This is a genomic window from Sporolactobacillus sp. BBK16-2, assembly GCF_059878335.1.
The window spans coordinates 632066-689736 of the sequence record NZ_CM187611.1 but is presented as its reverse complement, the minus strand read 5'-3'; the positions used below and the strand labels follow the sequence as shown (position 1 = coordinate 689736).

The following is a 57671-nucleotide window of genomic DNA, read 5'->3' as shown; positions in this document are numbered from 1 at the left end:
AAAAGAAAGCAAAAGTCATAGTCAGATTTCATGACATTTGCTCGTTATTTTGTTAATTTATTTGACACTAAAATTTATTTCGTTAAATTAATTGTCTAGGATTTTTTTTAATCAAGGAGTTCACGCGCAAGTATAGCAATCTCGTTCCTTTTCAACTATTTTTAACGTGCAGGATGACATGAATTGGAGGAATGAGTTCGTGAGAAACGAAAAAGATTCGCTCGGTACGAAGCAGGTCCCTGAATTCGCATATTATGGTATTCACTCACTGCGGGCAAGGGAAAATTTTGATGTAACATCAGAAAAACTTGATGTCGAACTAATCAATGGACTGGCACAAATCAAAAAGGCGGCTGCACTCGTTAATTATGAAGATGGGAAGCTAACCAAGGAAAAGAAAGATGCGATCGCGCGTGCTTGCGATGAAATTTTGGATCGGCAATTTGACGCTCATTTTATTGTCCCGCCGATTCAAGGAAGTGCGGGAACGTCCATTAATATGAATGCAAATGAAGTCATCGCTAATCGGGCGATTGAATGGTTGGGCGGACGTAAGGGAGATTACTGCCTCGTCCATCCGAACGATGACGTGAATAAATCCCAGTCGACAAATGATGTGTTCCCATCCGCAAGCAAGTTGGCACTTCTACAACTGACCCGTTTGCTTTCTTTGGAAATTGAGGATCTGCTGAGCAGCTTGCTCCGCAAAGCGGATGCTTTAGAACATGTTATAAAACTTGGGCGCACACAATTGCAAGATGCACTGCCGACAACGGTTGGCAGCACATTTAAGGCGTTTGCCGCAGCTATTGGACGCCATTTATCGGAATTCACTCGCAGCCGAGAAGCTTTAAAGACATTGAATCTCGGGGGCACAGCAATCGGCACTTCCGTCAACGCCACCGCTTATTATGTCGAACACATTGTTCCTAAACTTAGCCTGATTTTAGATGAAGACTTGCGTCAAGCAGATAATCTGATCGATGCGACTCAAAATGTCGACGCATTCGTCCAGCTCTCTCATAGCTACAAACTGCTCTCCATAACCCTGTCAAAAATGGCGAATGACCTGCGTCTGCTTTCGAGCGGTCCCCAGTTCGGATTCAATGAACTGAGTCTGCCGAAAAAACAAGCCGGTTCATCCATCATGCCTGGCAAAGTGAATCCGGTTATTCCTGAACTCGTCAATCAAGTGGCATTCCAAGTCATCGGTTACGACACAACCATTACCATGGCATCCGAATCCGGTCAGCTGGAGCTCAATGCATTTGAACCGATTATCGTTCGCAATCTGATTGTTTCAACACATCTGCTGCAAAAAACGCTGCACACATTTCGAGTCAACTGCATCGACGGCATCCAAGCGAATGAAGCAAAATGCCTGAGTCAAGCGGAAAACTGCTCCGTTTTAGCAACTGCGCTCGTCCCTTTTATTGGATACACGAAAACATGTGAGTTGGTTAACCAATCGATCCAAACAGGAATACCTATTAAACATATTGTCCGCGAAATGCCGCTTGCTCCTGCAACCGCAGCGAAATTGCTCAACCCTAAAAATCTTGTTCATTTATACGATCAACAGGTGATGGTTGATTAATTGTTTATCTTGTACCTGCGATTACTCCTGTCTTGAATTTAAGGACAGTGGTTTTTGCTGTGGACCATTGTGATTTCATCTAAAATTATGAAACATGTGCGAAATTGATTGGATTTACAACTCTTTTTTACACTGTAAAAAAGACCTTGGACAGTATGATTTTCTAACTGATCACACTGTCCAAGGTCCTCTTTTGATTCGAAAACTTAAGACTCAGCCATGCGTACCGCGCAGAAGCTCGGTTTCATCCCAAAGAATTTCATGACCTTCAATAACCACTCCGAACTCGGCTTTCGCGCGTTCCAATGAGATATAATCATCAAGCACATCGGCAAGAACTTTCTTTGGATCCCGTTCGAACGGATCACCGTATCCGGTACCGCTTGGCCGAGCGCATGCATAATCGTATCGGCAAGTGCGTTGCCCGGACAGTATCGTTCGAATCGTCAAGTACACCACCATGTCTTCTGAATTGATATAATGATATACCTACCAATATTGAATACAATGAACATTCAGCCAAAAAATAATGTGCATTCGCACAAAGCAAATGCACATTACTTAATCATGTCTTCAATCATAAATGCCAGTTGCAAATTGGTCTTCACAAAGGGATGACAGAGATCTGTACCGAGAATCGATTCAATCTTTTTTACCTTATAGAGGACTGTATTGCGATGAATAAATTCCTTACGTGCAATGAGTGACGTTCGCCCGTCTTCCTCAAGAAAGACTCGTAAAAAGTGAACGAGATCTGTTTCATGCAGATGATCATACCGGTATAGGACACCTAAATAGCTCTGATAAAAATTTTCAATCACGCGAGGCTTTTGTACGCCCATAATAATACGATACGCGCCTAAATCTTTGTATTCATAGATTTGCAGATGCGAATGACGCTTCGTAATTCGGAGCACCATTAACGCTTCGTGATAACTCTTCACGACCTCTGTTAATGGATATTCATTTCCCATGCCAAGATACATCTGATGCATACCTATTTGGGAATCATATCCATTTTTTATGGTTTGCATAAGAGAAGCAAGCGTCAGGTCTGATCCACGCATTTGAACAGCAAGAAAAATCAGCTGATTGTCATGACGTATAGACAGCAGCAGCCGATATTTTCGAGAAAGCGTTACTTCAACGATATAGCTAAGCGAGGAGGTAGGTGCCTTTTTAGAATCAAAAGAACAAACAATAATCGAAAATAGTTGATCGGTTTTAATGCCCAGCTGATCAAGTTCTTTATACACATAGGCATAATCGGGAGCGTCATGAAACAAAAGTTCGTTCAGCGTGTGCTTTGAACGGACTTGATTCTGCTCCGCCGAAGCAAGAAATTGAACTGTGATTTTCACAAAATCTGCGACCCGGTATGCCCACGGCATGTCAAAGACCGGAAATTGATGTGCATCTGCAAATTCCAGCACTTGATCCGGAATATGTGGAATGTAAGGACCAACGTTAAGAATCACACCGGATGCCTTATGCTCGTAGACATTTACAATCATCGACATAAGTCTCTGCTCATCTTTTTCCATATTAATGCCTGTCGTCACGAGCAGCTCACCTTCTTTAAAAAAATCGAAAAGGCTGTCGCTCTCCATCACGTTCACACCGGAAATCAAACGATTCATCCCCTCTTTACCGGCGACAACACAAATCGGTTCAAGTTCAGGCAACGCAAATAAATGGTTAAGTGTAATCATCACATAACCTCCTTTGAATCCGAAACAATTAAGAAGATATTCTAATTAAAAAGCAAAGCACCAGATCACATGATTACTCAAAGATTATTGGAAATAAGAAGGGGAAAATGTTCTCAGAGTTATTGAAAAATTTACACATATCAATAGTATCACTATATAACCAACCCATGACTCTGTCCAATATGAAGTAAAGAATACGCCTGCTTTCAAAAGCGATTCTATTGAGAAAAAACATATGAATCATTCATTTTCGCCAAGGTGTAAAAAAGCCCTTCCGGCAATGCATCTGCCAAAAAGGCCCTTGTGAATGAACATTAATGCTTCTTACATCTGATTAATACTTTGGTAACTCAAAACGCAGCGTGTAGCCGGAAAGTTTTCCATAATAATAATTCATGATACGTGCCTGTTTGACGGCCCAACCAATATCAGTCGCATACTGATGCGATGCCGTCTGAGTATTCGCCGGATTCCAGCGCATTTTATAAAGCGTGTCCTGGTGATAGGCCGCACTATTAATATAACTTTGTGCGATAAATTGGGCGCCGCCGAGGATTGCTGCTTCCGGGGTAAACCAGCCTTGTCTTGCCGCAAAATCCGCACCTGCTTGATTTGGATTATCGTCGGTCGCACCAATCCCGAACATGTTATAGACCGTATGCAGCTGACCGTCCGTTCCCGTACCCTGCAGTTGACCAATGGCTAGTTGAGATGTGCCATTTCCCGTTTCAAGCAACGCATGCGCGATCAGATAAATTTCATTGATATGTTGATCACTTGCTGCTTGAATGAACGTCGCTGCTTTCCCTGCAAGAATACCTTTTCCATTTAAAATATTGTTATTAATTTCATCAGCATTTACACTGGTTGTCGTTGAGAGATTCAGAAATTGATAGAATTCCGGCGACGTATTCGAAAAACTATTTGGATCGAGCATCGAACGCAAATCGTTCGGTGATGCATTGACCCATCCCATACTTGTACCAATCTGAAACCAAGAATCATTTCCATCTACCGGTTTCACCAAATCATTTGACAGCTGTGCTCCTTGCTTGACTTGCTTGACGATCCACGCGCTCCCATCAGCACCGCCTCGCACATCTGTATTCCCATTTACGGTCCACTGAATACCGTCGAAAGTAAGACTGTCCTTCGGCACATACATCGTATAATGATTATCCGTCTGTGCTGATGCATTGAGTTGGCGGTTTACCGCAACATCAAGTGGATATGGATACTGTGTCGTAAAATAACTGATCTCCGCCGAACGTGTGTTGCTTAAATAAGCCGCCTGAACATATCCGGTCGCATTATCAAATTGAACTTGAGCATATTTTTTGCCCATTCCAGTGATCTGGACTTGATCTCTGAACCGAGCCGTACGCAGTACCGTGTACTTTGTGCTTGCGTGATCGCGAACTTTCAATGTCGGAGAAGTCACAAACGCAGTACGTGCCGCAAACGGAGTCGTCGTCAGGCATTGATTCCGTACATAGCCTGTTACCCCGTTTGCGCTGATCAGTGCGTATTTGTTTCCCTTTCCTATAACAGACACCTGATTGCTCATGCTGAGCACTTGCTTCACTGAATAATGAATACTCGCTTTACTGCGCACTTTCAATGTGTACGCTGTCACATAAGCAGGGTACGCGCCGAACTTGGTTCTACTTATATGTTTTGACTGCACATAACCGGTCGTTCCCTTATAAGAGATGCGAGAATATGAACCATGAATACTCGTCACTTTTACCTTATTTCCCATGTTCAGTGTGCGCAGCACTTTAAATTTTTTACTCGCTTTATTTCGTACCTTCAGTGTATAGGTTTTGACGTAAGCACTGTATGAACTGCTCGCATGAGCTTGTCCGCCTAACGGAATGCCAAAGGACGCAAGCAGCAGCACCACAACCAGTGCACCTGTTACTATTTTTTTCATATGTATTTTCGACTCCCCCCAAATAAACTTTCAATCTTCTGCAGCTCAAACTCTATTTCATCAGGTCCAAAGAACCAAAAATATATAGTTTTAATTTTCTCATAGTAAAGTCCTAGCGTCTATGTATGATTGACAAAAATCAGGAATAAAATGTAAAGTTTCCCTTATTGAAAATAATGCAAGGAGTATACAGTAAAGATGGACTGCGCAGCAAAGGGAGATTCGGTTCAACTTTTCGAGCTTTCGGTCTAACCTTCCATGGATTCGGTCTAACTTCTCGAGTGTTCGGTCTAACCTTCACTAGATTCGGTCTAACTTCTCGAGTGTTCGGCCTAACTTTCCATGGATTCGGCCTAACCTCCACTTTTCGGTCTAACTGTTCGAGCATTCGATCTAGCTTTCCATGGATTCGGCCTAACTTTTCAAACGTTCGGTCTAACTCCTTCACTTCGGCTCAACTTTCCTCATATTATAAATGTTTTTTCCATTGATACGATGTGGTGCATTTTCCGTCTACTGTCAGATAGGCGGTTAACGCTGTTTTCACCTTCCCTCCGCAAAAAAAGCAGGCCACAATCGGCCCGCTTCCAAGAATCCTATTTCTTAAAATCCTCCAATAACCACTGTATCCAGCGACTTCAGAATTTCTACGGTCAAATTCACGGCGGAGACAAAATCTTCATACGCAACGAAGCAATACGGAGTATGTGCATAGCGCACCGGTACACTAATCACAACGGTCGGCGCACCTTGATACAAATTAATCACAGCGCCGTCATTGCCGCCGCCTGTTCGCACGGAACGCTGCACCTTGATCTCGTTTTTCTTCGCAATGTCCAGGCAAAACTTTTGAAAGCGCGGATTGACAATGATTGATTTATCAAAGTCACGCAGCATTGGACCTCGCTTTAATCCCGTCTGAATCATGTAATCCGGCATGACGGTATCATCCGCCGGTGCACCCTCGAAGACAACGGAAACATCAGGACTAACTTTCTTCACGGCAACCTGGGCGCCGCGCTCCCCGACTTCCTCTTGAGCAGACAATGAAGCCACGACATCCACATTTAAAGAGGTGCCGTCCAACTCGCGAAGTACCTCAGCCATAACCGCCGTCCCAATACGATTATCGAATGCCTTCCCGAGCATCACATCCTTTTCCCTGAGAAACTCAAAGGTAACGTCAGGCACGACGGGTGCACCAATATCAATTTTAAAATCATGCGCCGCCTCCTCGGCGGAAGTTGCACCAACATCGATCACCATATCAGCGACCTGCGGCAGACGATTGCGCTCTTCCGGCGTCATAAAATGAGGCGGTGTGCTGGCAATAATCGCCGGGATATATACACCTTCCCGATTGCGCACACGCACCTTATGAGCAGGAATGTTTGCCCGGACCCAGCCGCCTACTGTCACAAACCGTAGCATTCCGTTCGGCTTGATCGCCTGAACCATAAAACCAACCTCGTCGCTGTGCGCGTCCAATTGAACAACCAATCCGTTTCCCGAATTTTCATTTCGCTTCACATACACATTGCGCATATGGTCTTCCACAACTTTGCCAAATGGGCGTACAGCATCAGAAAAAATGCCGGCCACCTCATCCTCAAAGCCTGAAACACCATTCGCATTTGATAATTTCTCAATCAACCTCAATGACTGCTCTTTGTCCATAATTAAGCTCCTTGAATAAAATTCAAAACTAATATTAATTATAATCCTTCATAAAAATAAAAGGACGCTATTGGTCATTTGGCGTCTCAAGTGAACACAACATCTTCAGTTGTTTTTTGGGGATTATTAAATAGAGGATGTGGAAAAAGGGAATGAAATTCTGTTACAATTCCGCTAAAGCGGGTGCATTTTACGTTCAAAAACAACAGGTTCATTCAGCAAGACAAATCTGTTCCATTGAAAACAGCAGCTTCCTGAAACTGTTTTATTGAATCAATAATTTCTCCGTAGCTTTCCCTCTTTCCAAAAAGAGCAGAAGTACCGAGTACAAAACCCGTGACGCCAAACAAACTCAATTCTTGAATCTTTTTTAAAGATATTGCCCCATCAACAACAATTTCAAAGTGACAGGACTGGCGAAGTTTATTCAATCGTTTAATTTTTTCAGTGACAAATTCAAGATACTCCTGACCAGCAAAGCCCGGATTAACAGTCATGACCAACACTTGATCAACAAGCGGTAAAAGTTCACTGACAAAATCAACGGACGTCCCAGGATTAATTGCAATGCCGACTTCTGCACCGAGCCGCTTAATTTGGCTAATAATTCGGGATGCGTGCGGCGTTGCTTCGGGATGAAAGTAAACGCGTCTTGCTCCTAATTCAATAAACTTTTCCACATAATTTTCCGGATGATAAATCATCAGATGGACATCAAGCAATTTGTTTGTGTGATCTGAAATTGTTTTAAAGTCTTCCGGACTCATCCCAAAATTCGGGACAAAAGCCCCATCCATAATATCCATGTGGAACCCGTCAATTGCCGATTGCGACAGCAGTCGTGTTTCTTCCGACAGATGATTAAAATTAGCACACATCATTGAAGGATAAAGTTTTCTTTGCATTGTTCATTCTCCTTTCAAAGAGCTTCTATGGCGGAGTTGTGTGGTTGTTTTCTCATTGAACCTACTCAAAGAGTAGCATAAAAAAGCCCTCACAGTAAAGCGCTTTCATATTTTCTTCACTTATTTATTTGCAGAGGCGTTCAGAACTGGATGTGGTAAATTAATTGCCACTGGCCAGTCCACTATGTTTCTCTCTCTGAACATTAAATGAAGCATCCATTCGACTGCGGATAACAAATAAAAGGAAGAGACTTATCGCAAATTACATTAAATCAAAAGCTCACTATAATAAAGCTTATGAAAAGATTCAAGATATAGATCCTGTTCATTGCCGCCTTCCAAACGAATTCGATGCAGAAGTTGTTCTTTAAAGGAGCCGCCGCCAAACTGACTGACATGCTGCTCCGCCGATTGAACTTTCAAATGGAATGTCTCACGAATATTTACCGAATAATTAGGGTCATCGGTGTTGAAAAGATAAGTTTCCTGCGGCTTTGAAGGTTCAATGCCTTCTTCCAGATGTTCGGGGTAATAGCAGAAGCCGTCCGCCAAATAACCCGCCTCTGAAGCAACACACCCAATTGTAATATGATCGAAATGAACATCATATTTTTTAAAGGGATCAAAAGTAATCAAAATATCCGGTCGCTCCAATCTGATTTTCCGAAACACCTTCTCTTTGAGTTGTGCTTCTCTAGCAAACAGAGTTCCGTCAGAAAAATTAAGCCAGTTCACCGTAATCCCGAGTACATGGGCAGCAAGTGCCATTTCAGTCCGTCGAATAGTTGTCACTTGTTCAGGTGTCTGCGCCCGATCATGTGTCCCCTTATCACCATTTGTCGCGATCACAACAAGAACCCTATTTTTTTGTCGTACCAACCTGGCTAACGTGCCACCGATAAATGTTTCATCATCCGGATGCGCAATGAAAACAATCACTTTTTTCTCTTCGACTCCCATCTCTCTTCCTCCTTGCTGGCGTAATTCTGCGCCTATCCTTCCAAATAGGATTTCACCAAGGCAACAAACAGAGGTATGGAAGTCTCAAATGCTTTAGGATCTGCCTTGAATTTACTGCTATGAACCGGATATGCTGACCCAACACCTACATTGAAAAAAGTACCCGGTATGATCTGTTGATAGCAAGAAAAATCTTCTCCACCCATACTTGCTTCTAGATGCACAACATCAAAATGTTTTTTTAAGGCAACCGTTTCAACGAATTTTGTTAATTGTTGATCATTGACCACGGCCGGAGCACCGTCCACCCATTGGAATTCACTCGTGACCTCGTTAGTGGCGGCAATGCCGCTTGCTACTTTCTGCAAACGCATTTTTATTTTTTCTCTCGCCTTTTTATCAAAGGATCGAACGGTTCCTTCAAGCAGCGACGTGTTTGGCAGCACATTCCAAGTCTTTCCGGATTCAAGATGTGTGATTGAAACCACGCTTGGGTCAAACGGATTGACATTTCGACTGACAATGGTCTGAGCGGCAACAATAAATTCACCTGTTGCCACAATCACATCATCCCCGCTTTCAGGATGAGCGGCATGCGTACCCTTCCCATGAAACGTAACAAAAAAGCGATCCACTGCGGCATTAAAATTCCCCGTTTTGACCCCAACAACACCTGTTGGCAGTTCTGGATTAACATGCAGTCCGAAAATCGCCTCGACACCATTTAATATCCCTGTATTTACAACTCGGTCCGCCCCATGATCCACCTCTTCAGCCGGCTGAAAAATAAGTAAGATGCTTCCGTTTAACTGATCTTCAATTTTCTTTAATTCAATCGCTGTCGTCAGTAAATTGGTTAGGTGAAAATCATGACCGCATGCATGCATCCGATTTGAATGTTCCGATGAATAGGCCAAACCACTCTCCTCATTAATCGGCAGTGCATCAATGTCCGCTCGCAGCGCGATCAAACTGCCTGGTTTTTTTCCGCCAATCTTCGCAAAGACCCCTGTATCCATTGGATTGGATAAAATGTCAATGTTGTGCTCTTGAAGCACTGCTTTAATCTTCTTTGTCGTCTCAAATTCACCAAGGGCAAGTTCGGGATGTCGATGAAACCACTGAAATAAAGCTAAGGTTGACTTTTCTATCCCACTTTCTAATTCATATTGAGTCATCTTATTACCCCTCATAACTGATTTTTTGAAGAAACCTTAAGTTCTTATATTGCTGCTTTTTGTAAAAGCAGCACACCTAGAAAAATAAAAGCGACTGCTTTTCTTAGAGCACAAGAAAAGTAGTCGCCATTGCCGTCCGATTGTACTTTTCTTATCTCTCAGATCAAATCTGCCGGAATTAACACCATACACAGTTTTCTATGCTGGTTGTCGGGGTTCATTGGGCCGGTCCCTCCCCCACTCTAGATAAGAATTATTTAGTTGATGTTTAAAGCTTACGAGAGTTCCATTGAAGAGTCAATACTAATTCATACTATTTTTATGCGATTTGTTTTTTTGAATTAAAGTTCACCCATTTTTTTAAATCAATCGATGCCGGTGGTTCGACAATCACTCAGTTTCTACATCATCTCCGAAGATTCCTTTCAAGTGGTCTTCGAAATGTTCGTGGATGGTCTTGAATTTCTCGTCAAATTCTTCCTGTGTGATGATCCCTTTCTCCATAAGTAGGTAAAAAAGTGCCGTGTTTCGTTCATAATTCAACACTGCCTCTGATCCGAGTTCGGTCAATAGTTCCTCATCGGTCACAAAATCATCTCCCTGTTATTAAAATGTCAGCAGTAATAATAGGATAAACGAAATTGCTTGTCTGCATACGTGAAGTAATTTACTGACCAAAACAATTAAACATTGGACTGGAGGCTCAGCTCATTCACCGCTGTTCCTGCCCACTATGTTCCTCTCTCTGAACAAATCGATAGAACATGTAACCCAAAACAGCTCCCGTTGTGTTGAGAATCACATCATCGATATCGGTCATACGGTTAGGCAGGAAAAGCTGGATCCATTCAATAGTCGCTGAAAACAGAGCACTCATAAACAAGGCATGTGCCCAATGGAACTGCGGATACCTCATTGCCAGAAAAAAGCCAAAGGGTAAAAACAGCATAATATTCCCAAGATCATCAACGATAAAATAAAATAGAGAGGCTGATTGAAAATTTTTAAAGATCACAAGCGGATTCAAATTAATAGTAAAATGCTGAACAGGTGTCCCGGCAACGTTCCCGGTATGAATAATCCCATGTGGAATTAAGGTCAGATACAACACGAACAAAATGGAGAAAGTTAGAAGTATGTTAGCGAGAGCAATTTTTAATTGTTTCATTAAATCTCTCCTATATATTACTCAGAAAATCACAACCTGCTTGTCTGTATTGTTAGTCATTCCAAGACGATTTGTCAAACTTATAGACTGAATCGTTTTTAATTAATCAGGTAGAAGATAAGAGAATCCAGGTGTAAAAACTAGATTATTTTAAAAAAATGCGTGCAAAGTAAAGACGACTGCGAAGCAAAAGGAGATTCGGTTCAACTTTTCGAGCGTTCGGTCTAATTTTTCACAGATTCGGGCTAACTTCTCAAGTGTTCGGTCTAACTTTCTATCGGTTCGGCCTAACCTCTACTTTTCGGTCTAACTCTCACTAGATTAGGCCTATTTTTTCATGGATTCGGCCTAACTTTTCAAACGTTCGGTCTAACCCTTTCACTTCGGTTCAACTTTTCTCATAATATAAGTGTTTTTTCCATTGATACGATGCTGCGCATCTTCCGATGGTGTAAAAAAACACCGGAGCATTTTTACCGCTCCGGTGTTTTTGTTTCTTATTTATTTCCGCACTCAGCGCTTCTTCAGCGGCTTTGTGCCTAGATTGACCCGATATACATAACCCGTTTTGCCTTTATAAGTGACCTTGTACATTTTTGCTGACAGGGGACTTTTGGTCTTGAGCTTTGTATTTTTCGGGATCTTGATTCCTTTTCGTTTCTTACCCGTATTGGTGCTGTATAAATACGATGGCTTGTGAACGTAACGCGTCACGGACTGTGCTTTAGTTCCGAGATTCACTTTATAGACGTAGCCTGTTTTTCCCTTGTACGTCACTTTGTACATTTTTGATGAGAGCGTACTGATTGTCTGCAGTTTCACATTTGTTGCGATCTTAATTCCCTTGCGCTTTTTACTCGTATTGGTGCTGTACAAATACGATGATTTATGGACATAGCGTGTGACGGACAGGGGCTTTTCCCCAAGGTTAACTCTGTAAATGTAGCCTGTTTTTCCTTTATAAGTGATCTTGTACATCTTGGCTGATGGGTCGGTCTTGGTCTTGACCTTTGTATTAACAGCGATAAAATCAATTCTGGTCTTGCTGCCGCTTGACGTACTGTAAAGATAGGAGCCCTTTTTCACATAGTAAGTACGTTCTTTCGCATTCTCCGTATCACTCGTCTTTTGAAGCGCATCAAGACGTTTTTCCAAGGCAGATTTTGCATCGCTGTCCGCCAAAGCATTGACCTTGACTCGAGCAGCATCCACGTCTGCTTGCGATTTGGTTTGTTCCGCCTGCTCTACTGCTTTTGTTGCCGCTTCTACTGCCTTTGCCGTCTCCTCTTCCGCAGCCGCACCATCTATCTTCTCTTGTACAACTTTCAACCGAGCATTCAGCGAATCCTTCGTCGTTCCTTCCGCCAAAGCATTGACTTTAACTTTTGCTGCATCCACATCTGCCTGCGATTTGGTTTGTTCCGCCTGCTCTACTGCTTTTGTTGCCGCTTCTACTGCCTTTGCCGCCTCCTCTGCTGCAGCCGCACCATCTATCTTCTCTTGTACGACTTTCAACCGAGCATTCAGCGAATCCTTGGTCGTTCCTTCCGGCAGCTGAGCAACAAACAGCTTTGCTGCATCTGCATCCTTCTGCAGCTGACTCTGTTCCGCCGTTTCAACCAATTGGACAGCGTCATCGGCAGCAGCTTGTCCATCCATCACAATGTTGACTTTTATTGTTTTTGTTGCTGTTACTCCGGCCTGATTCGCTACTGAATAGGTTATTTGATAGGTGCCAGGCGTTTTCGTTTTCACTGTATCTCCGGACACCTTGATATCAGAAGTCAGATCGCCATCCTTCAAATCATTGGCCGACACGCCATTCAGTGCATCAAAACTGTCACCATAATTCAATGTCGTCTCATTCGGTGCTTTAATACTTGGATTATTTCCCCAGATGCTTTTAAGATGTTCACCCTCAGCCTGACTGATCGATACCGTACCATTATTAACGAAATAAGCTAGGTTGCGTGAATCAGACGGCTGATCCGGATTCGGGTAAACAAGCTGTGTGATTACTTTTTCTCCATCATTGACAAAGACTTCAATAGAAGAGGTATCCACGTATACGGTTAGCTTAATGCTGCTTGCCTTTTTGTCCAGCTTTACTTTTGTTTCCTGGCGATTAATCGATTCGCCGTCCTTGGTACGGTCAAGATAAACGATCTGCTTTTGCGGATCATAGCCGACCTTTACATATTTTGAACCGTCATCGGACTGTCGGAGCAAATAGCCGAGATCATTCGGCTCCGAAGCATTTGTCCAAGTAAAATCTGCACTGATTTTATATTGTGTTCCTGAAAAGTCCTTAATCTGCGACGTTTCGGTATCCCCGTAGCTGTCCTTGATCTTCTCATCTCCAAGGTTTATAGCACCTTGTCCAATTTGATCATCAATCTCTGAAACAGGCTCTTGCCGAATCGTATAACCGCTGTCCGATTTCTCTAAGTTCAGCTCGCGCGGCAAGGTCATCTCGCCCTTCCAAGGTGACGTGTTCTGCTCCCCGTTGTACGTCCAGTTGGACATCCATCCAAGCATAATCGTGCGATCCGGTACATTGGCAAACGTAATACCCGCGTAAAAATCTTCGCCATAGTCGAACCATTGCGGATTCTTCATGGTGTCATCTGTATCCGGAGTGAATGCAATCTTATCCGCATCATTTTTGCCGAGCGTTCCTACAAAATACTGCATACCCGACCCGCCGGCAGGAGCGCCATTTTGCACACTCAGTGACAGCACCCACTTCTTTTCGTTGGTTCCCTTAACTGTCATTGGAATCAGTTCCGGGCACTCCCAAACACCGTTTCCCACATCATTTTCACGCTTGATGCTTGTTTGATAATCCCAATCCTTTAAATTCTTCGATGCAAAAATTTCAACTTCCTGCCCGGATACAACAGGCATGATCCACTCCTGATTCGCCTCGTCATACACAACGTTCGGATCACGGAAATTGCCCGCATCCTTTGTCCGCACCTCAGTAACCGGAATAATCGGCTTTTGATTATTATATTTTTTAAACGTCTTTCCGCCATCCGTACTGTAGGCCATATTCTGTTCCTGCACTTCACGGATGCCGATGATATTTCCGAGCGAATCCTTGCTGTAATCATCATCCCGCACGCACACCTGATACGTACTCGTGTAGAAGGCGATCAGCGTATTCTGACCAAAGCCGCTCACATTATTTTTATCAAGCACAACGGAACCGCTGAAGATATACCGCTTGCCATTCGGATTGTTGAGATCCCAGTTTGTGGTTGGGCGCCCCAAATAATGGACAGGCTTAGCATCATCCTTCGTTTGCATCCAAAAGTCTACCCACGCATCGTTATCATCTTCCGGAATGGCTACCTTCTGTTCCTTCCAGTGAACGAGGTCTTTACTGATGGCATGTCCCCAGGACATATTGCCCCATTCATTGCCTTCCGGATTATACTGATAAAACATATGATAGACACCATTGTATTTAATCAATCCATTCGGATCGTTCAACCAATTCTGTTGAGCTGAGTAATGATACTGATTACGATATGGCTCTTGATAGTAATGACTGCTCGAATCCTCCGCCTTGACTTGCACCGGCAGTGACGGCACCATTAATCCTATACCTATAAGTAACTCGACAGTCAAAAGTTCTAAGCTGCTAAGAAATTCGTAATTCGTCCTGTACTTCAGGTGTTTCCTGCTTTTCTCGAATTATTTGCGTTATGGTTAAACGTGGGTTTCGGGCAAACAGGCAAAAAATCGAACGGCGCAAATAGACCATAACGGTCGCTTCAGAGACAATACCTTTCGATGGCGTGCGCAAATAACGAAAAAACAGTTGTGGCACTCTCTTTGAGTAGCGTAAGGCCACCATCTGAAGAAGTCCCAGCGCGATACAACTGCACATCATGTATCCTTCCATGGCGTTCACCGCTTGTAGGATTTGTTTCCGGGCGTTCCGGTCGACCACCTGATCCACCGGCTGAGATTCATCCTTTTTAAGGTAACGTTTCAGTTTCGGCATGGATCGACTCCAAAAATGATACGTGAAGGCTCCCAACGACTGTTTCATTGTCCGAAAGGTGGTTTCGATGGTAAAACGCCGAGCATAGAGACGTATGATCGCTTCGGGAGACAAGGTCAGATCCGTGCTTACCAGAATGTCCTGCCGCCCGCACATCTTAACCAGTACAAAGCGCAGTTCGTGATACATCCCCGTACCCCAAAGCAGATCCCGACAGAGATACGACACGGGTTCTTCTTTACCATACAACGGAAGTGTGACCGCCTGAAACGCGTCGCTTCGGGAAGCAAACAGGGTGTTCAGCTTGACCTTCGCCCCTTTCTTTCTTGGCCGCCCCCTTCGCCCCGTTTGAACGGGATACTCATAGGCCGCTGCGGAAGCTTTGGCTCGGGTTACCAGATCCAGTTTCACCGTCCCTTCCTGATTCCGCAGATCGAGTCGTTGAAGCGCCGGCACCGATAAAAAATAACGATCAAGGAGAAACAGCGCATGCCCCAGAACTTTAGCTGCGGCATAGCCTTGATCGATCATCTGAACCACATGCGAATCGTCACACGCTTTGTGACCGTCCTCCCAGCTAAAGATGCTTTTGACCCCGTCTTGAAGGTTAAGGAATAGAGGTAGGCAAAGGACTTTGCCTGTGGTTCCCATCAGGACGCCGACGGCGCCCCAGAGATGACCAAAGATGAAAGCAGATTTGGACACATCCTCGGACTCTTGATAAAGCTTCTTTACGCCCGGCATGTGTCGCGCTTCTTTCGCCTGTTTGACCCCATCGCCAACGAGAATCACGGCTTCTCCTTCACGCTTAAGTGGCGCAAACTGGAGCACAATGTGCAGCCATTTCTGACGTAAATCATCCAGTGACCAAGCAGAGGAGCGAAAAAAATGAATCATCGATTCATAACCTCTAGGATTGAGGGTCAAGTCACGAATCACGGAAGTGACCCCAAGAGAATCGGAGCGAATCATCAAACCGGTAATGATCACAACAAACCATTTGAATGCGGCGAATCTATGGAAACAAGAACGGAATAACAGAAGTATAGAATCGATAAATTTTAACATGGCACTAGTCAATCGCGAAGGAACAGGATAAACTAGAAGAACGATAACCCTTGGCGATTTTTCCTCTCTATTTGTGGTGAATTAGAGGATACCATAAAATCCCATTTAAGGGTTATCCTTTTGTTTTATTTACACAGAACTTTTCACTCTCCAGTAAGTAACGCAATACTGAATTTGAGTAGTCGATTCAACTTTTTAACCTCCTCTATTTTATTAAGCGCTTTCATTAACACATTTTGTTATGCAAGTTTCATTCCAATTAGTGTGTTATTTTTAATTGCTGATAAAGTTTGTGAAAAAGCTTGCTAATAGTGGAAAAAATTTGATGATCATTTTTTTACATTTTATGTAAGCAACTCACTAATTCTAAAAATGAAACAGATTGAACAAAAAAAAGATTCACTAGAGTTAATTAAAGTAGATTTCTAAAACACTAGAAAATAGATTACTAGATTAGAGCTGACCTCTTAAAAGATGCACGCAAAAAACGACCCGAACCCACTTACACCATGGATTCAGATCGTTTCGCTTTTTAGTAAAAAAATTGTAGTGTCATCGAACAGCTCAAAATGCTATTGGACTACTCAGGTTGGTTCAAACGATTAGTTAAATTGATTCCTTAACCACTTTGCGTTCAAATGGATCTGAGCTGATACCTTCTTCAACAATCTTCTTTGACCATTCCTTGGCTGAGAAGAGTGAGTGATCACGATAATTGCCGCAGCTTTCAATCGTCGTTCCCTGAACGTCGTCCCAAGTGGCTTCGTTTGCGATAAATTCAAGCGAACCCTTCAGCGCTTTGGCAACGTCAATTGGTTCATGTTCGCCCCAAAGAATCAAGTGAAAACCGGTGCGGCAGCCAAATGGCGAGCAGTCAATCACGCCTTCCAGTCGATCACGCAGCAGACTGGCCAGCATGTGTTCAATCGTATGCAGCCCTGCTGTCGGAATCGCATTTTCATTCGGCTGTACAAAACGCAAATCATAATTTTGAATCACATCGCCCTTAGGACCTTTTTGTGTCGCAATTAATCGGACATATGGAGCCTTGACTTTCGTATGATCAAGAGTAAAACTTTCAACCTTTGCCATGACTACAATCGCCTCGCCTTTTTGTATTTTCGTAATGACCTATTACTATTTTATCAGCATCGCACTATTTATTGCATGATTAAGTGATTGGTTAATGAGCTATCTGTCTAAATCCAAAATACAAAAGAATCGACTTCGGTGCGAATATTGTATGCAAAGCACAGACTGTTCCGCTATTCATGTTTCATGATGAATCAGAGCTGATCCCCTCTCTAATGGATTAACGTTATTTTATACACATAATTCATATGTGTCAACTGTGATTTAGGCAGTCTTGGTTTCTTGATTTCTATTTTTCTTCTAACCTTAGAATTTTTTGTTGGTTCTTTTACCGTCGATTTTTATGCACTGATTTAAAGAAAACCGCTGTTCGCAAGCTGCAGCGGACGGCGGTTTTGTTAGATTATGGTAAGTACGTTTTTTATTTATACAAGTCAGGATACATTTCTTTTGCGAGTGTATCCAGACCATCAAGCGTGTTGTAGCTGTAACTGAACAGATAATTGTAATCCATGCTAGTCGAGTAGGACAGCGATTCACATCTTCTGTCCCCTCACGGAACCGTGCGTGCGCTATTTACGCACACGGCTCTTCTTGTTCATGGTTCACAGAATGTAGCTCAGCTCCGACCGAAGTTGATAAATATTGACCTTGATTCGCGGTTGCGGCAGAGGGAAGCGTTTGAGAAATTGATTAAATTTTTCCCATGTGAACGATCGTTTCTGGCTCCTTCTGTTTAACCATTTATACAACAACCGAATCACCTGCAATCGAAAAGCGCTCACGCTTAGACTGTTATCGGTGATACAATAGTAGTTGTAATAGCCGGTCAATGACCTCTTGAGCCGATCCATGATGAAGTCAATCTCTTGGGTCCGATGGCCTTTCAGCCACTGCGAATAGGCTTTGAGTTTGGCACCCACTTTCTTTCGGCTGCTTTTCCTCTTGACTCGAAAATGTCCGCTTTTACTTTGCCCACAATAGTGGGTGAATCCCAGGAAGTCAAAAGTCTTTGGCTTCCTGTTTCCATTTCTCTTGGCATTTTCCTGAGCGAATCGTCCGAAAGGGATGATCCTCGCTTTCTCCTCCGCAAGCGCCAAGTTAAATTTTTCTAGGCGCCGCTTCAGATCGCAATAGAATCGTTGGGCTTCCTGTTTATACTGAAAACAACAGACAAAGTCATCGGCATAGCGCACCAGATAAGCCTGTCCCTGGCACTGTTTCTTCACCGCTTTCGTAAACCATAGGTCAATCACATAGTGCAGATAGACGTTAGCTAGGATCGGCGAGATCAGTCCGCCTTGCGGCGTCCCTTGTTCGCTTGCGTGCCAAGTTTCCTTCTCCATGTAACCCGCTTTTAGAAAACGGGCAATGAGCCTCAGAAAGCTTGGATCCTTGATCCGTAGCTTGAGAAAACGCATCATCCATTGATGGTCGACATGATCGAAAAAGCCCCTGATGTCCACATCAACAATGTAGTTCGTGTACTTCTTTTCAATGAAGACATTCAGGACTTTAAGTGCATCATGGCAGTTCCTATTTGGGCGGAAACCGAAGGAACAGTTAAGAAAGTCTTGCTCATAGATGGCATTAAGGATCTTCGCCAGACCCCGCTGAACAATTTTATCCTCATAGGCAGGGATGCCCAGTGGGCGTTTCTTCTTTGTTCCCGGTTTATCAATATATGTCCGCCGGACAGGGAGCGGCCGATAGCTTTTCTGCTTCAGGCGCTTATCCAGATCGGCAAGGTGTTCATCAAGATGTTCTTGATAGCTTGCCTTCGTCATCTGATCGATGCCCGCTGCTTTGTTTCCCTGCAGTTCCCGGTGACAGACCCTCAATTCCTCTACGCTCAATAAATGAGCCAGAGAGGTGAAGGCCATCTTCGGATTTTCCTTCGCTAGCTCTGCTATTCTTACCTGTTTTGTAGTCATCTCTACTGTCACCTCTGTGTGTGCCGATGTGTCCCAGATAAGATTCATAAACAAGGGAAAACACCTTCCCTCAACCGGCATTACCCGATATCATGGGTACTATGTGCTTCCTCCGACTTCCCAGCAGACATTTAACGTCCTTACATTTGATTGCTTGGTTCGCTATACTTTCTTTCGAAAGACCCGCTGGGATCTCCCGAGTTGCCGTACCTTATTGATGCTCAGCGTGCCATGGTCTCTGACCCCGGGGAACCCCCAGACCTCTTGCCTTAACGATGTCTGGCGTGTTGCCTTCTGGAAGTATAACGCCATCGGCATTCCCATTTCATAAGTTTTCGAGGCTCAATCCCTTCAACCACTTGGCTTACGGCCCACTGGCTCGCTGTCTACGCTTAAAAACCAAAGTTGCCTTTCGTTCTCCAAGACTCGCTACGGATGAGTGGCTAGCTCTTTTTCCGACGGGCTTCCCACCCGCTATAAGGCACGACCTTGCTCGGTCGCTCTATACTTTTTTATTTTTGATCGCTTTCATACTGGACAGCTTCGGATTTGAGTAAAGGGCCTTTTTCATTTTACTTCCGTCCGCTCCCCAATCCAGAACAATCAGCACGTCAGGGTTCGTTTTCACCAAGGTTTCAACGCTGACATTGCCATTCACATTTTGGAAGACATTATTGAGCTTGACCATCTTAAATGCATTATTGAAGAACGTTTCATTATAAGCAGAATAGACGTAAACTTCTTTTGGATCCGACATATGCAGATAAGCGAAGGTCTGCGTCTTTTTAATTTTCGATAACTGCGACGTAATTTTTTTCTGATGAGCCTTCAGTTTGTCGGAAAACGCTTTGGCTTTATCCTGAACATTGAAGATTTTCCCCAAATTGTCAATATCTTTGTAGATGTCATCATAGGTACCGCCGCGAATCGAGGACTTCAATGCATAGGTATTGACGCCCATCGAGTTCAGCGAATCAACCGTTCCGACACCCCAGTCCGCATTGTCAAACAAATCGCCACGGCTGACAATGATATCGGGATTCGTACCGATCGCTGCTTCTTTGCCAACATAGGAGCTGCCAAGCTTCTTCAATGAGTTGTACTGTTTTTCAACCGATGTGTCCGCAGCTCCGAAGTTCCCGCCAACACCGACGATCTTGTCTTTCAATCCGAGATGGAGGAGCAGTTCGGCTACCGTTCGGGTCGTTGCCATCACTCGCTTCGGTTCCTTCTTAATGATCTGATCTTTCTTCTTCCATTCGGTACCACCTTCTGCTTTCGTATAGTTATGAATCGTCAGCGGATAGTGCGATTTGCTACTTTCAGCAGCCTTATCCGATCCACTTGTTGTTGTCGAGCTGCCGCATCCGGCGAGTAGTAAAATGCCTGTTAGACAGCAGGCAAGTAATTTCTTTTTCATGTATGTTATCCTCCTCAGATTCCATAGGCGAAGCCTATATGTTTTGTCACTGGATTTATAAAGGTCTGGCATTTAATTTGATAGAGTGCTTCAACGGTTTCGGGAGTCAGTACGTCTTCCGGCTTCCCGTGTGCATAAATTTCACCGTCTTTAACCGCGTATATATAGTCACAGTACATAACCGCCAACTCCAGATCATGAAGCGCAGCCAGGACACTGATGCCAAGCTGTTTCACGCAGGAAAGAATCTCAAATTGGTAGCGTATATCAAGATGATTCGTTGGTTCATCGAGAATCATTAATTGCGGCTGCTGCGCAATGGTGCGCGCGAGAATAACCCGCTGCTTCTCACCACCGGAAAGTGACTGATAGCTGCGCGAGCGATAATCCTGTAATCGTGTGCGCCTCAGTGCCTCTTCTACAATCTCATAATCATCCGATTGATCCGGCTCCAACAATTTCTTATGCGGAGTCCGTCCGAGAAGCACCATCTGCTCAACGGTTAAATCAAAGCTCATTTCATTGAACTGCCCAACAACGCCCAAGCGCTGTGACACCTTTTTCTCTGAACTCTTCAGAACATCAAGATCATTTAAAAAAACGCTGCCGCTCTGGGGTGTTAGACTTTTATAGATACTTTTAAGCAGTGTCGACTTGCCGCAGCCATTTGGCCCGATCAGCCCGACAAACTGCTTGTTTTTCACAAATACAGAAGCATTTTTGATGATTTCTTTTTTGCCTCTGCGCACGTGCAGTTCTTTTGCCGCAAGTTCCATTCCTCAGCCTCCAAAGTTATAGCCTTTTTTCACAATCATATAGATAAACAGCGGCGAACCAATCACTGATGTAATGATTCCGATCGGAAGGTCAACATTGGGAATCAGTATACGGGACAAGATGTCTGCCCAGATTAAAAAGAGACCGCCAAGCAGAAGCGTTGCCGGCATCAAACGTCTATGATCCGCTCCAAAAAGCCCGCGGCAAATATGCGGAACAATTAAGCCGACAAAGCCAATCGTCCCAGAATAAGCAACCATCGTTCCCGTGATCAGCGCCGCGAGCACCATGTAGGTCTTACGAAACACGCTCAGATTAATTCCAAGTGTCACCGCCGATTCATCCCCGAGAAGCATGGTGTTTAAAACGCGATGCTGGAAAAGAAAAATACCGCTGCCAAGCAAGACAACAATGGCTAAAATCGGTACCTTTTCCCAGCTTGACGGAGCAAGACTCCCCATAGACCAGAAAGCAACCTGCTGGACACCCTCTGCATTGTTGGCAAAGTAGATCACCAGACTTGAGAGTGAACTGCAAAAGGCCCCGACAACAACCCCTGAAAGTACAAGCTTCACTGAGGTCGCCTTTCCGCCAATGCTTGAGAGCAGAAGCACCGCGGCAGAGGTTACGACTGCGCCGGCAAAAGCGCCGAAAGCGACTCCAAAATTTGCAAAGAGAGCGCTTGAACCAAAACCGATCAAGATTGCGACCGTAGCTCCAAGAGAAGCTCCCGAAGAAATGCCAATAATATATGGATCAGCAAGCGGATTTTGCACAACGGCCTGCATCACAGTTCCACATAGAGAAAGACCTATACCGATCAATAAAGCAAAAATCACACGTGGCATTCGGATCTGATAGATAATATTGAAGTATGACTCATTTCCTACCGCACTCGAAGAACCCAACTTGCCATTGGTCAGTACGTGCAATAAGATATTCATCGATTTTCCGAATGGGATATGTACTTGTCCAATCGATACAGAATAAACCGCTGAAACAGCGATCAAAAAGAGCAAAAGAAGAATAATAGGATAATAGAAATAACCTGTTACCCCTCGTGATTCCTGCCGTTGCAAAATGTCACCTCATCTCATTCTATATGGTTGATAATGATTCTCATTATCGACAATAATTATATTAACGTATAATAGGGCAAAAAACAATACGTCAATCAAAAAAACCGGTTATAGTAAACCGACTCAATTTGTGCTCCTTCTCGATCAAAAATTCTGTTGCAACCTGCAAAAAAACATAAGAAAACTTGGCTTCGCCTAGCCTCTGACGAAGGCGAAGACTTAGTTGCACTTATACTATTTTCCTTAAAATCTAGTCGAGTAGGACAGCGATTCACATCTTCTGTCCCCTCACGGAACCGTGCGTGCGCTATTTACGCACACGGCTCTTCTTGTTCATGGTTCACAGAATGTAGCTCAGCTCCGACCGAAGTTGATAAATATTGACCTTGATTCGCGGTTGCGGCAGAGGGAAGCGTTTGAGAAATTGATTAAATTTTTCCCATGTGAACGATCGTTTCTGGCTCCTTCTGTTTAACCATTTATACAACAACCGAATCACCTGCAATCGAAAAGCGCTCACGCTTAGACTGTTATCGGTGATACAATAGTAGTTGTAATAGCCGGTCAATGACCTCTTGAGCCGATCCATGATGAAGTCAATCTCTTGGGTCCGATGGCCTTTCAGCCACTGCGAATAGGCTTTGAGTTTGGCACCCACTTTCTTTCGGCTGCTTTTCCTCTTGACTCGAAAATGTCCGCTTTTACTTTGCCCACAATAGTGGGTGAATCCCAGGAAGTCAAAAGTCTTTGGCTTCCTGTTTCCATTTCTCTTGGCATTTTCCTGAGCGAATCGTCCGAAAGGGATGATCCTCGCTTTCTCCTCCGCAAGCGCCAAGTTAAATTTTTCTAGGCGCCGCTTCAGATCGCAATAGAATCGTTGGGCTTCCTGTTTATACTGAAAACAACAGACAAAGTCATCGGCATAGCGCACCAGATAAGCCTGTCCCTGGCACTGTTTCTTCACCGCTTTCGTAAACCATAGGTCAATCACATAGTGCAGATAGACGTTAGCTAGGATCGGCGAGATCAGTCCGCCTTGCGGCGTCCCTTGTTCGCTTGCGTGCCAAGTTTCCTTCTCCATGTAACCCGCTTTTAGAAAACGGGCAATGAGCCTCAGAAAGCTTGGATCCTTGATCCGTAGCTTGAGAAAACGCATCATCCATTGATGGTCGACATGATCGAAAAAGCCCCTGATGTCCACATCAACAATGTAGTTCGTGTACTTCTTTTCAATGAAGACATTCAGGACTTTAAGTGCATCATGGCAGTTCCTATTTGGGCGGAAACCGAAGGAACAGTTAAGAAAGTCTTGCTCATAGATGGCATTAAGGATCTTCGCCAGACCCCGCTGAACAATTTTATCCTCATAGGCAGGGATGCCCAGTGGGCGTTTCTTCTTTGTTCCCGGTTTATCAATATATGTCCGCCGGACAGGGAGCGGCCGATAGCTTTTCTGCTTCAGGCGCTTATCCAGATCGGCAAGGTGTTCATCAAGATGTTCTTGATAGCTTGCCTTCGTCATCTGATCGATGCCCGCTGCTTTGTTTCCCTGCAGTTCCCGGTGACAGACCCTCAATTCCTCTACGCTCAATAAATGAGCCAGAGAGGTGAAGGCCATCTTCGGATTTTCCTTCGCTAGCTCTGCTATTCTTACCTGTTTTGTAGTCATCTCTACTGTCACCTCTGTGTGTGCCGATGTGTCCCAGATAAGATTCATAAACAAGGGAAAACACCTTCCCTCAACCGGCATTACCCGATATCATGGGTACTATGTGCTTCCTCCGACTTCCCAGCAGACATTTAACGTCCTTACATTTGATTGCTTGGTTCGCTATACTTTCTTTCGAAAGACCCGCTGGGATCTCCCGAGTTGCCGTACCTTATTGATGCTCAGCGTGCCATGGTCTCTGACCCCGGGGAACCCCCAGACCTCTTGCCTTAACGATGTCTGGCGTGTTGCCTTCTGGAAGTATAACGCCATCGGCATTCCCATTTCATAAGTTTTCGAGGCTCAATCCCTTCAACCACTTGGCTTACGGCCCACTGGCTCGCTGTCTACGCTTAAAAACCAAAGTTGCCTTTCGTTCTCCAAGACTCGCTACGGATGAGTGGCTAGCTCTTTTCCGACGGGCTTCCCACCCGCTATAAGGCACGACCTTGCTCGGTCGCTCTATACTTTCTTATAGTACAAAAAATCCCCTTTGAATTATAGATATTCATCCATAATTCAGAGAGGATTCAGAGAACTTGTGACTTACAATTACAGTCCATTAATTGTGTAATACCAAATATTCTTGTCTACCGCACCGACAACACCGCTCGATGATCCGCTGCTCGTATACTGCCAGATATCAACATTAAAGTTGGCACCCGGTCCTTGCTGCGTCTCCGTACCACGATAACGTGCGAGCCATACCAAGAATTTCGGCTGCTGAGGCTGCGCAGCGACAACACCTGGTAAATCAATTGCATTATTATAGAACGAGAGGTTTGAATAGATTCCCAGTTGGTTAAATCCGTTCTTTCTCATCTGATCGATAAATGCAAGCACATTGTTCGTCAGCGTCGGTTTGTCAACATTGTTTTTAGTCTCGACATCAATAAAGAGATAATGAATGGAAACGCCTTGCGCATTTGCCGCGTGAATCTGATTTGAGAAAACATTGGCTTCGTTTCTGGAGCCGGCTTCATCAGATCCGCGGAAGAAATGATAGGCATTGACAGTCAATCCTGCATTTTTTGCTCCAACGGCGTTGTTGACAAATGTGCTGTCCGTACCGCCGCCTTCCGATGCCTTTGCAATGATAAAGCTGTTGCCATCTTGTTTGATCGCATTGAAGTCAATATTTCCTTTACCGGCATCATTTTGATAGTGTGAAATATCCAAACCAAACTGAGAGCCGTTGGTTACCGGCGGGTCAGTCGGCTGGTTGCTCGAAGCTGCGGGCTGTGTAGTAGTCAGGTATTTTCCTTGAACATAGCCGGTAATATTGCCAAATTTAACTTGGGCATATTTATTTCCTTTGCCCGTGACTGTCACACGATTATTGACCATCATGACCAATCGCGTCGTAAACTTAGCACTCGCATTATCACGAATTTTCAACGTGTTTGATGTGACATAAGCATTATACGCTTGGAATGGTTGCGAGTTTAAATGAATGTTTTGCACGTAACCGATCGTGCCGCCAAAATTAACGAGCGCATATTTATTGCCTTTGCCGATAACAGAAAGTTTATCGCCCATCGCCAACGTGCGGCGAATTGAGTAATGAACACTCGCATGGTCACGTACCTTTAATGTGTAGGAAGTCACATACGCATCAATCGGTTGGAATTTGCTCTGATTCAGATGGATGTTCTGAACATAACCGGTTGTGCCGCCGTAGTTGACTAGTGCATACTTCTTACCTTTGCCGATAACCTTAACCTTGTTCGTCATAGCCAAAGTACGCTTGGTCGAAAAATGAACGCTTGCTTTACTGCGCATTTTCAGTGTGTAAGAGGTTACATAAGCACTGTAAGACTTATATTTACTGCGGCTTAAATGCTGCGTTTGAACGTAGCCGGTTGTACTGCCGTACTTAATCCGGGAATATTTCCCTGATCGGCTCGTCACCGTGACTTTATTCCCCATGTTCAATGTGCGTAATGTGCGATAATGAGTACTTGCCTTACTGCGGACTTTCAATGTGTAAGAAGTGACGTAGGAACTGTACGAAGAGCTTGCCTGCGCGGTACCACCTGTAAAGCTTAGTGACAACGCAACCAAAGCCATTGCCAAAAGACCCGAAACCAAATGCCTTGCTTGTAGCTTCACTTTTCACTCTCCCTTTTTGTTGTTAGAACCTCCCATGGCTCAACTCATTGTTACAAAGCTGGAACACTATGTACTCTATAAAAATAGCACTTTTCTAGTAGAGTGTACATAGAGCCAAACACCTATATGAAAAATTCGACAAAGTTTGCAAGAGAAAGAATTTCCTGTTCAAAGAAAAATGTAGATTGACAGCAACGCCATTGAAAAACGACAATTTTAGAATGATTAATAGTCTCACGGTTTGATACCTGAAAATAGGCTGACTGTTCGGATTCAAAGATTGAGTCAGTGGAAATCTCCTCTCGCTCAATCTTTTTTACTCAATTAAATGAAAAGGTCACGACTATATTCGCAAAGACGTAACTCGTTTATATGGAGACGATACAAAAATCATTTTTCAGTTAGGTAATAAGTTCTATTGCTAGTATTTCCTGTATAATTTGGATGCATCGTTTGGAGTAAATATTTCGATGTTGAGGTGGATTCAAGTTGAAGAAATTGTTTACAATCCTGAGTCGTAATTTTTGGACCCATAAGCAATCGGTAGTCCTGTAGCGCCTGAAAATAAGCTTTCGGTGCTGTTTGTCGACAACTGGGACACTTCCAATTTCGGTGAAGTCGAATCATCGGAATGTAATCACAATGAGGACACCGCACACCCTTGATCAAATCCACGCAACTCACAGTTCCGTCCCTAATAAGATCCAGCGTTTTGGGATGGTGACCCTTTATAAGTTCCTTTGAAACGGATTTGAGCATCTTTGACGAAATAACTCTTGAGTTCAATTGATTATTTATAGCTATCGTTTTTTTCTTCAATTGCGAGCTGCGGATCACTTTTTGATCTTCATGATTTATTGCATTTATAAATCGGATAAACGTGGAGGGACTAGCAAAAACAACGATATCTTCAACCGGCATGCCCGGCAGGTAGCCACAGTGTTCAGCAAGCCAATCCTGCAACTGTTTTTTCAACATTTCCGATTGAAACGTTGGGTCTTGAAATATCTCTCTTTTATTATTGAGCAATCGAGTAAGAATATGGGCTAGAAAATCAAGCGTCAACGTTCCTGCGATATTTTTGACTTCCAGTACTAAAATGAATTTTGCCGTGAGGATTAGATAATCGATTTGAAAATAGTGGACACCATTGAATAAGCGGAGATCGTGAAAAATAAGATATTCTTTATCAGGGAGCGATGCAAGTAAGGGTTCCAGCATTTGTTCACCCCTAAATCCGGTCCAATACTTTTTAAATTGTGATTCAAGATTATGTCTAAGCTGGCTTGGCGGCAGCCTTCGCACGTACGCTTGATACTGCTCAATATAAACTGGGACTTCCACAGTTTTGAGAAACATTCATCGACTTCCTTTCTGATTATGATTCAATAAATAAATTCGACTTATTAATCAAAATCACCTGCATGGAATGAAAAAAGTTTATATTGGATTTTACCAATGTGCAATAATTAGCTAAAGGTTCAATAGGTTAACGAATTTTTTAACAGGTCAGCATGAACTTCAACAGGTTAGCCAAATCTTCAACAGGTCTGCCGGATCTTCAACAGGTTAGCCAAATCTTCAACAGGTCTACCGGATCTTCAACAGGTCTGCCGGATCTTCAACAGGTTAGCCAAATCTTCAACAGGTCTGCCGGATCTTCAACAGGTCAGCATGAACTTCAACAGGTCAGCCAAATCTTCAGCAGGTCTGCCAGATCTTCAACAGGTTAGCCATATCTTCAACAGGTCAGCATGAACTTCAACAGGTCTGCCGGATCTTCAACAGGTTAGCCAAATCTTCAACAGGTCTGCCGGATCTTCAACAGGTTAGCCATATCTTCAACAGGTTAGCCAAATCTTCAACAGATCTGCCGGATCTTCGGTTGTTCACTGTTCACCTGTGCGAGCGAATTTTCCTCTCAGCTCTAAATTTCTTATTTATCTAAAAAAGCGCATATCCACAATTGGACATGCGCTTTTTTATTGATTCCATTTCTGTCATCCCCGTCCCTCATTCAGCGGTCGAATCGGATTGGTGTCAAACCGTACCACTTGAGCACTCTTCAGCCGTTGATAATCTTCTTCAGATATCAAGTCGAGTGCACGTATCTCTTCATCTGTAACCGGAGTCGGGTACGTTCTTCGATTTCGCCAGCCAAAACGACTTTTATTATAGTCGCGCCAGAAGCACATCAGGAACAGAAAAATGCTCCATACGATTACGGCTACGTACATAAATAAACGTAGAGAATGGTCACTGATCTGCAACATGGCCTTGATTTGATTCAAGGTTGTCCATCGTACATGGAGTACCGCACTCGATAACATCAAAAACATCAGCACTCCATATAACCAAAGAACGGTGGTCAATATGAATGTGCCAATAAGCTTCCATACCGCAGATTTGTGTTCAATGATTAAAGAGGCTTGTTTGTACCCCGGTCCGGACTTGCCCATACCGCATACCCTCCTCTCAATCGTGCACGAACAGCCTTTGGAAAGGCAACAATGACAACAAGTGTGCTTAACATCCAATAGAAGATCGGATACCAGCACGCAACGAGAAGATAACGACGCACATCGTCATGCTTTGAATCGATTAGTGTGGCAGTAAGCAGTTGAAGAAAGCTCATCGCCACGAGGACAAATGAAGCGTACGACAGCCAAATCACGTGTTCTTGCCACGATTGCGCTGTAAACTGTTTCCAAATCATCAAGACAAGCCAGGAAAAGGACCAGAAAACACTCGCACATTGCTCCACATAAATCGGCCAGAGCCGCCGCTGCTTCCAGTCCAGAAAAATAGAACCGTGTCTCAGCAGAACCTCTTCTCCACCTTGTGCCCAGCGCAAACGCTGCTTCCAAATTCCACGAATCGTTTCCGGAACAAGCATCCAGCACAGCGCCCTTGGTTCATAGCGAATATCCCAGAAACGACGCTGAAGCTTCCATGAAACAGCGATATCCTCCGTGATCATATCACGATCCCACAGTCCGACATCAACCAGCGCTTTTTTACGAAAAGCAACGACAACACCTGATACAGTCATCACCTTGCCGATCATCCGCTGTGTTCGTTTGATGGAACCAACAATGGAGGCATATTCAACAATCTGCAGCTTGCTGAGCAGAGTGCTCCGATTGCGTACGCGCGGATTGCCGGTTACTGCACCGACACGTTCGCCTTTGTGTAAAAATTGATAGACGAGATAGTAAGCAGCATCCGAGTCCAAAATGGCATCCGCATCAACACAAATGAGGTATTCCGCGTTTGCCGCGTGGCAAGCAAGGTGCAAACTATTAGCCTTGCCGCAGTTTTCCGCACAGTTAATCACACGCAACGCTTTGTATTGGCGTGCCAAATGTTCCAGCACCTCTGCTGTCCCGTCTGTGCTGCCGTCATTTATAGCAATAATTTCTTTTTTTGGATAAGGCATTTCTGACAAATGCCGGATCGTTTCACTAATCGTGGATTTCTCGTTATAACAGGGCACTACGAAACTCACCATTGGCCAATTGATTGATTCAAAATCCACCGATTCATGACGTTCCCGATATAGATAAAACAAAAGCGCTCCCGCCATCCACAACAAAGACATAATAAATGGATAAAAAAAGACAAATCGAGAGAACATCCCAACGCTAAAATGTATGAATTCCATTTCCATCTCTCGTTTCACAAAATAGTCCACTGACACATCGAATGTTGACTCTTTACCTTTCGCAAAGCACTATGATTTTTTGGTTTACAGTATGGCATGCTCATCCTCTGATCACCACAGAAACCCGATCACAGCAGCCTTTTGCACTGGAATTTTTCCATAAATTGTCTGTCTTGATCACGCATACAGTAAAGCGATCCAATGACAGAAATGAGCAGTTACCCTTTAAAAAGGTGACTGCTCTCAATGCCTGTGCCAAGCCTTTTACATAACATCTGGATTCACTAGGTTTGATGGTTTTTGATTTTTGCTTAATCGCTGCACGAGTTGTTCCAAAGTCGTTTTCCGTGCATCATAAAAGGAGTCTTCGGAGATAAATGCGGAATGCGGGGTAATAATCGTATTTTCTAAAGTAAATAAAGGACTGCTTTCCGCCTCTTCATCTTCAATGACATCAACAGCCGCGGCTCTTATTTCACCTTCCGTTAAAGCTTTGGCCAACGCTGCCTCATCAACAACCTTTCCGCGTGCCGTATTAATCAAAAAAGCATCCTTTTTCATCAGCTTCAATTCTCGCAAAGAAATGAGATGTGTGGTCGAGGACATGAGCGGACAATGCAGTGACAGGATATCCGACTGCGTGAGCAGTTCCTCAAACGTATTCGCCTTTTCTGCACCGTATTCTTCCAAAAAATCTTTCGTTTTTGTTGGGGCGTAGACAAGTACCTTAACGTTGAGTGCATGAAGTATAGGCATCATCTTTTTAGGAATGCTTCCGAAAAAATAGAGTCCAACGGTTTTCCCGGTCAACCGATGCGTCTTGTATCCGTATAATGGATCCCACTTCCCGCCGCGCACCGTCCGATCGAGCAATGTGATCTTTCGGGTCAGGTCAATCATCAAGCCAATCGTATGGAGTGCCACTTCCTCCGAACAGAAACCCGGACAATTCGTCACACAGACTCCATGATTAGTTGCAGCTTCAACATCCACATTGTCAATACCTATTGCCTGTAGTGCTATTATTTTCAAATTCGGCAATTGCTCCATAATTTCCCGGGTAATTTGCTGATATTCGACAACAACTCCATCGGCCTCCTTCGCATGATCAACAAAAGGTTGAGCACCGGCATAATCCTTGATTTCAATTAATTCCAGATTTTCAATCCCCCACGTGTTCAGCAAATGACGTTCATAATCCAGATTATCGTCAATGTTGTAATAAAGGACTTTCCTCTTTGCCATGACCTCAGTCCTTTCTTACTTGATTTCCCATTTGATTTAATACAGAATCAATAATCGCAACCCCTTGATCGATTTCATCGAAGGTCACATTCAACGGTGTGGCAAAGCGCATTCCGTTATGGTGAACGCCGCAGGAAAGTGTTAGTAATTTATTTTCCAAACAGCCTGCCCTGACTGCTTCCAATAAATCTCCTGCGGGACTGCCATCCGGATGAGAAAATTCAATAGCTAACATCAATCCAAGTCCTCGAACATCGGAAATGCAGCTGTACTTCTTCTGCAGTTCCACTAATTTGCTTTTCAAATACGCGCCGACCTGATTCACATGCTCGAGCAGATGGGATCGCTCGAACTCATCCAATACCGCCAAAGCCGCCGCCGAACAAATCGGATTCCCGCCAAAAGTAGTGCCATGCATTCCCAGATACCATTCTTCCATAATCGTCGGCGTTGAAATCACCGCACTCATCGGCAGCCCGCCGGCAATCGCTTTACCCACCGTCATAATGTCGGGCACCACATCAAAATGACTGCTCGCAAACATTCTCCCCGTCCGTCCGTAACCCGATTGAATCTCATCCATAATCAGCAAAATACCATACTGATCACAGCGCTCACGAATTCCCTGAACAAATGCTTTCGAAGGAACAACATAGCCTCCTTCGCCTTGAACAGGTTCCATAATAATTGCCGCTACCTGATCAGGCGCCACGAGATTTTCAAAAAGTCGATCCAGTTCGTTCAAACAAAACTCTGTTCTCTGCTTCTCATTGAATCCCTTTGGACATAGATCCTTCGAGGGATACACCGTAAAATATACTGAACCAACCAAAGGCTCATAATACTTGCGATAGTTTGCGTTTGAACCCGTCACGGATAACGCCCCGAAGGTCCTTCCGTGAAAAGAGCCTTGAAACGCAATGATCGCCGGTCTTTTTGTATAAACCTTGGCCAGCTTCAGTGCGCCGTCCACTGCCTCCGCTCCTCCATTGGAGAAAAAAGCAGAATTCAGCTCACCCGGAGTCACCCCGGCCAACCGTTTTGCAAGCTCAAGCGTTGTCGGATAATTGACCACATTGAACGACGCCGTAATCAGCTTCTCCGCCTGCGCTTTAATGGCCTCAACAACCTTCGGATGACAATGTCCCAGCGCGTTGACCGCAATACCTTGAACGAAATCCAGATACCGATCGCCTTTATTATCAGTCAAATAGCAGCCCTTACCGCTGATTGCAATCAAGTCCGTTGCCTTCGCAAGTGCCGGACTCAAATAGGGCTGATAATCCTCGAACTTCATGCAAATCCCCCCAAGTGGGACTAAGTAATAGACCCATTGACGACCAATCCCGTTTTATATAGCGTATTTGAGGTTTAGGAGAATATGCTGGGTTTTATAAAAAGCTAATACTTGATTGAATGTAAAAAAAATAAATCCATTTCCAAAATACTAGAAAAGTCATGAAAGCGCACACAAATACAACAATATTATTGGGCACAATCCCATGCCAAAATTAAAACGTTTGCATTATTATTGACTCATAGTAAATAAAGGGGTGACAACAATGGCTGAACTGCAGCTTAAACATATGTACAAAATCTATGAAAATAATGTTGCAGCTGTATCTGATTTTAATCTTGAGATTGCTGATGAGGAATTTATCGTCTTTGTCGGTCCTTCTGGATGCGGAAAATCCACGACCTTACGAATGATTGCTGGACTTGAAGAAATCTCTAAGGGTGAATTGTACATCAACGGGAAAAAGATGAATGATGTTGTACCTAAAGATCGTGACATCGCTATGGTTTTTCAAAATTATGCCCTCTACCCACACATGACCGTATTTGACAATATGGCATTCGGTCTGAAATTGCGCAAAATTCCAAAGTCCGATATAAAAAAGAGCGTTGAACATGCAGCTGAAATTCTAGGAATTAAGGATTATCTGGAAAGAAAACCTAAAGCGCTTTCTGGAGGTCAACGCCAGCGTGTCGCTCTAGGACGAGCCATTGTGCGTAATGCAAGAGTGTTCTTGATGGATGAACCCTTATCAAACCTTGACGCAAAGCTCCGCGTCCAAATGCGTTCGGAGATCAGTAAACTTCATAACGATTTAAAAGCAACAATGATCTATGTGACCCATGATCAGACAGAAGCTATGACAATGGCAACTCGAATTGTCATTATGAAAGATGGGGTTATTCAGCAAGTGGGAAGTCCGAAAGAAGTATATGATCATCCAATTAATCTGTTTGTAGGTGGATTTATCGGATCTCCGCCAATGAACTTCTTTCACGGAAAGTTGGAGGGTACACATTTTGTCGGTGAAGAGATCAATATTGAAATCCCAGAAGGTAAATTAAAGGTTTTGCGTCGACAAGGTTACGCAGATAAACCGGTGATTCTGGGCATTCGTCCTGAAGATATTCATGATGAGCCATTGTTTATTGATGAAAATACTTCTAGTGTGGTTCAAGCTAAAATTATTATTGCCGAATTAACGGGAGCCGAATTCATGCTTCATGCACAAGTAGGCAAACACACCTTTATCGCTCGTGTTGATGCACGGACTGAGTATAGGAATGGAGAAAATGTAACACTGGCTTTAAATACGAATAAAATTCATTTTTTTAATCCGGAAAATGAGCAGTCTCTGACATTCGAAGACTAACGGCGAATAATTAAAAAAAGTGATCTCCGCATATTCAAACTCCCCTTGGACAGTCATGATACAGACTGCAACAAGGGGAGTTGTTTTATAAAAAGAAACTCACAGATCCGTTAGAGCGTGGATAAATACGCCAATGTAAGCCCGTCCATTTCTTTTAAAGATATACCAGTAATTTCGTAAAACTTATCAATATGATACCGAAGTGTATTTCTGTGCATAAACAACTTTTTCGCCGCAATGCTGACATTCCCCTGATTTTCCCATAGCACCCGAATAAGAGACAACCATCTTGCATCTTCTCGGATGATATGCTTTATTTCCATAAGAATGGTGCAATCTTGAACCATGGGTTTTATCAAATCGAAAAATTCAGACTGGACGCTTGTTGCCTTTTTGCTCCTCACCATTTTTCGATCGAAAAGTACGCATTCTTTCTGGTATGCCGGATATAGCATCGGTGATAGAGAATAGCGGAGACCAATGAGAAAACGGCAGTTAGTCGAGAAGTCATTTTCAAGCGTATTCGCAATCGATTCTAACATGTTCCCTGTGATCGTCATGCTTTTCTCAATAATGATACCTCTCATTGAAGAGAGGTAAATAAAGGAAGAATCCGCATCGAAAAAGCTTTCAAACGCTCTGCGCCACTCAAAAATCATTTCATGAGACAATGAATTTGTAAGTTGAAAATGGATGATTCGAATTCTGATTGATCGATCTTCATCTGCTTGTTTCCCATTTATTAACAAATCATACCAAAATTGAGCATCCGGACCAAATGAAGGCGGGTATTCTTGATTCAAAAGCGTCTTGAGCAAATAAATTTCATGATCGGAAAGGTTTCCCGAAGGAATGCCAATATAATAGGGCTCTTCATAGAAGTAAAGCATGTTTAATTCTGCCTTGAAAGGATTCTTGTCAACAACGGATCTAGGATAATTAATTAAGAGTTTTTGCAGATTCAAACGCTCACTTCCCTAGTGCTTCTTTAAACCGCCAATCAACGTTCCATGTTATCCATCCAATCCAGCGCCGTCACAATCTCCTCATCCCAAAGATCCCAGCTGTGACCGCCATCCCGTTCTTTAAACAAATATGGCATGGGCAATTTTTCAATATGTTTTTTAAATGCCAGATTATCTGAATAAAACGGATCTTCCCGTCCACAAATCTGTAAGAAAGATGTATTGTTCATACATGGCTGCCCATGATCCAGAAGATAGTACAAACTATTTGGTGAAGTTTCAAAATCCTGCGGAGATCCAAAAATCAAACCAAATTCTTTCTCACGATCCTTATGTTCTTTTCTGATTCTAGTGATATCAATAGCAGGAGACAGTGCAAACACTTTAGCAAATCTTTGAGGTTCAGATAATCCCCATTTTAAGGCACCATATCCGCCCATTGATAATCCTCCGACAAACGTTCTTTCCCGTTGCAAGTCAAGACCGAAAAGAGATTCTATCGTCTCAGGAAATTCACGCGTCAAAAATGTCCAATAGTTCCCGCCATGCTTCATATCTGTATAGTAACTCCGATGTACATTGGGCATAAATACTGCAAGATTCCGATTCTCAACATAACGAATAATTGATGAACATTGAATCCAAGACTTGTCATTACCATAAAGACCATGTAGCAAAAACAGTACCTTAAAATTTTTTTGGCGTTTTTGAGGTATAATTGCCTGAAAAGTTGTTTGGAACCCCAGAACCTCCGAGTCATAGTCCACAGAAAGAACTGTCATAGTCTCACCTGATTTTCTTTTTGTTTATTTCATTCCAGAAACGTTAAATCCTTGCAAAATATACTTCTGAAGTGCAAGAAAGACAATTACAATTGGAACGACCATAAATGCAGATCCTGCCATTTGCAGCGCATAATTACTTGCATGCTGACCCTTAAGCAGCGCAAGACCAACGGACAGGGTATAATACTTTTGGTCATTTGCAATGATTAATGGCCAAATAAAAGAGTTCCATCCAGCAATAAAGGTTAAAATTCCTTGTACAGCGAGCACTGGTCGAGAAACCGGCAAAATAATCTTCCAGAAGATATAGAATTCGCTGCAGCCATCAAGTCGTGCAGCTTCAATAATCTCATCAGAAATTGTGGACATAAACTGACGAAACAGAAAAATACCGAATGCACCTACCATCCCTGGAAGAGCAATACCTAACAATGTATTAGTCAAATGAGCCATATTCAACATCAAATATACTGGGATCATTGTTACCTGACCTGGAATCATCATAGTCGCCAAAACAAGATAAAACAAACTGTTTTTGCCTTTAAACTTATACTTGGCAAACCCATAGCCTGCCATCGCGTTTAGGAACAAGCCTATAAACGAGAACAAGACAATAATTATAGTATTTTTAAGATAAATAAGGAAATCCATTTGTGTAAACAAATTTATAAAATTATCTAGTGTAAACGACTTAGGCCAGACCGTCGGGGGAATTTGGAGAATTTCCATATCCGTTTTTACAGATGACAGCAACATCCAGATAAACGGCAAAACCATAAAGAACCCGCCTACCGACAAAATAATTAAAACGATCAATTTTGATAGTTTTTTGTGTTGAATGGATTCATTCATTTCTACACCTCCGTTACATCTGATTATCCTGTTGTTTATGCTGTCCGCGGAACTGAATCAGCGTGACAAGAATAATAATGACAAACAATACCATAGAACCAGCAGCCGCATATCCGAATTTGCTAAATTGAAAGCCATTTTGATAAATAAATAGTGCGATCGAATTTGTACTATTCAGTGGGCCACCACTAGTCATGACAAAAGGTTCTTCAAAAAATTGCAGCCAGCCAATCAAGGTCGTCACCGTAACAAAGAAGGTCGCAAACCGTAACATCGGAATCGTTATCTTAATCAGCCTCTGCCAACTATTTGCACCGTCAATCTGAGCTGCTTCATAATATGCTTTTGGAATACCTTGAAGCGCTGCCAGAAAAATCAACATATCGACCCCAATTGCTCGCCACAATGCCAAAATGATTAATGAAATTTTTGCGATAATCGGATCCTGCAACCAAGGAACCGGACCAAGGTGAACGAAATGCAGAATAAAATTCAACAGTCCAAACTGAGGGTTATAAAGATAATTCCAGACAACCGCAACAGCCACAACGTTCGTAATAGAAGGCGCATAAAAGATCAAACGAAACAATCTGAAAACCCAGCTATTACCAAAATTAATCAATAGTGCAATTCCCATTGAACAAGCAATAACAAGTGGTACGCCAATGACTACATAAAAAATACTGTTTCCAATTGATTGCAGGAAAGTTGGATCTTTAAATAGATTCTCATAGTTTTCGATCCCGATGAAATGAATTTTTGACCAATCTGCAAGACCTGTAATGTTAATATCTGTAAAACTAATCATCAAGGAAATGATGATTGGAATTAAAGAAAAAAACAGCAACAAAATTAATGCAGGTGTGATGTGAACACCAAAAGTTGGACATAGTTTTAAGCTACTTGCTCGGTGGTCATGATCCGATATTCAATCGGACTTAGACCCCCGAGTTTTTCTTTGATTCTAGACTCATTATAGTACTTAATCCACACACGCATGGCAGTTTCTAGCTCTTTGCGTGTCTGATAGTGGTGTGAGGATACGGTTCCAGCTTTCATGAGATGGAAGAAACTCTCCATTTGGGCATTGTCCAGACAAGTCGCCTTTCGAGACATACTCTGACAAACATGATGCGATTTAAGTTCCTTGCGCCAAAGGCAATTTTGGTACTGAAAGCCCTGATCTGTATGAACGTACGTGCGATAGTGATGTTCCGGTAGGCGTTCGAGAGCCTCATGAAGCGGTTTTAACGCAAAGGCTACTGTTGGATGATCACTAATATTAGAAGCTAAAATCTCATCAGAATAAAGATCCATAACGGGTTCGAGATAAAGACGCTCGTTGATTGTTTGATGCCCCCAACGAAATTCGGAAACGTCAGAGACAAGCTTTTGGTAGGGTCGATCCGTCATGAACCGACGGTTCAAATGATTCTTAGCGACTTTGCCAACCGTCCCTTTATAGGAGTTATACTTACGAATCCTTTTGGTATAGACCGTTGACTGAAGTCCTTCCATTCTCATGATGCGCTGGACCTTTTGTGATTCACTTTTAAATGACAGCGTCGTAGAGTCAGGACCACGCGACGATAGCCATAAGCTGGGTGCTTCTGTTTGACCGCTTTAATTTCAGAGATCATAGGGTCATCAGTATCCCTTTGCTGGCGCTGTTTCTGATAGTAATAGTCACTCTTAGGCAACGGCACTACCTGTAGAATATGAGTCAGAGAGTGGTTGCGCCTTAGTTCAGTAACTACTTGCGTTTGTTCCGCTCGCGTTGCTCTCTCTGACGAACTAAGGCATCTAATTTTTTTAAGTATTCATTCTCAATTCGCAGAAGTTCGTTTTCTAATTCAAGATCCTTAATCCGGTTCTGTTCCGGCTGATCAGCCCTATTCAATGTGTCATTCTTTTTGGCTGTACGCTTTATATGCTCATGTTTCCCCATAGGTGGACGACCTCGCTTGGTTTTTAATCCATCCACACCCATTGCTTCAAACCGTCGCTCCCATTGATAGATCGTTGACGGCGAAGACATTTTGAAATGAAGAGCTGTTTGTTCGAGGGATGAATGGTTCTCTTTCATCCACTTTAATACGTTCAGTTTGAAAGTACAGGTATACTCCTGCCAATGATCACGATTTTTTAATCCAGCAAAACCATTGATCTGATATTAATGCACCCAATTCAAAACCGCGTGTTGTCCAGGAATATGATATTTTTGATGAAGTGAGGTGCTTCCTATACCGGCTAAGTACTCACCAATCACATTAATCTTAAATTCATTAGAATATTTGGTCATACAAAAACCCCCTAAAGTTGAATTTTATTCGTCCAACTTCAGGGGGTCAGTTCAGGTGAATGTTTTTTGTTGTGAAAATATCTTGATACATGAATTCATTTCTATAGTTGTAATTTTTTCTTTTCTGCCTCCAGCAGTTTGATTAGAATGGGGGACAAAATAATATAGAATAAAAAATTGCCGACCGCATGATACGAATCAAAAGGCAGCCCCATTACCCAATAAGCAATAAAACTTGGGACACCCGCAACCAGCACATTGAGTGACACAATGAATCCGAATAAGTAGCCGCACCCCGCAGCATAACAAGCCATCACCAGCATAGGAATTTTCGTTCGAAAACGCGATAAAAGTCCTGATAAAATGCCCACTAATCCCCAGGCTAGTACTTGCATCGCTGTAAAAAAGCCAAAGCCTAAAACAAAATCAGATCCAATTGCTGTAAGCAAAGCTACAGTAAATCCAAACCGCGCCCCAAATACCAAACCCGTAATAATAATGATCACGGTGGATGGCTGAACGTTCGGTATTGAGGTCATATAAATTCTCCCGACAATACTTAAAGCTGCTAATAATGAAATCAACGCCATTTTACGTGTGGACATTCATACCGCCTCATTCCTGATAAATCCATGCCAAGGTATCCCCATCCTGAAGTTTAAAGCTTCCTGCGGATACATTCGGTGATTTTCCGTTTACTTTATAAATCCAACCGCTTTGAGCAGATTTATCACCCGCGCTTTGTCCATTGATGCTCTTTATATAAGCAGTCGATCCGGAACCCGAATAATCAAGGTCTATATTTTTGCTGCCTGTCAACATCTGTAAGGCGCGAAAAGCAGTCATGCCGTCAGTAAATGCAACAGAACCGGAAATATCCTTATTGTCATATCCTTTTATTTCTACATTGATCAACGCTTGATTGCTGCTGTCTGCAGCGTTTGAAGTACTCGAATGATTTGTATTTGAACCCGATGCTTTCGGATTTGCCTTTTGTTCCGGAGTTGAATTTGTACTGCCTGAGCTTGAACCAGAGTCTGAACTTGAGCTAGAACTCATACTTGTACTAGAACTCGAATCCGAACGAGCAGAGGTCTTTAATTTTTCACTTACAGATGAAGAGCCATTATCGCTTTTTTTGTGAACTTTTTGCTTTGGAACTGATGCATGCTTAGCTTTTGATGCTCTTTCGTTTGAATGACTCGACTTAGTGGAAGATTGATCCTGCTTGTCTTCAGAGTTGGGCGTTATATGATAGGTTGTCGTTTGAAATCCATTGGCAATGAATACCGAGCCAAAGACAATAAAGCCAATGGAAATGAACAGCAGCAGAATTTTACTGATTTTCATAACGAGCACCGCCTAACCGATACCGAATGTAAAGACCAATAATGCCCAGCAAAACAAATGCACCGCCTAAATAGAGATGCAGAGGATTAAGCTCAGTTTTCTTAACAGTGGTTACGCGTTTCGGAGACTGTTTACCATCCGATTGCGTCTGATGCTTCACTTTCGACGTTTGCGCTGATGGTGACGACTTTGTTTCGGATTTCTTCTTTTCTGATGATGTACGTTGAACTGTTCCTGTTGTTTTTTTAGTTGAAGGTTTGGTCCCTGGATTCTCACTGTTTTGTGCAGACTGGGTACCATGAACAACAGCAGCCGCTGTTTCGACTTTCGGCGATTGTTGAGAAGAAACATTTTCTTGTGGCTGGGTTGTTGTGTTCTTATGCGCAGATTCCTGATTCGTTGTTTTGATTGAATCGTTTTTGGTCGTTGGACTCACATCATTGGACTGTTCTGTTGTTGATGAATCGGAATTCGTTGCAATGGCAGATCCTGTCTGAGAATCTGACGAGCTAAATACATCCTTTGTCCTAAAGTTAAATAGCTGATCTCCATCACTGAAAAGGGAATAGGCGACCAAAGCTTGAATCACCTGTTCATTAGAAAAAGCATCGTCACTCTCGCTGAAGGTAGCCCATTTGTACCCGCCATTGGCTTTATACTGTTCCAGGTTAGTAACAGGATTACGACCCTCTTTATTAAACGCTCCTTCTGTAGGATCAATCCCTAACGAAGAAAGAGCAATGATGACTTGAGCCGCCGAATTGGAATTTGGCGAATAATTGACAAAGCCGCCATCCGCTTGTTCTGAGCGCTCCAAATAATTTAGTGCTTGATCAATAGCATCCCTTGCTTGGTCTTGATCGCGTGACAAGGCAGTCAAAACCATACATGTCGTGTCCACATCAGGCTCATCATTAGGATCGCCTGCCCAGCCCCATCCTCCTGAACTTGTTTGGCGTTGAGCCAGTTCATGAATGAATCGATCTTTGGTCCACAGCGCATCACTCGGGATCACGTAATCGTCAGTGCTTAATGCAGTAAGTGCATAGGTAAAATCCATTAATGATTTAATCGAAGTATCGGAATAAATGGCTTTTATAAGATCATGATTCTCATAGTTTTCAGGATCCTGACCTAATGCTTTAACCACCAAGACCGTTTTGTCGAGATCTGTTCCCGACAATTGTTTTCCATTCACACGCTCCTTAAGTGTAGTCAAATACGCATCACGTTCACGATCCGTCAATTTACCTGCCTTTGATAGCGCAATAACGTCCCAATCCGAATCAATTCCTGAAGCCTTGATATGATTTACAAGGCTATCCAAATCATTACTTACGTCCTCTGATGCGAAAGCCTGCATCGGAACGAACAAAAAAGCAATACAAAACAACAAAACTGCTACTTTCAATCGCATCGTTTGTTTCTCCCATCCTCGTGAGTATTCGACTAATTGAAAAGACCTGACTTAGGATTACTCCCTTACAGTGGCGGGACCGCACAGGATTTTCACCTGTTTCCATCCAATTAGGTACAACATAAACAAAATCGTTTTGCTAAAGCCAACTAATAAATAATAATTAAAATTAAAATTTTCCAAAAGCAAAGAAAGCATACTTAACAAGATTACCATCGCACATAATCAATAAATTTATATGGACGGCTCCTACTGAATATAGTAACACCTATTTTAAAAATCAAGAAAAGGAAATGCGTTCTTCAGAGTAATAGTTTTCCGAAGAGACCTCTTAGAATACTCGTATACAAAATGTTGCACTTCATTTTATTATATCTGCAATCGACAGATCCCTTCTCCAAATTCTAACGAAATGATGCCCCTCTACCACGTATAACAATGTGTATGTAACTTTTTTGTAATCGTTTTCTGATAGAATTTTCTATAATGGATCGTTCTTCAAATAATTTAGGAGGATATATTAATGCTTCGAAACATGTACGTTGTTCAATATATTGAGCATTATTCTGCATGGTATTTGAGCCAAAAAATGCTCATTGACGCTGAAAAAACAAAATACGATAAAGGCGATATTATTGTGTTTAAAGACAAAAAATACTTGGTGATTGAAGACTATACTTGTTTAAGAGTCGCTGAATTTAGCTGCACTATAAATCCATTAGTCCCTTTAATTAATTTGATTCCTAATGTTTAAAATTTCTCTTGATTGGTAATACTATAGATAGAAACAATCCATTCCCCTTACCCCATGCATTATGGGGCTTTTTTTTTGCAAAAAAACATTATTTGTCAAGTTTATAATCTTCTAAAATCTGAAAGACTCTAAAAAAGGGGCATTTATAAAAGAATAATCACCGCTGTTTCAGAATGACATTTATGAAGCTGGCGCCTATCAAAAAAGCATCTTAGCCAATGCTAAGATGCTTCAGTAATTCCACAACTCAATTTCACTTTCATACCGAAACTATTCCCACTTTAAGAAAAGATGCTCCAAGAGTTTAGCAATTAAATCAGACATTTTTCCTAACAGGGCATAAATGATAATGCTCAATACGATAATGTTCATCTGCATAAAATCGCGAGCATTCATTGCCATATAGCCGATGCCTGAGTTTGTAGCAACTGTTTCGGCAACAATCAGTGTTAACCACATCACACCAAGCGCATAGCGGATACCAACGAATATTGAAGAAAGAGATCCAGGAAGAATAATCTGTGTAAACAACGACCATTTACTCAGTCCATAGACTCTTCCCATTTCAATAAGCTTTGGATCTACTGAACGGATGCCATGTAATGTATTAATGTAGATTGGAAATAATACGCCAAGAGCTACAAGGAATACCTTACCCGTTTCTCCCACACCAAACCACACAATAACGAGCGGAAGGACTGCAAGATGCGGAACATTACGGATCATCTGAATGGATGTATCGGTAAACCAATAAAATCCCTTAAACAGGCCATTTAACAACCCAAATAAAAATCCAATTCCACCGCCAATCAAAAATCCAGCAAATGCTCTGCCCGCACTTATTCCAACATTGCTTTCGAGTTGTCCGTTTTTCATCAGTTCGATGAACGCTTGGACAACATCCATTGGCTTTGGAAATACATTTTCCGGAACAATACCACTTGCAGTTAAGAATTGCCACAACAAGAGAAGTAAAAAAGGAATAATCCATGGAATGATTTTAAATCGGTTAATCATTCGGTGCCGCATCGTCAAGTCAATACCTCTCTCTTATTTTAAAATAAATCTCTCAAGAATTTTTAACTCTATTATTTCTCTGTTTTATAATTCCAATTGTAATTTTTATCCTTGGCATCAATTTTTTTCGGAACAACTTTTAAATTATAGAACGTATCTGCTTGCGTTTGGAACATCGAAAGAAGTTGATCGGTGACTGGCACAATTTTTCTGCTGCCTGCACGTTTTTCTTCCGTAAGCATTATATTATAGTCGCTATTATATGCTTCAGAGAGAAGCTTGGCTGATGCTTCCGGATTTTTCTTTGCCCACGCTCCAGCTTTTGACAATTCATCAAGAATTATTTTCACGACCTCCGGATGACTTTTCACTAGGGTCGGTGTAGCAAAGTAATACGGCGCCGTTTGCAGACTGGCTTCTTTACCAAATACTGAACCATTATCTGCGATCACTCGCGACTTAACGCTTGCCTGTGCTTGTGCTGTAATTGGATCCCAGATTGCCCAAGCATCAAATTGCTTACCCTTTTTAAAAGCTGCTAATGCTTCGGAAGGCTGGATATAAAGCGGCTTAATATCGCTATATTTCAATCCAACTTGTTTTAGGGCACTTACGAGTAGATATTGTTGTGCAGATCCTTTGGCGACTGCAATTGTTTTACCCTTTAGATCTGCAACACTCTTAATCGGTGAATCAGCACGTACAAGAATTGCGGAACCATGAACAATCCAGTCTTGTGCGGCAACTTTTACAAATTTCTTGCCTGATGCCTGTGCAAAAATACTTGCGGTCGCGCCGCCGCCGCCAAAATCAACTCCATTTGAGACACCTACAGCATTCATCATGTCCGTGGTCGAACTAAACTGATGCCATGATACCTGAATCCCCATTTTTTTAAGCCGCGCATCGAGCTTTCCTTGCTGTTTGACAGTCGTTAACAGCGGAATTCCTTGTTGATAGCCAATAGACAGGTGCGTCAGCTTACCTTTTTTACTTGAAGAAGAAGATTGGCCTTGTGCACCGCAACCAGCAAGTGCAAGAATAGCCGCCATGAATATAGATAGAATAGAAATAAACCTTATTTTTCTCATTGTTTTTCCCCTTTTTTCAATCATATCGGCCAATTTAATGAATCATTAGCCTTCGTGAAACGTTCAATACCAGTTTTCGTTATTAAAAACTCATCCTCAATGTTGTAGCCGCCTTTAGTACTGTAATAAGGTACTTCAAGGCAGAATACCATTCCCTCTTGAAATACAAGTTCTTCTTTAGGCGCAATGAAAGGCGCTTCCTCACTGAACGCACTGACACCAATGGAGTGACCTTGGTGACCTCTAAAATAATTAGGTATGCCTGCTTTTTGAATGGTTCCATTGACCGTATCAAAGAGTTCGGAGAGCTGCATGCCGGGTTTAACTGATGCCAATCCCTTTGAGAACCCTTCATATAAAGCATCAAATTTAGATTGTTGTTCTGGAGTAGCATCTCCACCAATAACAAACGTTCTTGCAATGTCAGATTGGTAACCGTAATAATTGACTCCTCCATCAAGACGAACGATATCCCCTTTTTTTAACTGATAGTCTCTTAAAATAAATGGGGCCGAGTAATTCGGACCAATTGAGGTCACAAGTGTAGTATTAATGGCATGGTTGTCAATTGCATCAATATGTTTCCTATATATTGCATTCATATCAAATTCGTTCATGCCTGGTTTCAGTTCCTGAGCAGTCAATAACGTTGCTTTTTCTGCTAATTTTGCTGCTTGACGAAGGATTGATATCTCCCAGTCTGTTTTTAGGACTCGTACCATTAATAAATCGTTTGTAAAATCAATAATATGGTCAGCACCATAGTCCTTATAAAGCTGCTCAGTCAATTTCCACGTCAAGGCAACCGGTTCAACACCAATTCTTGGTGACTGACTGATTTTACTTATCAATTCCTTAACAAGGTCATAGGATTGATTCAAGTTCATTTGCGTTGTTTTCTTATTAGACTTTGCTTCCCCATCATCAATGAAAATCCATGAATCATATTGAATAATATCAATAAGTTCCGGATCACACTGAAGCTCAGCCGTTTGTTTTTCAAAGTTATTAATGATCAACTTAACGTGTCCTTCAGCCGGAACCAGCGCATAAGCAACTCCCGGTTGTTTCATCATGGAAAGAAATTTGCTCGCATATCCTGTAGCATAGAAGATGCCTTCTTGGCTGGTGAGCAGAAGCGCATCAAGGTTGTTCTTTTGCATACTTGCCTGCAATTTCTTCTGAAATCCTAATTGATCGCGTTCTTTTAAAGAAACCATATCTCTTCTCCTTCTAACTTTTCCTTACTTCTCAAGAATCTGGTTTAAAACTTCATCTTCAATTCTGGCAAATTCCGCACTTCCCCGAGTCCTTGGACGTGGCAAATTCACTTTCTTGTCCAACTTCACAGCGCCATCTTCGATTAACACAATTCGATCCGCAAGAAACACCGCCTCGCCTACATCATGGGTCACGAGCACTGCAGTAAACTTTTTCTCTTCCCAAATTTGTGCAATTAAGCGCTGCATTTCAATTCTTGTCAGTGCATCCAGCGCACCCAATGGTTCGTCTAATAAAAGCAATCGGGGATTACTTACGAGAGAACGCGCTAGGGCAACGCGCTGCTGCTGACCTCCGGACAATAGTTTCGGCCATTCATTCACCTTATCCAGGAGTCCTACGCTTTCTAATGCTGTCTGTGCATGCTGCAGTCCAGACTTCTTCATGCCAATGCTTACATTATGTAAAACACGCTTCCAAGGAAGCAAACGCGAATCCTGAAACATAATCCGCACATCAGGAGACAGACCGGTGAGCGGTGTATGATCATAGTAAATTACACCATCCGTCGGTTGATCTAAGCCTGCAATCTGACGCAATAAAGTACTCTTCCCACACCCGCTCTTTCCGACAATAGCAACAAATTCTCCGGAAGAGATCTCTAAATCAATATTTTTCAGCACTTCATGTGGGCCGAACTTTTTCTTTACATGTTGCACTTTCAATTTAATACCCTTTGTTTCAGAACGATCCATAGAGTCCTCCCTCATTCAATAAGCAGGAAATGCCAATCGACTTACTTGGTTTTAATAAAAAAAGATGAATAAAATAGAAAAGTAATTTCATTTTAAAATGAGATATTCGCTATGTCAAAGAATTAAACTTATCATGATACATACAAAATGAGTCATTCCGGACATTAATCATTTCTCCACTCCTTTGGTTACCTAATTTGCAAAGTGATCTAACCAATTAAAAATGTTTGTGACAGCCATACCCCGGCATTTGTTCAGCTTGTGAAGAAATATGATATTTACAAGCTGCTGAACAGCACCTAGCCAATAGCCTTTAAAACCCTATGCTCAAAAATTAATTGACATTTTTGTCAAAAAAAACCCAAAAATTAGGTTTGTTAACCAACTTCTTGGGGAGCAGTTCAATCTGCGCTTGTGCGATGCAACTGAATCTTTAATGACTTTCACAGCTTGGCTCAACACATCTGAAGGGTTTTCCAGCTTCCCGTCGTGTAGCTGTTCTCTTTCAGATCTTCACGATTAAATTCAGTAACACTTTTTTAATGGCCTCTTAATGATTCACGTTGCTTTTGATAAAAATATCACATTCTATGGACATCGTCCACGTTATTCTACACCATCTGCACTCGACAAACTGCCTGGGTATCATAATAGAACTTCTTTTTCATCATCAATTTTTTTCTCGACTAGATTTTGAAGTACATAAATAAAAAGACTGTCTCAAAGTTTTTTCAAACTGAGACAGTCTCACTAAATTTGCTAGACTCCATAATTATTATTAAAAATCCTATCTTATCTGTTGCTTCCCCTTGGAACATTAATTCCAAAATGACGATGCAAAAGATTATTGTGCACTGGAATGAACAGCTGAAGGTTTATTAGGTTTATCCGATCCTTTTTCAAGTGCTTCCCATAGGCCGTTTAGATATGTGATGCCAAGAGCACGGTCATATAGGCCATAGCCAGGTCGGCCGGTTTCTCCCCAGATCATTCTTCCGTGATCAGGACGCATATATCCATCAAAGCCCACATCATGGAGAGCTTTCATAATTTCATACATATCAAGTGACCCTTCGGATGACAAATGTGCAGATTCGTGGAAATCACCATCTGTCAGGAACTTAATATTACGAGCATGAACGAATGGAATTTTATCACCAAATTCTCGTATCAAAGCGGGCACATCATTTTTAGGATTTTCGCCAAGACTTCCGGTACAGAATGTGAACCCATTGTATGGACTATCATACATTTTTACGATCCGCAGCATATCCTCACGATTTTTGAAGAGACGTGGCAGCCCGAACAATGGACGCGGCGGATCATCTGGGTGAATGGCCATTTTGATACCCACTTGTTCGCAGACTGGTATAATCGCTTGAAGAAAGTATTCCATGTTGGCAGCCAGCTTTTCTTCATCAACACCTGAGTAATCTTTAAAGAGTTGTTTTACTTGAGCTAAACGCTCCGGCTCCCAACCAGGGAGCACATACCCGTTGGAACTGTCTTCGACTGATTTAATAATATCGGATGGATCTCCTTCAACTTTTTTATGTTCAAAAGCTAAGTCCGTAGAACCATCCGGCAACTCGTAAGCCAAGTCTGTACGTACCCAATCGAAGATCGGCATAAAATTGTAGCAGATAACTTTGATACCGTATTCAGCCAAGTTGCGAATCGTTTGGATATAGTTCTCAATGTATTTATCGCGACTTGGTAAACCGATTTTGATATCATCATGAATGTTGACGCTTTCAATAACTTCAAGTTTCAACCCTGCATCCTCGACCTGCATCTTCAGTGCAGCAATACGTTCCTTTGGCCATACTTCACCAACAGGAATGTCGAACAAAGCTCCGACAATGCCTTTGCATCCAGGAATTTGACGTATTTCAGATAACTTAATTTTGTCATCGTTTGATCCGTACCATCTAAATGTCATTTGCATAAGTTTATCTCTCCTTCAAAAAAATAAAATTTTATGAATTAATATTGAATGTTATTCGTATCCAGCTTCGGTTCAATTTTTATCGCTTCAACTTTGCCAAGCCAGAATAAATAGGTCAGTGCGCCTAAAAGGGTAGCAATACCTGAAACAACAAGTGCTGGTACAAAGGAACCTGTTGCCGTAATGATGAAACCAGTCACGATCGGTCCGATGATTCCACCAAAATTTGATGCACAGTTCTGAACCCCACCCAATGTGGAGGTCATGTTCCGTGGTGCAACATCACCAGGCAAGCACCATAGTGCAGCTGCTGCAAATGCAAGTCCCGCATAGGAAAGAGAGAGCAACGCAATGCATGCAACGATTGATTGTGTGATACCTGCAAAAAGAATGGAAGTTGCCAGCAGCATGCCAATGACCAAGTTGAATTTTCGAGAGAAGGTTAGAGAACACTGTTTTTTAAAGTACAAATAATCAGTCGTCCAGCCACCAAGCATTTCACCGGCAATACCTGCTAATGGTGGAATCATTGCCGTAAACCCCATCGTCATGGCTGCCATGCCGCGTTCCTCGACGAGATATGCAGGAAACCATGTGATGAAGAAGAAGATTGCATAGTTTAGAGTGAAGAAACCAAAACACATTGCCCATACATTTCTGTATTTAAACAATTGATACCACTTCATTGGCTGCTCCTTAGTCAGCCCTTCCTTTTTCTTCTGACCGTCACGAATGTACGACAGTTCTTCTTTATTGATATACTTCTGTTTTTCAGGATCATTGTAATACCATATCCAAGCCATCACCCAGAATAAACCGATTATACCAGAGATAACGAATGAAAATTTCCATCCAAAATTGCTCACAATCCAAACAATCAACGGCATTGCAACTGCGGTTCCAACTTTAGAACCGGTATCATAGAAAGCAGAGATCTTGCCTCTTTCATGATCTGGAAACCATCGCGTTGCAATTCCGCTATTCGAAGGCATTGCTCCTGCTTCACCAACTCCCAGCAGCACGCGAAGTCCGATTAATGAAACCAGACCATGTGCTAAACCAGTTATTGCAGTTGCAATAGACCACCAGGCAACAGCAAGTGACATACTAATCCGATGCCCTACCTTGTCAGCAAGCCACCCAGAAGGTATTTGAAAAATCATATACGACCAGAAAAAGGCAGACATAACAATTCCCATTTCTGCACTGTTGATGTGCAAATCACGCATAATATCTGACGAAGCCGCTGATAAATTAGCACGATCTAGATAATTAATGGTTATAGCGAGCCACATTAAGATACCGATTTTCCATCTGACATTCGTTCTCTTTGGTTGAAGTTCATTTTGGACCATGGATGTAGCACCTCTTTTAGTTAGTTAATCATTCCGTGACACCATTTTTAAATATTGCCAATTCATGAATTTGGTGTTTCTCGTTCTTTGTCAACTTTCCACCTGCAATATCAATGATTTGTTGTATAAAATCACTCAAGACTTCATCGAACGGTCGATCCAACACTTGACCCGCATCAAAGTCAATCCATGATGCTTTCTTTCTATAAAGTGCTGAATTGCTGCTTACTTTTACCGTAGGAATATAGGTTCCGTAAGGTGTTCCGCGTCCGGTTGAAAACAGAACCATATGACAATCTGCCGACGCTAAAGCAGAAGAAGAAACCATATCGTTTCCTGGCGCATTCAGAAGAGAAAGCCCTTTCATTTTAATCTTTTCCCCGTACTTCAAGACATCTACTACAGCAGAGGTTCCTGATTTTTGCGTACAGCCTAGTGATTTGTCTTCCAAAGTTGTGATACCCCCAGCTTTATTCCCTGGGGAAGGGTTTTCATAAATAGGTTGATGATATGCCATAAAATAGTCTTTAAAGTTATTGATTAACTGAACGATTTTGTTAAAAATCCCCTCGTTTTCAGCACGTGCCATAAGCATAGTTTCAGCCCCGAACATTTCAGGTACTTCTGTTAACACGGTGCTCCCACCTTGAGAAATAATAAAATCGGATAATCTTCCCAAAAGCGGATTGCTCGTAATTCCCGAAAATCCATCAGAGCCGCCGCATTTTAATCCGATGTTCAACTCACTGAGTGGCAGATCAATTCGTCTGTCTTGAGATGCAGATTGATTTATTTCTTCAATTAATTGATAACCCTCTTCGACTTCATCATCAGCATTTTGACAACTCATAAACTTAATGCGGTCATGATCATACTCACTTAATATGGCTTTCATATGATCAATCTGATTGTTTTCACAACCAAGTCCTATGATCAGTGCTCCAGCAGCATTCGGATGAACAGCAGCATCTACTAAAATCTGAGATGTGTTTTTTAAATCATCGCCTAACTGGGAACATCCATAAGGGTGTTTGAGAACAATCACGTGTTCAAATGAACCGTTATCCGGATTAGACGCTTTAAATCGTTCAGCTATCAAATCGCCAATCGAGTTAATACAACCAACGGTTGGAATAATAAAAAGATCATTCCGAATTCCCGTTTTTCCATTTTTCCTTTTGTATCCTTTAAATGTACGTGTGTCATGTGGAAAAACAATTGGATGCAATGAAGGTCGGTACACGTAGTCAATTTTTCCGGACAGACTGGTTTGCACATTGTGTGTGTGCACCCAAAAGCCATCATTGATTGGCTTGGTCGCGTGACCGATCGGGAATCCATATTTAATAATCTCTTCACCCAATCCAATTTGCTTAAGAGCGATTTTATGACCCCGCTTAATATTTTCTTTGATAACGGTTTCATTTTTCTCAACGTAAATACTCTCACCAATCTGCAGATCACGTAGAGCGACAGCGACATTATCTAGAGGATTAAGTTGAATAGCATTTTCCATCTGAAAACCTCCTTTCAATTGAAAATAGTTTTGCAAATATAGGTCAGTTTTGTACCTTTAGAAACAGTTTTTAATTATTTCCGCTTACATTCCATTTGTTTTCACGTAGAAAAATGCTGCACATCACTAAATCGAGCGTTGCACACTCTTTTGGCTTAATTTCGTTTCGTTCATAAATGCATCTAGTTTTTCACGCGTCGGTAGTCCATCATTATCACCGAGATGCTGCATCTGAATTGCACCAATGGCATTGCCCCGCAGCAGAGTTTCGTAGTCACTCAACCCTTCAAGCATTGCGGAAACAACACCTGAAACAAAAGCGTCACCCGCACCGACTCGATCAACGATGTTTTTAGTGATAAAGTTGGGTGCAAAGGTCTCTGTATAGGAATGATCAACCCCTATCTTCTTTGTATAAGACCCATCATCGACTAAATTAATGATTACCTGTTTGACACCTTTTTCGAGATAATAGTCTGCCATTTTCTCTTTTTCCGTTTCGCCGGTGAGAATACGTGCTTCCTTCACATTCGGCATCACAACATCACACAAGCAAGCGATTTCATTTGTGCGTTGAATCATTTGTTTCTCTGAATTCCAAATGGTTGGTCGCAGATTGGGATCGAATGTGATCTTAAGCTGTTTGTCACGTGCCCTTCTAATTAATGCAAGGGTCGTCTGGTAGGCCGTTTCGCTCAATCCTGCAAGAATGCCTCCAAGATGCAGGATCTTTGCGCCGGAAAAGTTGATTTTTTCAACACTATCTTTATCAATTCTTGATGATGCACTGCCCTTGCGAAAATAAAATGTCTCAGGCTGCCCATCATCGGACAAACCCTTCAGCATGAAACCGGTCGGCCATTCATTGTTCATCTGCACTGCCGCTGTATCAATCTTTTCTTTCTTAAGATAATCACAAATAAATGTGCCAAAGGGATCGTTTCCGATCTGTGTTAAAAGTGTAACCGTATGCGCTAACCGTGCGACACCAACCGACACATTAACATCCGCACCCGCCGAGTATCTTGTGTAGTGTTGCACCGTATTTAAAGGCCCTTTGTCATCAGCAATGAATAAGACCATTGGTTCTCCTGCTGTGATCAGTTCACCCATCTTCTCACTCCTCCATTAATTAAACACTTGTTCATCTTTTTACTTCTCCTCCAGATGATTCCAACCACTTCTGTACGTCTCTTTCCGAAATAGAAATATGATCTCCGTTAACAGTATGTTTCAGCAGCGTTGTCGCCATAGCAAATTGGAGCATACACTCAGAACTCATATGTTTCAAAATACCGTGCAGGATACCGGCTGCAAAAGCATCTCCGCCACCGATTCGATCAATAATAGGAATAAGCTGATAATTGGGAGATGATACAAAACGTCCCCTATTCCAAAGTATTCCTTGTAACATGTTGTTCGACGTAGACACCACATTTCGATTTGTCGCGTACAAAGCTTTGAGATTAGGAAATTTCTTGCTTATTTCAGAGTAACAAGTTTCCATACGGTCTTGCCTAGCAATCGAAGGATCAATTGAGAAAAAGTTGCGCGCGTCCAGATAATTAGCACAGCAAAAGCTAAGCATTGGCAAAATCGGACAAATTGATTTTCTTGCTTCTTCTAATGTCCACATCGACGAACGAAAGTTAATGTCAAAACTAACTGGAATATCACGATTGTAAGCTTCCTCGATAAGCTGTTGCCCAAAATGATGCCACTGTTCTGATATCGCAAACGTAATTCCTGTAATATGAAACAGGCTCACATCGCGAAATAATTCATCAATGTTCCATTCATGAATATCCATTTCGGCTATTGCAGAACGTTGACGATCATAAATGACTGTAGATGGGCGAAGACTGCTTCCCTTTTCAAGATAGTAAACACCCATTCGGCTGCCACCTTTCAGGACCTGAGAAGTATCAACCAAACTGGTATGCAATGCACGTAGAGCTGCTTCCGCAAGCGCGGTATCCGGCAGCTTACTGGCAAAATGAACGCAATGTCCAAAGTTGGACAGAGTGGAAGCTACATTAGCTTCGGCACCACCATAATTAACATTAAATTTACGACTATTCGTCAACAGATCGCCCATGTCCGTTGAGAAACGAATCATAATCTCACCAAGAGCTAGAATCTTAGACATGCTGCTCACTCAACTGACGATATACATACATGTATTCCTTAGCAAGCTTTGTCACTTTTTCGAAGTCATTGGTTGCGGCCGGTTTCAATAAACTGCCGCCAACACCAATCACACGACAACCAACGCCATACCAATCAGCAAGATTATCTAGGTTCACGCCTCCGGATGGCATGATTTCCAATTGTGGCAACGGTGCTTTGACATCTTTGACAAAAGTCGGACCGACAATATCGCTTGGAAACAGCTTCACGAGATCAGAACCCGCTTTCAATGCTTCTTTCATTTCATTAACGCTCATGCATCCTGGGATATAAGGAATTTGATACAGATTGCATAATGATGCAGTTTCTCGATCAAAGGTTGGTGATACAATGAACCTCGCACCTGCCAAGAATGCATCATGTGCAGTAGGTGCATCGAGAATCGTCCCTGCCCCTACCACAATTTCCGGCTTCTCCTTGTATTTTTCGACCAGACTTTTAATAGCCCGATCCGCCTCTGGAACAGTAAATGTAAGTTCAATAGTTTTCACTCCTCCAGCAATCAGTGCATCTGAAATTTTCACCGCTTTCTCCACTGATTCTGCACGCAAAACTGCAACGATTCCATTTTTCTCTAAAGAAGACAATATTGAAATTCTTTGCATGTGCACACCTCTCAATCTAAGTTTCTTATATATAAACTTAATTTATCATTAATAAACTACACGGTTATTATAGCGCCTGAGTTCTCTGATGTAAACCCTTTCAAAGAAACAAATATAAAAATAAAAAAGCTCTTTCATTAAAAAACAATGAAAGAACTTTCCCCATAAACTGTTTAATGCGTTAACTTCTGTTCTATATTCCGCTTTGCCTGCTGCAGCAAAGTAATAATTTTCTTTTTCTTCTCTTCTGACATCCGGTAAACTGGGGAACTGACACTGATCAGTCCCCGAATGTCCCCCTTTTGTTTTAGGCTTGTCGCAATGCAATAAATATCGTCTTCATTTTCCTGATCATCTATGGCATAGCCGCGCTTTCGTGTTGCACGCAAATCATCAATCAAGATGTTTTTATCACAAATTGTATTCTCTGTTCGCTTTTCCAATCGTATTCCATTCAGATAATTTCTTACCGTTTCCTCTTCCTGTTCAGCCAAATAAGCTTTTCCCATTGCGGAACAATAGAGCTCAACTGAGTGTCCTACCTGAGAACGCAAAATGATCCTGCTTTTTGCATTCAATTTTTTTATATAAATGATTCGCTCCTGATCATAAGCACCTAAATGAATCGTTTCACCGATCTGATTATTCAGTTCAATTAGATCTGATTCGGCAACAGAGATAATACTAAATGATTTTTTCGCTGCTTCACCATAACGAATGAGCGTAATACCTAACGAATATTTCTTCGTTTCCTCATCACGTTTTACAAAACCAATAAGACAAAGTGTATTTAATATTTTCAATACCGTTGACTTGCTCGTTTTTAATGATGTATAGATCGTTTGCAGATTAACTGGCTGATCTACCTGCTCTAAATAATCGAGGATTTGTTTTGCACGAATTAAGACTGTTCCGTATGGTTTAATTTCAGACATATTTTTCCATTAATAAATTATGAATTATATAGTCATAATTTATTAAATCGGGCTCAACTCCCCACCGTGGATAGTAACGGTTTAATTATAGACTAAAAATTTATCTTATCAAAGATTTAGTCATGTAAGTCTCAGCTAACTAACCTTTTCTCCATAATATAATAAAATTTATCATGCGCACGGTATAGTCAAATATGTGCATCACTTTGACTGAATCAAAGCAGAAAATCATCTCAAAGTTACAATATGGCACGAGCTACCTACCACCGATTCTACCTTAATAGCAAGCTTATTATTTTCCAATTAATTTATCTGCGAGTAACAGCCCTCTGATTGAAAAGAGAGAATCACTATGGTCTTGTGAAAATGATCAAAGTGAGTGACTATTGATATAGCTTGTGGACATGGCACAGGAGTCTCGAGATGAAAATAGATTTGATTCGTCAGAACCGTCACAATACTCGGTATCAGCAAGCTATTCATTCATTACCTTATTTTTCATCTTCCGCAGCACTTTTTATATTTCTTGCCGCTGCCGCATGGGCAAGGGTCATTGCGACCGACCTTATGATGGTTTGCCTGATCAGTGTTGACCGATGATTTGGAGCGGAACGGCGCAACGAGTTGATCCGACACGGGTTTCAGGTGCCTCTTTTCTTTCTGAAACAGCTCATGTGGCATGTGCGCTTTTAATCTCCACTGACGAGTATGATTATATACCTCGGTTACTTCGACCAATAACTGCTGTACAAAGTCAAACGAAGGAAACGTCATCTGAGACTGCAGGAATTGAATCACCTTAGACGGATTTTCATCCGTTTGAATGATCGCAATAATCCGCACCGTAAGTTCGTTTATTTTCTTCTCAGACAGCTGATAATAGCTCAATAGGAAATGAATAAAGCGATTCATCTCCGGTGTTTGGTCAACGTAATCTCGATCAGCTGCTTTCATAAGCTGTTTTCTCGTAAACGGATAATCCTCTACATCCGGCCGCATACGATATTCATCAACGATTTTTTCCGCATCGAAAACCCGACTGTCTTGAAAACCATAACCGGAAAGACGTGCTTGTCCGTAGAAATCGCAGGCAAAAACCATCACATTCATAAAATCAGATTGATCAATGTGCTGCCCGGTAAGCATTTCAATCTTATCCACCATACGGCATGCATCCATCACCCCAAAGTAATGCAGCAACCCATGCGCAAGTTGAATCCACTCGGTATTGCGTTGAACAATCTTTTTCAGTTCACCGCCGTCCCTCTGTTCAAAACGATGCATCAGCTCTTCCGGCATAAAGAGAACCTTGTTATCCTCATAAATTCCGGGGAAGAGAATACTATAGTTCATAAACACTTCAATAGTCGAAACCGACAGACCACGGGCAGCAGTCATTCCCGAATGTTTCACAATCGTTTCGATCAGATCATACCTGCGCTGATCCAGAGTAACGATGATGTTCTGAAACGTCAAAGGAATTAAGCGAGCGAGCTCTGAAGCCATTTCCGCTTTCTTAAGCGAACTTATGCCTTTGAACTGATAATTCCTACGTATTTGATCCAGCTCATCCTTTGTCAATCTGTTCAAAGTTGCTTTAAAACCGCACGGAAGCTCAACTATTTTCCAAAACCGCTTCTCTCTCTGATCCCGCAGCTTTTGCTTATGATCCTTTGCCCCTTCCAGGGTATACAGCAATGTTGCTTCCTTTTTCTTTTCCATTGTATGAATCATCGCAATTATCGCCTTTCAAGTGGCAGATGAATATGATCATCTGGCCGATTATTTAAATCCAGTGATCGTCGCTCTCATATCGCTCTGCATGGGGAGAGGGCATTGTACAATCCTCAATAATACCCCACTTCGCAGTTCTCGTTTCCAATGCAACCAACCCAGTTTCAAGGCTTGGCACTACCCTCTTTATGACCAGTGATTATTGCATAACAAACGTATTGATTATGTATATACTTCGATTCATACTTGCCACTTTCCTGCTCCACGCAATTCTATAGGAGGCTACCCTCTGTCATTTCTACAGTAAAAAAGACAGCAAATTGATAGATTTCAACCAAGTTTTACAGGGCCTTAATCTATCAATTCAAGGTGTCTTATTCAATCTTTACGGAACCTAAAAAGCCGAAAAGAATGAATTCGGCTTTTCAGTATATCTTGAAATTAAGTATTTATAACAAGGTTGTCAAAAGGCAGCTTCCAAAAGATATGACTTTATTTGTCTTAATCAACCTAAATTTATTATTTGCTGAGTTCTTTGAATGCCAATGCAAAGTTTCCTAGTGTTGCTGATCCGTTATCTTGGACTCTTGGCATTCTTATATACGTGTTTAGATCTGGAACTTTAATGTAATTGTTGTTTAGTTCCGCAAAGTCGCGTCTGACTTTCTCTAGAAAGGCCTCACTGACTACACCTCCGCCAAACACTATGTTGTCTGGTCTGAGAATCATCGTTTGCTGAATAGCGGCTTGAGCGACATAGTACGACATAATATCCCAGACATGATGATTAATCGGGATATCCTTTCCATTAATACCCGTTCTAGCTTCAAATGTTGGACCGGATGCTAAGCCTTCGAGACAATCTTTATGAAAGGGACATATACCTTTAAAATCCAAATCATCAGGATGTCGTTTGACATATACATGCCCCATTTCAGTATGTCCCTGCGATCCCAGTATCGT

General features: G+C 42.3%; 50 protein-coding genes, 1 pseudogene and 2 riboswitches (1 of these 53 cut by a window edge). Of the genes and pseudogenes, 3 read left to right on the top strand and 48 right to left on the bottom strand.

The annotated features are described in order from the left end of the window. Positions 1-199: 199 nt before the first annotated feature. Positions 200-1597, top strand: coding sequence for an aspartate ammonia-lyase (locus AC6F33_RS03495; RefSeq protein WP_500777734.1), 1398 nt, complete (start codon positions 200-202; stop codon positions 1595-1597). A gap of 213 nt (positions 1598-1810) precedes the next feature. Here AC6F33_RS03495 and AC6F33_RS03490 read toward each other — a convergent pair whose 3' ends face one another. The 24 genes and pseudogenes from AC6F33_RS03490 to AC6F33_RS03375 form a co-directional block, all read right to left on the bottom strand. Beyond that, positions 1811-2047 (bottom strand): hypothetical protein, encoded by a 237-nt coding sequence (locus AC6F33_RS03490; protein WP_500777733.1) that lies wholly within the window; start codon positions 2045-2047, stop codon positions 1811-1813. Between the two features lie 107 nt (positions 2048-2154). Beyond that, positions 2155-3309 (bottom strand): PucR family transcriptional regulator, encoded by a 1155-nt coding sequence (locus AC6F33_RS03485; protein ID WP_500777732.1) that lies wholly within the window; start codon positions 3307-3309, stop codon positions 2155-2157. 334 nt (positions 3310-3643) lie between these two features. Further along, positions 3644-4246, bottom strand: coding sequence for an N-acetylglucosaminidase (locus AC6F33_RS03480; protein ID WP_500778132.1), 603 nt, complete (start codon positions 4244-4246; stop codon positions 3644-3646). 351 nt (positions 4247-4597) lie between these two features. Next, a pseudogene (locus AC6F33_RS03475) lies at positions 4598-5245 on the bottom strand (SH3 domain-containing protein); the annotation flags it as partial. A gap of 603 nt (positions 5246-5848) precedes the next feature. After that, positions 5849-6922, bottom strand: a complete 1074-nt coding sequence (locus AC6F33_RS03470) for a M42 family metallopeptidase (protein ID WP_255748432.1) — start codon at positions 6920-6922, stop codon at positions 5849-5851. A 215-nt stretch (positions 6923-7137) separates the two neighbouring features. Next, a complete protein-coding gene (locus AC6F33_RS03465) occupies positions 7138-7827 on the bottom strand; it encodes a ribulose-phosphate 3-epimerase (RefSeq protein WP_480947825.1) in 690 nt (229 codons plus the stop codon). 267 nt (positions 7828-8094) lie between these two features. After that, positions 8095-8787 (bottom strand): PIG-L deacetylase family protein, encoded by a 693-nt coding sequence (locus tag AC6F33_RS03460; RefSeq protein ID WP_500777731.1) that lies wholly within the window; start codon positions 8785-8787, stop codon positions 8095-8097. A gap of 32 nt (positions 8788-8819) precedes the next feature. Then, positions 8820-9965, bottom strand: a complete 1146-nt coding sequence (locus AC6F33_RS03455; protein ID WP_480947827.1) for an amidohydrolase — start codon at positions 9963-9965, stop codon at positions 8820-8822. Positions 9966-10113: 148 nt separating this feature from the next. Further along, a riboswitch (SAM riboswitch) is annotated at positions 10114-10218 on the bottom strand. Between the two features lie 137 nt (positions 10219-10355). Then, entirely contained in the window at positions 10356-10553 is a 198-nt protein-coding gene (locus tag AC6F33_RS03450; protein WP_500777730.1) for a hypothetical protein, read from the bottom strand. A 124-nt stretch (positions 10554-10677) separates the two neighbouring features. Then, a complete protein-coding gene (locus AC6F33_RS03445; RefSeq protein WP_480947829.1) occupies positions 10678-11133 on the bottom strand; it encodes a VanZ family protein in 456 nt (151 codons plus the stop codon). Positions 11134-11646: 513 nt separating this feature from the next. Then, positions 11647-14769: a GH32 C-terminal domain-containing protein gene (locus AC6F33_RS03440; protein WP_500777729.1), complete on the bottom strand. Its 3123-nt coding sequence runs from the start codon at positions 14767-14769 to the stop codon at positions 11647-11649. A gap of 13 nt (positions 14770-14782) precedes the next feature. Then, positions 14783-16216 carry a transposase gene (locus AC6F33_RS03435; RefSeq protein WP_255749378.1) on the bottom strand — a complete coding sequence of 478 codons (1434 nt, stop codon included), beginning with the start codon at positions 16214-16216 and terminating at the stop codon, positions 14783-14785. Positions 16217-16822: 606 nt separating this feature from the next. Then, positions 16823-17308, bottom strand: coding sequence for an S-ribosylhomocysteine lyase (locus AC6F33_RS03430; RefSeq protein ID WP_255748425.1), 486 nt, complete (start codon positions 17306-17308; stop codon positions 16823-16825). Positions 17309-17913: 605 nt separating this feature from the next. Then, positions 17914-19290: a group II intron reverse transcriptase/maturase gene (ltrA, locus tag AC6F33_RS03425; protein WP_480947509.1), complete on the bottom strand. Its 1377-nt coding sequence runs from the start codon at positions 19288-19290 to the stop codon at positions 17914-17916. Positions 19291-19744: 454 nt separating this feature from the next. Next, positions 19745-20662, bottom strand: coding sequence for an ABC transporter substrate-binding protein (locus tag AC6F33_RS03420; RefSeq protein ID WP_500777728.1), 918 nt, complete (start codon positions 20660-20662; stop codon positions 19745-19747). A 14-nt stretch (positions 20663-20676) separates the two neighbouring features. After that, positions 20677-21438 (bottom strand): ABC transporter ATP-binding protein, encoded by a 762-nt coding sequence (locus AC6F33_RS03415; RefSeq protein ID WP_255748423.1) that lies wholly within the window; start codon positions 21436-21438, stop codon positions 20677-20679. Positions 21439-21441: 3 nt separating this feature from the next. Next, positions 21442-22518, bottom strand: coding sequence for a FecCD family ABC transporter permease (locus tag AC6F33_RS03410; protein WP_255748422.1), 1077 nt, complete (start codon positions 22516-22518; stop codon positions 21442-21444). A 340-nt stretch (positions 22519-22858) separates the two neighbouring features. Beyond that, complete coding sequence (gene ltrA, locus AC6F33_RS03405; RefSeq protein WP_480947509.1) at positions 22859-24235, bottom strand: group II intron reverse transcriptase/maturase; 1377 nt, start codon at positions 24233-24235, stop codon at positions 22859-22861. A 543-nt stretch (positions 24236-24778) separates the two neighbouring features. Then, positions 24779-26338, bottom strand: a complete 1560-nt coding sequence (locus AC6F33_RS03400; protein WP_255747096.1) for a GH25 family lysozyme — start codon at positions 26336-26338, stop codon at positions 24779-24781. A gap of 390 nt (positions 26339-26728) precedes the next feature. Beyond that, positions 26729-27697, bottom strand: coding sequence for an NERD domain-containing protein (locus tag AC6F33_RS03395; RefSeq protein ID WP_500777727.1), 969 nt, complete (start codon positions 27695-27697; stop codon positions 26729-26731). 641 nt (positions 27698-28338) lie between these two features. Beyond that, entirely contained in the window at positions 28339-28797 is a 459-nt protein-coding gene (gene pgaD, locus AC6F33_RS03390; RefSeq protein ID WP_500777726.1) for a poly-beta-1,6-N-acetyl-D-glucosamine biosynthesis protein PgaD, read from the bottom strand. After that, a complete protein-coding gene (pgaC, locus tag AC6F33_RS03385) occupies positions 28758-30038 on the bottom strand; it encodes a poly-beta-1,6-N-acetyl-D-glucosamine synthase (RefSeq protein ID WP_500777725.1) in 1281 nt (426 codons plus the stop codon). Before pgaC ends, pgaD begins: the two co-directional genes overlap by 40 nt. A gap of 228 nt (positions 30039-30266) precedes the next feature. Then, on the bottom strand, positions 30267-31247 hold the full coding sequence (locus AC6F33_RS03380) for a C-terminal binding protein (RefSeq protein WP_500777724.1): 981 nt from the start codon (positions 31245-31247) through the stop codon (positions 30267-30269). A gap of 4 nt (positions 31248-31251) precedes the next feature. Then, the gene (locus tag AC6F33_RS03375) at positions 31252-32544 is read right to left on the bottom strand and encodes an aspartate aminotransferase family protein (protein WP_500777723.1); all 1293 of its coding nucleotides are present in this window, start codon (positions 32542-32544) and stop codon (positions 31252-31254) included. Between the two features lie 265 nt (positions 32545-32809). Between AC6F33_RS03375 and AC6F33_RS03370 the strand changes: the two genes are divergently transcribed. Further along, positions 32810-33916, top strand: a complete 1107-nt coding sequence (locus AC6F33_RS03370; RefSeq protein ID WP_255747104.1) for an ABC transporter ATP-binding protein — start codon at positions 32810-32812, stop codon at positions 33914-33916. A gap of 110 nt (positions 33917-34026) precedes the next feature. Here the strand turns inward: AC6F33_RS03370 and AC6F33_RS03365 are convergent, their stop codons facing one another. The 11 genes from AC6F33_RS03365 to AC6F33_RS03315 all read right to left on the bottom strand — a co-directional run bounded on the left by AC6F33_RS03365 (position 34027) and on the right by AC6F33_RS03315 (position 41587). Beyond that, positions 34027-34881, bottom strand: coding sequence for a helix-turn-helix domain-containing protein (locus AC6F33_RS03365; protein ID WP_255747106.1), 855 nt, complete (start codon positions 34879-34881; stop codon positions 34027-34029). A gap of 35 nt (positions 34882-34916) precedes the next feature. Continuing rightward, positions 34917-35663, bottom strand: a complete 747-nt coding sequence (locus tag AC6F33_RS03360; RefSeq protein ID WP_255747108.1) for an alpha/beta hydrolase — start codon at positions 35661-35663, stop codon at positions 34917-34919. Positions 35664-35687: 24 nt separating this feature from the next. Beyond that, on the bottom strand, positions 35688-36518 hold the full coding sequence (locus AC6F33_RS03355; protein WP_255747109.1) for a carbohydrate ABC transporter permease: 831 nt from the start codon (positions 36516-36518) through the stop codon (positions 35688-35690). 13 nt (positions 36519-36531) lie between these two features. Next, on the bottom strand, positions 36532-37386 hold the full coding sequence (locus tag AC6F33_RS03350; RefSeq protein WP_370645952.1) for a carbohydrate ABC transporter permease: 855 nt from the start codon (positions 37384-37386) through the stop codon (positions 36532-36534). Positions 37387-37412: 26 nt separating this feature from the next. Beyond that, a complete protein-coding gene (locus AC6F33_RS03345) occupies positions 37413-38081 on the bottom strand; it encodes an IS3 family transposase (protein WP_500778131.1) in 669 nt (222 codons plus the stop codon). Further along, a complete protein-coding gene (locus AC6F33_RS03340) occupies positions 38039-38158 on the bottom strand; it encodes an IS3 family transposase (protein ID WP_370645953.1) in 120 nt (39 codons plus the stop codon). The genes AC6F33_RS03345 and AC6F33_RS03340 overlap by 43 nt, the downstream gene beginning before the upstream one ends. A 113-nt stretch (positions 38159-38271) precedes the next feature. Further along, positions 38272-38622 carry a helix-turn-helix domain-containing protein gene (locus tag AC6F33_RS03335; protein ID WP_255747401.1) on the bottom strand — a complete coding sequence of 117 codons (351 nt, stop codon included), beginning with the start codon at positions 38620-38622 and terminating at the stop codon, positions 38272-38274. A gap of 69 nt (positions 38623-38691) precedes the next feature. Then, positions 38692-38820, bottom strand: coding sequence for a hypothetical protein (locus AC6F33_RS03330; RefSeq protein ID WP_255747111.1), 129 nt, complete (start codon positions 38818-38820; stop codon positions 38692-38694). Between the two features lie 101 nt (positions 38821-38921). After that, the gene (locus AC6F33_RS03325) at positions 38922-39425 is read right to left on the bottom strand and encodes an ECF transporter S component (protein ID WP_480952874.1); all 504 of its coding nucleotides are present in this window, start codon (positions 39423-39425) and stop codon (positions 38922-38924) included. A gap of 10 nt (positions 39426-39435) precedes the next feature. After that, entirely contained in the window at positions 39436-40170 is a 735-nt protein-coding gene (locus AC6F33_RS03320; protein ID WP_500777722.1) for a DUF4430 domain-containing protein, read from the bottom strand. Next, positions 40157-41587 (bottom strand): hypothetical protein, encoded by a 1431-nt coding sequence (locus AC6F33_RS03315; protein WP_500777721.1) that lies wholly within the window; start codon positions 41585-41587, stop codon positions 40157-40159. Before AC6F33_RS03315 ends, AC6F33_RS03320 begins: the two co-directional genes overlap by 14 nt. A gap of 5 nt (positions 41588-41592) precedes the next feature. Next, positions 41593-41718, bottom strand: a riboswitch (adenosylcobalamin (AdoCbl) riboswitch). Between the two features lie 392 nt (positions 41719-42110). Between AC6F33_RS03315 and AC6F33_RS03310 the strand changes: the two genes are divergently transcribed. Beyond that, entirely contained in the window at positions 42111-42341 is a 231-nt protein-coding gene (locus tag AC6F33_RS03310) for a hypothetical protein (RefSeq protein ID WP_480947842.1), read from the top strand. A 270-nt stretch (positions 42342-42611) separates the two neighbouring features. Here the strand turns inward: AC6F33_RS03310 and AC6F33_RS03305 are convergent, their stop codons facing one another. The 13 genes from AC6F33_RS03305 to scrK all read right to left on the bottom strand — a co-directional run. Further along, positions 42612-43370 carry an ABC transporter permease subunit gene (locus tag AC6F33_RS03305; protein WP_255747403.1) on the bottom strand — a complete coding sequence of 253 codons (759 nt, stop codon included), beginning with the start codon at positions 43368-43370 and terminating at the stop codon, positions 42612-42614. A 59-nt stretch (positions 43371-43429) separates the two neighbouring features. Next, positions 43430-44449 (bottom strand): aliphatic sulfonate ABC transporter substrate-binding protein, encoded by a 1020-nt coding sequence (locus AC6F33_RS03300; protein WP_500777720.1) that lies wholly within the window; start codon positions 44447-44449, stop codon positions 43430-43432. Between the two features lie 20 nt (positions 44450-44469). Further along, positions 44470-45669, bottom strand: a complete 1200-nt coding sequence (locus AC6F33_RS03295) for a M24 family metallopeptidase (protein WP_500777719.1) — start codon at positions 45667-45669, stop codon at positions 44470-44472. A 24-nt stretch (positions 45670-45693) separates the two neighbouring features. Beyond that, complete coding sequence (locus AC6F33_RS03290; RefSeq protein ID WP_500777718.1) at positions 45694-46425, bottom strand: ATP-binding cassette domain-containing protein; 732 nt, start codon at positions 46423-46425, stop codon at positions 45694-45696. Positions 46426-47269: 844 nt separating this feature from the next. Continuing rightward, positions 47270-48373 (bottom strand): mannonate dehydratase, encoded by a 1104-nt coding sequence (gene uxuA / locus AC6F33_RS03285; protein WP_255747127.1) that lies wholly within the window; start codon positions 48371-48373, stop codon positions 47270-47272. Positions 48374-48411: 38 nt separating this feature from the next. Then, complete coding sequence (locus AC6F33_RS03280) at positions 48412-49728, bottom strand: MFS transporter (protein WP_255747131.1); 1317 nt, start codon at positions 49726-49728, stop codon at positions 48412-48414. A 28-nt stretch (positions 49729-49756) separates the two neighbouring features. Further along, positions 49757-51244, bottom strand: coding sequence for a UxaA family hydrolase (locus tag AC6F33_RS03275; RefSeq protein WP_255747134.1), 1488 nt, complete (start codon positions 51242-51244; stop codon positions 49757-49759). A 126-nt stretch (positions 51245-51370) separates the two neighbouring features. Further along, positions 51371-52357, bottom strand: coding sequence for a sugar kinase (locus AC6F33_RS03270; protein WP_255747137.1), 987 nt, complete (start codon positions 52355-52357; stop codon positions 51371-51373). 31 nt (positions 52358-52388) lie between these two features. Next, positions 52389-53393 carry a sugar kinase gene (locus AC6F33_RS03265; RefSeq protein ID WP_255747139.1) on the bottom strand — a complete coding sequence of 335 codons (1005 nt, stop codon included), beginning with the start codon at positions 53391-53393 and terminating at the stop codon, positions 52389-52391. Continuing rightward, the gene (locus AC6F33_RS03260; protein ID WP_255747142.1) at positions 53386-54039 is read right to left on the bottom strand and encodes a bifunctional 4-hydroxy-2-oxoglutarate aldolase/2-dehydro-3-deoxy-phosphogluconate aldolase; all 654 of its coding nucleotides are present in this window, start codon (positions 54037-54039) and stop codon (positions 53386-53388) included. The genes AC6F33_RS03265 and AC6F33_RS03260 overlap by 8 nt, the downstream gene beginning before the upstream one ends. Before the next feature lie 173 nt (positions 54040-54212). After that, positions 54213-54974 (bottom strand): IclR family transcriptional regulator, encoded by a 762-nt coding sequence (locus AC6F33_RS03255; protein ID WP_255747144.1) that lies wholly within the window; start codon positions 54972-54974, stop codon positions 54213-54215. 498 nt (positions 54975-55472) lie between these two features. Beyond that, complete coding sequence (locus tag AC6F33_RS03250; protein ID WP_255747145.1) at positions 55473-56708, bottom strand: SEC-C metal-binding domain-containing protein; 1236 nt, start codon at positions 56706-56708, stop codon at positions 55473-55475. A gap of 519 nt (positions 56709-57227) precedes the next feature. Then, positions 57228-57671, bottom strand: partial view of a fructokinase ScrK gene (gene scrK, locus AC6F33_RS03245; RefSeq protein WP_500777717.1) — the 3' end only. The gene runs 501 nt beyond the window's last position; 444 of the gene's 945 nt are visible here — the last part of the coding sequence; its start codon lies beyond the right edge, outside the window — the gene reads right to left on this strand; its stop codon occupies positions 57228-57230.

Excerpts from the sequence above, each read along its gene's own strand:
- AC6F33_RS03395 (WP_500777727.1), bottom strand. The coding sequence starts at position 27,697 with ATGTTTCTCAAAACTGTGGAAGTCCCAGTTTATATTGAGCAGTATCAA.
- AC6F33_RS03300 (WP_500777720.1), bottom strand. The coding sequence starts at position 44,449 with ATGAGAAAAATAAGGTTTATTTCTATTCTATCTATATTCATGGCGGCT.
- AC6F33_RS03380 (WP_500777724.1), bottom strand. The coding sequence starts at position 31,247 with ATGGCAAAGAGGAAAGTCCTTTATTACAACATTGACGATAATCTGGAT.
- AC6F33_RS03340 (WP_370645953.1), bottom strand. The coding sequence starts at position 38,158 with ATGATCTCTGAAATTAAAGCGGTCAAACAGAAGCACCCAGCTTATGGC.
- AC6F33_RS03470 (WP_255748432.1), bottom strand. The coding sequence starts at position 6,922 with ATGGACAAAGAGCAGTCATTGAGGTTGATTGAGAAATTATCAAATGCG.
- AC6F33_RS03295 (WP_500777719.1), bottom strand. The coding sequence starts at position 45,669 with ATGGTTTCTTTAAAAGAACGCGATCAATTAGGATTTCAGAAGAAATTG.
- AC6F33_RS03435 (WP_255749378.1), bottom strand. The coding sequence starts at position 16,216 with ATGTTAAAATTTATCGATTCTATACTTCTGTTATTCCGTTCTTGTTTC.
- AC6F33_RS03420 (WP_500777728.1), bottom strand. The coding sequence starts at position 20,662 with ATGAAAAAGAAATTACTTGCCTGCTGTCTAACAGGCATTTTACTACTC.
- AC6F33_RS03455 (WP_480947827.1), bottom strand. The coding sequence starts at position 9,965 with ATGACTCAATATGAATTAGAAAGTGGGATAGAAAAGTCAACCTTAGCT.
- ltrA (WP_480947509.1), bottom strand. The coding sequence starts at position 19,290 with ATGAATCTTATCTGGGACACATCGGCACACACAGAGGTGACAGTAGAG.
- uxuA (WP_255747127.1), bottom strand. The coding sequence starts at position 48,373 with ATGCAAATGACATTTAGATGGTACGGATCAAACGATGACAAAATTAAG.
- AC6F33_RS03460 (WP_500777731.1), bottom strand. The coding sequence starts at position 8,787 with ATGGGAGTCGAAGAGAAAAAAGTGATTGTTTTCATTGCGCATCCGGAT.
- AC6F33_RS03250 (WP_255747145.1), bottom strand. The coding sequence starts at position 56,708 with ATGATTCATACAATGGAAAAGAAAAAGGAAGCAACATTGCTGTATACC.
- AC6F33_RS03270 (WP_255747137.1), bottom strand. The coding sequence starts at position 52,357 with ATGGGTGAACTGATCACAGCAGGAGAACCAATGGTCTTATTCATTGCT.
- AC6F33_RS03275 (WP_255747134.1), bottom strand. The coding sequence starts at position 51,244 with ATGGAAAATGCTATTCAACTTAATCCTCTAGATAATGTCGCTGTCGCT.
- AC6F33_RS03480 (WP_500778132.1), bottom strand. The coding sequence starts at position 4,246 with ATGCTCGATCCAAATAGTTTTTCGAATACGTCGCCGGAATTCTATCAA.
- ltrA (WP_480947509.1), bottom strand. The coding sequence starts at position 24,235 with ATGAATCTTATCTGGGACACATCGGCACACACAGAGGTGACAGTAGAG.
- AC6F33_RS03360 (WP_255747108.1), bottom strand. The coding sequence starts at position 35,663 with ATGACAGTTCTTTCTGTGGACTATGACTCGGAGGTTCTGGGGTTCCAA.
- AC6F33_RS03305 (WP_255747403.1), bottom strand. The coding sequence starts at position 43,370 with ATGCGGCACCGAATGATTAACCGATTTAAAATCATTCCATGGATTATT.
- AC6F33_RS03260 (WP_255747142.1), bottom strand. The coding sequence starts at position 54,039 with ATGCAAAGAATTTCAATATTGTCTTCTTTAGAGAAAAATGGAATCGTT.
- AC6F33_RS03265 (WP_255747139.1), bottom strand. The coding sequence starts at position 53,393 with ATGTCTAAGATTCTAGCTCTTGGTGAGATTATGATTCGTTTCTCAACG.
- AC6F33_RS03255 (WP_255747144.1), bottom strand. The coding sequence starts at position 54,974 with ATGTCTGAAATTAAACCATACGGAACAGTCTTAATTCGTGCAAAACAA.
- AC6F33_RS03320 (WP_500777722.1), bottom strand. The coding sequence starts at position 40,170 with ATGAAAATCAGTAAAATTCTGCTGCTGTTCATTTCCATTGGCTTTATT.
- AC6F33_RS03310 (WP_480947842.1), top strand. The coding sequence starts at position 42,111 with ATGCTTCGAAACATGTACGTTGTTCAATATATTGAGCATTATTCTGCA.
- AC6F33_RS03315 (WP_500777721.1), bottom strand. The coding sequence starts at position 41,587 with ATGCGATTGAAAGTAGCAGTTTTGTTGTTTTGTATTGCTTTTTTGTTC.
- AC6F33_RS03290 (WP_500777718.1), bottom strand. The coding sequence starts at position 46,425 with ATGGATCGTTCTGAAACAAAGGGTATTAAATTGAAAGTGCAACATGTA.
- AC6F33_RS03465 (WP_480947825.1), bottom strand. The coding sequence starts at position 7,827 with ATGCAAAGAAAACTTTATCCTTCAATGATGTGTGCTAATTTTAATCAT.
- AC6F33_RS03375 (WP_500777723.1), bottom strand. The coding sequence starts at position 32,544 with ATGAAGTTCGAGGATTATCAGCCCTATTTGAGTCCGGCACTTGCGAAG.
- AC6F33_RS03445 (WP_480947829.1), bottom strand. The coding sequence starts at position 11,133 with ATGAAACAATTAAAAATTGCTCTCGCTAACATACTTCTAACTTTCTCC.
- pgaD (WP_500777726.1), bottom strand. The coding sequence starts at position 28,797 with ATGGGCAAGTCCGGACCGGGGTACAAACAAGCCTCTTTAATCATTGAA.
- AC6F33_RS03330 (WP_255747111.1), bottom strand. The coding sequence starts at position 38,820 with ATGACCAAATATTCTAATGAATTTAAGATTAATGTGATTGGTGAGTAC.
- AC6F33_RS03485 (WP_500777732.1), bottom strand. The coding sequence starts at position 3,309 with ATGATTACACTTAACCATTTATTTGCGTTGCCTGAACTTGAACCGATT.
- AC6F33_RS03370 (WP_255747104.1), top strand. The coding sequence starts at position 32,810 with ATGGCTGAACTGCAGCTTAAACATATGTACAAAATCTATGAAAATAAT.
- AC6F33_RS03280 (WP_255747131.1), bottom strand. The coding sequence starts at position 49,728 with ATGGTCCAAAATGAACTTCAACCAAAGAGAACGAATGTCAGATGGAAA.
- AC6F33_RS03430 (WP_255748425.1), bottom strand. The coding sequence starts at position 17,308 with ATGGCAAAGGTTGAAAGTTTTACTCTTGATCATACGAAAGTCAAGGCT.
- AC6F33_RS03355 (WP_255747109.1), bottom strand. The coding sequence starts at position 36,518 with ATGAATGAATCCATTCAACACAAAAAACTATCAAAATTGATCGTTTTA.
- AC6F33_RS03325 (WP_480952874.1), bottom strand. The coding sequence starts at position 39,425 with ATGTCCACACGTAAAATGGCGTTGATTTCATTATTAGCAGCTTTAAGT.
- AC6F33_RS03415 (WP_255748423.1), bottom strand. The coding sequence starts at position 21,438 with ATGGAACTTGCGGCAAAAGAACTGCACGTGCGCAGAGGCAAAAAAGAA.